The organism is Streptomyces sp. NPDC026659 (assembly GCF_040638245.1).
Classification (GTDB): domain Bacteria; phylum Actinomycetota; class Actinomycetes; order Streptomycetales; family Streptomycetaceae; genus Streptomyces.
In genome coordinates, this window is record NZ_JBEZXY010000001.1 from 1,020,415 (window position 1) to 1,063,025 (window position 42,611).

At 70.3% G+C, this 42,611-nt stretch carries 33 protein-coding genes (1 of these 33 running past the window's edge); 8 read left to right on the forward strand and 25 right to left on the reverse strand.

Features of this window, described 5'->3' with window-relative positions; translation table 11 throughout:
* Positions 1 to 479, reverse strand: the start of a protein-coding gene (locus tag AB0E91_RS04410) for a pitrilysin family protein (protein WP_361774953.1). Its footprint begins 910 nt before the window's first position; the window shows 479 of its 1,389 coding nt (coding positions 1-479); its start codon is at positions 477 to 479; its stop codon lies off the left edge, out of view.
* Positions 476 to 1,870, reverse strand: a complete 1,395-nt coding sequence (locus tag AB0E91_RS04415; RefSeq protein ID WP_361774956.1) for a pitrilysin family protein — start codon at positions 1,868 to 1,870, stop codon at positions 476 to 478. The genes AB0E91_RS04410 and AB0E91_RS04415 overlap by 4 nt, the downstream gene beginning before the upstream one ends.
* 321 nt (positions 1,871 to 2,191) lie before the next feature.
* Between AB0E91_RS04415 and AB0E91_RS04420 the strand changes: the two genes are divergently transcribed.
* Positions 2,192 to 4,645, forward strand: a complete 2,454-nt coding sequence (locus AB0E91_RS04420) for a DNA topoisomerase IV subunit A (protein WP_361774959.1) — start codon at positions 2,192 to 2,194, stop codon at positions 4,643 to 4,645.
* Positions 4,646 to 4,658: 13 nt separating this feature from the next.
* On the opposite strand, the gene AB0E91_RS04425 is transcribed toward AB0E91_RS04420, so the two are convergent.
* The gene (locus AB0E91_RS04425) at positions 4,659 to 5,687 is read right to left on the reverse strand and encodes a GTP-binding protein (protein ID WP_361775165.1); all 1,029 of its coding nucleotides are present in this window, start codon (positions 5,685 to 5,687) and stop codon (positions 4,659 to 4,661) included.
* A 323-nt stretch (positions 5,688 to 6,010) separates the two neighbouring features.
* On the opposite strand from AB0E91_RS04425, the gene AB0E91_RS04430 reads away from it, so the two are divergent.
* Positions 6,011 to 6,952: a sucrase ferredoxin gene (locus AB0E91_RS04430; RefSeq protein ID WP_361774962.1), complete on the forward strand. Its 942-nt coding sequence runs from the start codon at positions 6,011 to 6,013 to the stop codon at positions 6,950 to 6,952.
* Between the two features lie 61 nt (positions 6,953 to 7,013).
* Positions 7,014 to 8,687 (forward strand): sensor histidine kinase, encoded by a 1,674-nt coding sequence (locus AB0E91_RS04435; RefSeq protein ID WP_361774965.1) that lies wholly within the window; start codon positions 7,014 to 7,016, stop codon positions 8,685 to 8,687.
* A gap of 33 nt (positions 8,688 to 8,720) precedes the next feature.
* On the opposite strand, the gene AB0E91_RS04440 is transcribed toward AB0E91_RS04435, so the two are convergent.
* From AB0E91_RS04440 to AB0E91_RS04450, 3 genes are all read right to left on the reverse strand, one after another.
* Positions 8,721 to 9,788, reverse strand: a complete 1,068-nt coding sequence (locus tag AB0E91_RS04440) for an ABC transporter substrate-binding protein (protein ID WP_361774968.1) — start codon at positions 9,786 to 9,788, stop codon at positions 8,721 to 8,723.
* 139 nt (positions 9,789 to 9,927) lie between these two features.
* Positions 9,928 to 10,791, reverse strand: coding sequence for an ABC transporter permease (locus AB0E91_RS04445; protein WP_361774971.1), 864 nt, complete (start codon positions 10,789 to 10,791; stop codon positions 9,928 to 9,930).
* Positions 10,781 to 11,596 (reverse strand): ABC transporter ATP-binding protein, encoded by an 816-nt coding sequence (locus AB0E91_RS04450; protein WP_361774974.1) that lies wholly within the window; start codon positions 11,594 to 11,596, stop codon positions 10,781 to 10,783. The genes AB0E91_RS04445 and AB0E91_RS04450 overlap by 11 nt, the downstream gene beginning before the upstream one ends.
* 172 nt (positions 11,597 to 11,768) lie before the next feature.
* Between AB0E91_RS04450 and AB0E91_RS04455 the strand changes: the two genes are divergently transcribed.
* A complete protein-coding gene (locus tag AB0E91_RS04455) occupies positions 11,769 to 12,461 on the forward strand; it encodes a response regulator (protein ID WP_361774977.1) in 693 nt (230 codons plus the stop codon).
* 75 nt (positions 12,462 to 12,536) lie between these two features.
* On the opposite strand, the gene AB0E91_RS04460 is transcribed toward AB0E91_RS04455, so the two are convergent.
* The 6 genes from AB0E91_RS04460 to AB0E91_RS04485 form a co-directional block, all read right to left on the reverse strand.
* A complete protein-coding gene (locus AB0E91_RS04460) occupies positions 12,537 to 14,129 on the reverse strand; it encodes a cation acetate symporter (protein ID WP_361774980.1) in 1,593 nt (530 codons plus the stop codon).
* Positions 14,126 to 14,674 (reverse strand): DUF485 domain-containing protein, encoded by a 549-nt coding sequence (locus AB0E91_RS04465; protein ID WP_361774983.1) that lies wholly within the window; start codon positions 14,672 to 14,674, stop codon positions 14,126 to 14,128. The genes AB0E91_RS04460 and AB0E91_RS04465 overlap by 4 nt, the downstream gene beginning before the upstream one ends.
* 74 nt (positions 14,675 to 14,748) lie before the next feature.
* Entirely contained in the window at positions 14,749 to 15,447 is a 699-nt protein-coding gene (locus AB0E91_RS04470; protein WP_361774986.1) for a response regulator transcription factor, read from the reverse strand.
* Positions 15,444 to 16,595 (reverse strand): histidine kinase, encoded by a 1,152-nt coding sequence (locus AB0E91_RS04475; RefSeq protein WP_361774989.1) that lies wholly within the window; start codon positions 16,593 to 16,595, stop codon positions 15,444 to 15,446. Before AB0E91_RS04475 ends, AB0E91_RS04470 begins: the two co-directional genes overlap by 4 nt.
* Positions 16,592 to 17,176, reverse strand: a complete 585-nt coding sequence (locus AB0E91_RS04480) for a DUF1453 domain-containing protein (protein WP_361774992.1) — start codon at positions 17,174 to 17,176, stop codon at positions 16,592 to 16,594. Before AB0E91_RS04480 ends, AB0E91_RS04475 begins: the two co-directional genes overlap by 4 nt.
* 348 nt (positions 17,177 to 17,524) lie before the next feature.
* A complete protein-coding gene (locus AB0E91_RS04485) occupies positions 17,525 to 19,648 on the reverse strand; it encodes a DNA topoisomerase IV subunit B (RefSeq protein ID WP_361774995.1) in 2,124 nt (707 codons plus the stop codon).
* 439 nt (positions 19,649 to 20,087) lie between these two features.
* Between AB0E91_RS04485 and AB0E91_RS04490 the strand changes: the two genes are divergently transcribed.
* Positions 20,088 to 20,318: a hypothetical protein gene (locus AB0E91_RS04490; RefSeq protein WP_361774998.1), complete on the forward strand. Its 231-nt coding sequence runs from the start codon at positions 20,088 to 20,090 to the stop codon at positions 20,316 to 20,318.
* Positions 20,319 to 20,435: 117 nt separating this feature from the next.
* Here the strand turns inward: AB0E91_RS04490 and AB0E91_RS04495 are convergent, their stop codons facing one another.
* The 7 genes from AB0E91_RS04495 to AB0E91_RS04525 form a co-directional block, all read right to left on the reverse strand.
* Complete coding sequence (locus tag AB0E91_RS04495; RefSeq protein WP_361775001.1) at positions 20,436 to 21,305, reverse strand: serine protease; 870 nt, start codon at positions 21,303 to 21,305, stop codon at positions 20,436 to 20,438.
* A gap of 122 nt (positions 21,306 to 21,427) precedes the next feature.
* Positions 21,428 to 22,957 carry an RNA polymerase sigma factor gene (locus AB0E91_RS04500; protein ID WP_361775003.1) on the reverse strand — a complete coding sequence of 510 codons (1,530 nt, stop codon included), beginning with the start codon at positions 22,955 to 22,957 and terminating at the stop codon, positions 21,428 to 21,430.
* A 628-nt stretch (positions 22,958 to 23,585) separates the two neighbouring features.
* Positions 23,586 to 24,473 (reverse strand): FadR/GntR family transcriptional regulator, encoded by an 888-nt coding sequence (locus tag AB0E91_RS04505; protein WP_361775006.1) that lies wholly within the window; start codon positions 24,471 to 24,473, stop codon positions 23,586 to 23,588.
* Between the two features lie 161 nt (positions 24,474 to 24,634).
* A complete protein-coding gene (locus AB0E91_RS04510) occupies positions 24,635 to 26,470 on the reverse strand; it encodes an ABC transporter ATP-binding protein (RefSeq protein ID WP_361775009.1) in 1,836 nt (611 codons plus the stop codon).
* Between the two features lie 184 nt (positions 26,471 to 26,654).
* On the reverse strand, positions 26,655 to 27,413 hold the full coding sequence (locus AB0E91_RS04515) for an NUDIX hydrolase (protein ID WP_018547362.1): 759 nt from the start codon (positions 27,411 to 27,413) through the stop codon (positions 26,655 to 26,657).
* A 132-nt stretch (positions 27,414 to 27,545) separates the two neighbouring features.
* Entirely contained in the window at positions 27,546 to 29,093 is a 1,548-nt protein-coding gene (locus AB0E91_RS04520; RefSeq protein WP_361775012.1) for a DUF4192 domain-containing protein, read from the reverse strand.
* Positions 29,094 to 29,211: 118 nt separating this feature from the next.
* Complete coding sequence (locus tag AB0E91_RS04525; RefSeq protein WP_361775015.1) at positions 29,212 to 31,362, reverse strand: RecQ family ATP-dependent DNA helicase; 2,151 nt, start codon at positions 31,360 to 31,362, stop codon at positions 29,212 to 29,214.
* Between the two features lie 333 nt (positions 31,363 to 31,695).
* Between AB0E91_RS04525 and AB0E91_RS04530 the strand changes: the two genes are divergently transcribed.
* Positions 31,696 to 32,316 carry a hypothetical protein gene (locus AB0E91_RS04530; RefSeq protein WP_361775018.1) on the forward strand — a complete coding sequence of 207 codons (621 nt, stop codon included), beginning with the start codon at positions 31,696 to 31,698 and terminating at the stop codon, positions 32,314 to 32,316.
* Between the two features lie 223 nt (positions 32,317 to 32,539).
* Here the strand turns inward: AB0E91_RS04530 and AB0E91_RS04535 are convergent, their stop codons facing one another.
* The 5 genes from AB0E91_RS04535 to AB0E91_RS04555 all read right to left on the reverse strand — a co-directional run bounded on the left by AB0E91_RS04535 (position 32,540) and on the right by AB0E91_RS04555 (position 36,403).
* Positions 32,540 to 33,172 carry a hypothetical protein gene (locus AB0E91_RS04535; RefSeq protein WP_361775021.1) on the reverse strand — a complete coding sequence of 211 codons (633 nt, stop codon included), beginning with the start codon at positions 33,170 to 33,172 and terminating at the stop codon, positions 32,540 to 32,542.
* A 68-nt stretch (positions 33,173 to 33,240) separates the two neighbouring features.
* Positions 33,241 to 33,942: a ribonuclease HII gene (locus AB0E91_RS04540; protein ID WP_361775024.1), complete on the reverse strand. Its 702-nt coding sequence runs from the start codon at positions 33,940 to 33,942 to the stop codon at positions 33,241 to 33,243.
* Between the two features lie 117 nt (positions 33,943 to 34,059).
* On the reverse strand, positions 34,060 to 34,965 hold the full coding sequence (locus AB0E91_RS04545) for an ADP-ribosylglycohydrolase family protein (RefSeq protein WP_361775027.1): 906 nt from the start codon (positions 34,963 to 34,965) through the stop codon (positions 34,060 to 34,062).
* A gap of 92 nt (positions 34,966 to 35,057) precedes the next feature.
* Positions 35,058 to 35,717, reverse strand: coding sequence for a histidine phosphatase family protein (locus AB0E91_RS04550; RefSeq protein WP_361775030.1), 660 nt, complete (start codon positions 35,715 to 35,717; stop codon positions 35,058 to 35,060).
* 80 nt (positions 35,718 to 35,797) lie between these two features.
* Positions 35,798 to 36,403 (reverse strand): YdbC family protein, encoded by a 606-nt coding sequence (locus AB0E91_RS04555; RefSeq protein ID WP_361117428.1) that lies wholly within the window; start codon positions 36,401 to 36,403, stop codon positions 35,798 to 35,800.
* Positions 36,404 to 36,551: 148 nt separating this feature from the next.
* On the opposite strand from AB0E91_RS04555, the gene AB0E91_RS04560 reads away from it, so the two are divergent.
* Entirely contained in the window at positions 36,552 to 37,085 is a 534-nt protein-coding gene (locus AB0E91_RS04560) for a TerD family protein (RefSeq protein ID WP_361775033.1), read from the forward strand.
* Positions 37,086 to 37,151: 66 nt separating this feature from the next.
* Positions 37,152 to 37,808, forward strand: coding sequence for a hypothetical protein (locus AB0E91_RS04565; RefSeq protein WP_361775036.1), 657 nt, complete (start codon positions 37,152 to 37,154; stop codon positions 37,806 to 37,808).
* A 462-nt stretch (positions 37,809 to 38,270) separates the two neighbouring features.
* Here AB0E91_RS04565 and AB0E91_RS04570 read toward each other — a convergent pair whose 3' ends face one another.
* Entirely contained in the window at positions 38,271 to 40,298 is a 2,028-nt protein-coding gene (locus tag AB0E91_RS04570) for a pentapeptide repeat-containing protein (protein WP_361775039.1), read from the reverse strand.
* Between the last annotated feature and the right edge of the window lie 2,313 nt (positions 40,299 to 42,611).

Here is a 42,611-nt window from a genome sequence, read left to right on the forward strand (position 1 = left end):
CGGGCCGGGTTGGCCAGCTCGTGCGGGATCTCGTCCAGGCGGTTGCGGACCAGGCGCTCGACCTCGCTCTCCGCGAAGGCCGGGTCGCGCAGGGCGTCCGCGAGCAGGCCGAGGCCCTTGGGCAGCCGGGAGACCGGGACCTCCAGGCTGAGCCGGACGCCGGGGTGGTCGGCGTGCGCGTCGAGCGTGGCGCCCGCGCGCTCCAGCTCGGCGGCGAACTCCTCGGCACTCAGCTCACCGGTGCCCTCGGAGAAGGCGCGCGCCATGATCGTGGCGACACCGTCGAGACCGGCCGGTTCGGCGTCCAGGGGCGCGTCGAGCAGCACCTCGACGGCGACGACCTGCTGGCCGGGGCGGTGGCAGCGCAGCACGGTCAGGCCGTTGTCCAGCGTGGAGCGCTCGGGGGCGGGGAACGCCCACGGCTTGGCCTCGCCCGGCTGCGGCTGGGGGTGGAACTCCATGGTGGCGAGCTCGGTCACTTGGCCGTCTCCTCGTTGTCGTTGCCGGCCTCTACGGTGGCCTCGCGCTCCGGGTCGTCGGGCAGGTCGGCGTCCTCGACCGTCTCCGGGGACCTGGGCTCGTAGACGAGGACCGCGCGGTTGTCCGGGCGCAGCCGGGCCTTGGCGACCTCCTGGACCTCCTCGGGGGTCACCTCCAGGACGCGCTGGACGGCGCTCAGGGCGAGCTGCGGGTCGCCGAACAGGACGGCGAAGCGGCACAGTTCGTCGGCGCGGCCCGCGACCGTGCCGAGCCGGTCCAGCCACTCGCGCTCCAACTGGGCCTGGGCGCGCTCCATTTCCTCCGGAGTCGGGCCCTCCGCCGCGAAGCGGGCCAGCTCCTCGTCGATGGCGGCCTCGATGACCGGGACCTCGACGTCGCCGGAGGTCTTCACGTCGAGCCAGCCGAGCGAGGGGGCACCGGCCAGGCGCAGCAGGCCGAACCCGGCCGCGACGGCGGTACGGTCGCGGCGCACCAGGCGGTTGTACAGCCGGGAGGACTCGCCGCCGCCGAGGATGGTCAGCGCGAGGTCGGCCGCGTCACTCGCGCGCGTGCCGTCCTCCGGGAGCCGGTAGGCGGCCATCAGGGCGCGCGCCGGGACCTCCTCGACGACGACCTCGCGCAGCTCCTCGCCGATCACCTCGGGCAGTCCGCCGTCGCGCGGGGCGGGCTTGCCGTCGTGGCCTGCGATGGAGCCGAAGTACTTCTCGATCCAGGCGAGCGTCTGCTCGGGGTCGATGTCGCCGACCACGGAGAGCACCGCGTTGTTCGGCGCGTAGTAGGTGCGGAAGAACGCGCGCGCGTCCTCCAGCGTGGCCGCGTCCAGGTCGGCCATGGAGCCGATCGGCGTGTGGTGGTAGGGGTGGCCCTCGGGATAGGCCATGGAGGTCAGCTTCTCGAAGGCGGTGCCGTAGGGGACGTTGTCGTAGCGCTGGCGGCGCTCGTTCTTGACGACGTCGCGCTGGTTCTCCATGGACTCGTCGTCCAGGGCGGCCAGCAGGGAGCCCATGCGGTCGGCCTCCAGCCAGAGGGCGAGCTCCAGCTGGTGGGCGGGCATGGTCTCGAAGTAGTTGGTGCGCTCGAAGCTCGTCGTGCCGTTCAGCGAGCCGCCCGCGCCCTGGACCAGCTCGAAGTGGCCGTTGCCCTTGACCTGGCCGGAGCCCTGGAACATCAGGTGCTCGAAGAGGTGGGCAAGACCGGTGCGGCCCTTGACCTCGTGCCGGGAGCCGACGTCGTACCAGAGGCAGACCGCCGCCACCGGGGTCAGGTGGTCCTCGGAGAGCACCACGCGCAGACCGTTGGCCAGGCGGTGCTCGGTCGCTGTCAGGCCCCCGGAGCCTGCCTCGGCTGTGGTCGTGTGACCCATGGGCATGTACGTCCCTTCGCAAGCGGAGGCGGTCGAAAGAAACCGCTGTTTTCCTGCCGTTCCTGCCACTGTATGCAAAGCGTGCGAGGGCCCGGCGGAGTTCCCGCCGGACGTACGCCCTGAGCGGATCGCGTAGCCTGCGTCAGACGTGCTCGTGGCGGGCGCGGTACCGGACGGCGCCGGCTCGCGCGACGGCCGGACCGGGCGGACCGCCGGGCGTCGGGGCTTTCCCCCTCTCGGACCGGGGCGCGGCCCGCAGTGTCAGTGCCTCGGTCCACAATGGTCCGCGTCAGATCCGTCAACCGCCTCAGCAAGGAGCCGGCAGCGATGGCCCGCCGCAGTACGAAGACCCCGCCGCCCGACGACGCGTACGAGGAGAAGATCCTCGACATCGACGTCGTGGACGAGATGCGCGGCTCCTATCTGGAATACGCGTACTCGGTCATCTACTCCCGCGCCCTGCCGGACGCCCGCGACGGCCTGAAGCCGGTGCACCGGCGCATCGTCTACCAGATGAACGAGATGGGCCTGCGCCCCGAGCGCGCGTACGTCAAGTGCGCCCGCGTGGTCGGCGAGGTCATGGGCAAGCTGCACCCGCACGGCGACGCGTCGATCTACGACGCCCTCGTGCGCATGGCCCAGCCCTTCTCGATGCGCGTGCCGCTGGTCGACGGCCACGGCAACTTCGGCTCGCTGGGCAACGACGACCCGCCCGCCGCCATGCGGTACACCGAGTGCCGGATGGCCGAGGCGACGAGCCTCATGACCGAGTCCATTGACGAGGACACGGTCGACTTCGTGCCGAACTACGACGGCCAGGAGCAGGAGCCCGTCGCTCTCCCGGCCGCGTTCCCGAACCTGCTGGTCAACGGCGCCTCCGGCATCGCGGTCGGCATGGCGACCAACATGCCCCCGCACAACCTGCGCGAGGTCGTCGCGGCCGCCCGCCACCTCATCCGGCACCCGGGCGCGGACCTGGACGCCCTGATGCGGCACGTCCCGGGCCCCGACCTGCCCACCGGCGGCCGGGTCGTCGGCCTGGACGGCATCCGCGACGCGTACGCGACGGGCCGCGGCACCTTCAAGATCCGCGCCACGGTCGCCATCGAGACGGTCACCGCCCGCCGCAAGGGCCTGGTCGTCACCGAACTGCCCTTCACGGTCGGCCCCGAGAAGGTCATCGCGAAGATCAAGGACCTGGTCAACGCGAAGAAGATCCAGGGCATCGCGGACGTCAAGGACCTCACCGACCGCGAGCACGGCCTGCGTCTGGTCATCGAGATCAAGAACGGCTTCGTGCCGGAGGCCATCCTGGAGCAGCTGTACAAGCTGACGCCCATGGAGGAGTCCTTCGGCATCAACAACGTCGCCCTGGTCGACGGCCAGCCGCTCACCCTGGGCCTGAAGGAACTCCTTGAGGTCTACCTCGACCACCGCTTCGAGGTTGTGCGCCGCCGCAGCGAGTTCCGCCGCGGCAAGCGCCGCGACCGGCTCCACCTGGTCGAGGGCCTGCTCACCGCGCTGGCCGACATCGACGAGGTCATCCGCCTGATCCGCTCCAGCGAGAACTCCGCGCAGGCCAAGGAGCGCCTGATCGAGCGCTTCGGGCTGAGCGACATCCAGACGCAGTACATCCTGGACACCCCGCTGCGCCGCCTGACCAAGTTCGACCGGATCGAGCTGGAGGCCGAGCAGGACCGGCTCAACCAGGAGATCGAGGAGCTGACCCGCGTCCTGGAGTCGGACGCCGAGCTGCGCAAGATGGTCTCCAACGAACTGGCCGCCGTCTCCAAGAAGTTCGGCACCGACCGGCGCACGGTCCTGCTGGAGTCCACGGGCTCCCAGGTCGCCACGGTGCCGCTCCAGGTGGCCGACGACCCGTGCCGGGTGCTGCTGTCCTCGACCGGCCTGCTGGCCCGTACGTCGAACGCCGAGCCCGTTCCGCAGGACGGCGGCCGCACCAAGCACGACGTGATCGTCTCGGCCGTCGCCACGACCGCGCGCGGTGAGATCGGCGCGGTCACCTCGGCCGGCCGGCTGCTGCGGATCAACGTGGTCGACCTGCCCCAGCTGCCCGACACCGCGACCGCGCCGAACCTCTCCGGCGGCGCGCCGCTCGCGGAGTTCGTGTCCCTGGAAGACGACGAGACGGTGGTCTGTCTGACCACTCTTGACGAGTCGTCACCAGGTCTCGCGCTCGGCACCGAACAGGGCGTGGTCAAGCGCGTGGTGCCCGACTACCCGTCCAGCAAGGACGAGTTGGAGGTCATCACGCTCAAGGACGGTGACCGGATCGTCGGCGCGGTGGAGCTGCGCACCGGCGAGGAGGACCTGGTGTTCATCACCGACGACGCCCAACTCCTGCGCTATCAGGCGAACCAGGTGCGTCCACAGGGCCGTCCGGCGGGCGGTGTGGCGGGCATCAAGCTCGCCGAGGGCGCGAAGGTGATCTCGTTCACGGCGGTCGACCCGGCCGCCGACGCGGTGGTGTTCACGGTCGCGGGCTCCCGCGGCACGCTGGACGACTCGGTGCACACGACGGCCAAGCTGACCCCGTTCGACCAGTTCCCGCGCAAGGGACGGGCGACGGGCGGTGTCCGCTGCCAGCGGTTCCTGAAGGGCGAGGACTGTCTGTCGCTGGCCTGGGCGGGACCGGTCCCGGCGCGGGCCGCGCAGCGGAACGGTCTCCCGGCCGAACTGCCCGAGCCCGATCCGCGACGGGACGGTTCGGGTACGTCGCTGGCGCAGGCGGTGACCGTGGTCGCCGGACCGGTGCTCTGACCGACCCCGCCATTCATGTGCCGGGCTCGTCCTCGGAGCCCGGCACATAGCGCAGAACTCCCCACATGGCGGAGTCGTCGGGCGGAGCGGTGCCGTCGGCCCGGCAGGCGTCGAGTTCCTTGCGCAGGGCCTCGGTGTCGATGCCGGAGCCGATGAGGACGAGCTGGGTGAGACGGTCCCCGTCCTGCCGCGGCCAGGGCTCGGGGTGGAAACGCAGGAAACGGCCCACGGCGTGGACGGCGTACCGGTTGCCGGTGTCGCACGGCCCGAAGTCCACGTACCCCTTGATCCGGTACAGCCCGTCCGGCCTGCTGTCCAGGAACCGCATCAGCGCGCGGGGGTCCATGGGCGCGGCGGAAGTGAAGGACAGGCTGTCGTAGCCGGTGTGCAGGTGGCTGGCGTGCCCGTCCTCCCCTTCCTGGTGCAGGTCGTCGAAGGAGAGCTGGCCGATGCGCTCCTCGCCGGGCCTGCACTCGAAGAGGAACTCCGGGTCGATACGGCCGTAGGTGGCGGCGACGACCGGGGCGCCGTCGGTGAGCGCGCGGACTCCGGCCAGGACCTTGTCGGCGTCCTCGGCGCGGTCGAGCTTGTTGACCACCACGAGGTCGGCGAGCGCGAGATGCCGGTCGATCTCGGGGTGCCGGGCGCGGGTGTCGTCGAACTCGGCCGCGTCCACGACCTCGACGAGGCCGCCGTAGACGATCCCGGGCAACTCGCTGGCCAGCACCATCCGCACCAGCTCCTGCGGCTCCGCGAGCCCGCTGGCCTCGATGACGATCACGTCGATGCCGACGGCGGGCGCGGCGAGCCGCTCCAGGTAGGAGTCGAGTTCGCTCGCGTCGACGGCACAGCACAGACAGCCGTTGCCGAGCGAGACGGTGGAGTCGCCGAGCGCGCCCGCGACCGCCATGGCGTCGATCTCGACCGCCCCGAAGTCGTTGACGAGCGCCCCGATCCTGCTGCCCCCGCTGCGGTGCAGCAGATGGTTGAGGAGCGTGGTCTTCCCGGACCCGAGAAACCCGGCGAGCACGACTACGGGAATCTGCCGCGGGACGGGGTTCCGCTGCGGGACAGGGCTCTGCTGCGGGACGGGGTTCTGCTGCGGACTACGACTGCTCCCCACCGGGCGGCACCCTTCCTTCGGCTCTCACCGGGCACGGCGTCCCGGCGCGGGGCACGGCGCCCGGCGGACGGACTTGTCCGACCAGGATACGAGGGGCGCGGACGCGCGTCCGGGACTACGGGCGGGCCCGGGGAACCCCTCGCGGAGATCCACCCGTGAACCCCGAGCCCTACCCGCATCGGAAGCCGGACATACCTCTGCCGGGGAGCGACCCGGGTGGAAGTCAGGTTAGGCTCACCTCTGTGAGTAGGTGTGCGACCGTCTCCCGGAGCCTCGACGAGCCCGTTTCCGGTACGGCGGCCACGGCGACGACGTGGCTGCTGCTGGAACAGCCCGGGCCGTGGGGCGTCAAAGCGCTCACGTCGAGCCACCTCGACCCCGCGCTGGGCCGCGCCCTGGAGGCGGCCGCCCAGGGCACGGGGGTGCGCGTCGTGCTGATCCGGCGCCCGGGCCGCCACGCGGACCCCGGAACGCCCTCCGAGCGCCGGGTGTACGTGGCCCACACCGTCCCCGGGAACGTCTGGCTGTACGAGGCCACCACACGCGATCCGCACCAGCTGCTCGGCCTGGACTTCGCCGCGCTCGGCGCGGGCGACCCGCGCTCCCTCACCTCGGTGCTCGGCGCCCGGCCGCACACCGGCGACCCACTCGCCCTCGTGTGCACCAACGGCAAGCGCGACCGCTGCTGCGCCCTGCTCGGCCGCCCGCTGGCCGCCGAACTCGTCGCCTCCGGCGTTCCGGGCGTCTGGGAGGTCACCCATCTGGGTGGACACCGCTTCGCCCCGACGGTGCTCGTCCTGCCGTACGGCTACGCGTACGCCCGCGCCGAGGCGCACACCGTCAAGCAGGCCCTGCACAGCGCCGAGGAAGGGCGCGTGACGGTCGAGGACTGCCGGGGCTGCTCCGCCTGGGAACGCCCGGGCCAGGCAGCCGAGTTGGCCGTACGGTCGGCGGCGGGTGTGTGCGAGGCGGGCGTGCTCTCCGTCGTACGCACCGAGGGCGCGGCCCCGCGCTGGGAGGTCACCGTCACCCACACGGACGGCCGGGCCTGGCGCGTCGTCGTCGAGCAGACGGCGTCCCTGCCGCCGCGTCCGGAGAGCTGCGGCGCAACGGTGCTCGGGGCACCGGGCCGACTGGACACCGTGGCCGTCCACGAGCTGCGGACGGCGACGCTGGCGGGCTGAGCGGCTCACCTCTCGTGCGCGATCCCTGGGCCCGCGCGCGTCCGGCGCGTACGGTCCAGCCATGAGTGCCGCTTCCCTCGTCCGCCGTGTCCGTCTCGGCCTCCCCCGGCGGGTGTTCTCGCAGGTCCTGCTCATGCAGGTGACGACCGCCGCGGGCGTCGCGATCCTGGCGACCGGGCTGTTCCTCGCCCCGCTGAGCAGGCAGCTGGACCAGGAGGCGATGCGCCGCGCGCTGGTCATCGCGCAGACCACGGCGCAGGACCCGGCCATCGCCCGGGGCGTCCTGACCACACCGCCCACCCGGACCGGGCCTGTCCAGCGCGAGGCGGAGCGGATCAGGCTCGCGACCCACGCCGAGTACATCGTCGTCATGGACACCCGGGGCGTGCGCTGGTCCCACCCCACCCCCGGCGAGGTGGGCCGTCCCGTCTCCACCGACCCGAGGCGCGCCCTGGCCGGCACCCAGGTCATGGAGATCGACCGGGGCACGCTGGGCCGCTCGGCGCGCGGGAAAGTCCCGCTGTACGACGACGGTCACCGGATCGTCGGGGCGGTCTCGGTCGGCATCGCCTACGACAGCGTGCGCGCCCGGCTGGTGAGCGCGGTGCCGGGGCTCCTGGCGTACGCCGGGGGCGCGCTCGCGGTGGGCGCGCTCGCCGGGTGGCTGATCTCGCGCCGGGTGCAGCGGCAGACCCGTGACCTGGCCTTCTCCGACATCTCGGCGCTGCTCGCGGAGCGCGAGGCGATGCTGCACGGCATCCGCGAGGGCGTGGTCGCGCTCGACCGCGCGGGCCGGATACGGCTGCTCAACGACGAGGCGGCCCGGCTGCTCGATCTCGGCGACGAGGCGGTGGGGCGTTCTCCGGACGAGACGCTGGGCGAGGGCCGGGTGACGGACGTGCTGACGGGCCGGGTCACCGGCACCGATCTGCTCGCCGTGCGCGGGCCGCGCGTCCTGGTCGCCAACCGGATGCCCACCGGCGACGGGGGCGCCGTGGCCACCCTGCGCGACCGCACCGAACTGGAGCGGCTCGGCCGTGAACTCGACTCCACCCGGGGCCTGATCGACGCCCTGCGCGCCCAGGACCACGAGCACGCCAACCGGCTGCACACCCTGCTCGGCCTGCTGGAACTGGAGATGTACGACGACGCGGTGGAGTTCATCGGCGAGGTGGTCGGCGACCACCGGGCCACCGCCGAACAGGTCACCGAGAAGATCCACGACCCGCTGCTGGCCGCCCTGCTGGTGGGCAAGGCGACCGTCGCCGCCGAACGCGGAGTCGCCCTGCGGCTGTCCGAACGCACCTGGGTCCCGGACCGGTTGGTCGATCCCCGCGCGCTGGTCACCGTGGTCGGCAACCTCGTGGACAACGCCCTGGACGCGGTCGCGGGCACCCCGCACGCGCGCGTGGAGGCCGAGCTGTACGCCGACGGCCGTACGGTCGTCCTCCGCGTCCGGGACACCGGGCCGGGCGTGCCCGAGGGGCGGCGCGAGTCGGTGTTCACCGAGGGCTGGTCCACGAAGGAGCCGCCCGCGCACGGCAAGCGCGGCATCGGACTCGCGCTGGTACGACGGCTCGCCCAACGGCAGGGCGGGAGCGCGACGGTGGGGGCGGCGGAGGGCGGGGGCGCCGAGTTCACGGTCGTGCTGCCGGAGGCGCTGGCCGGAGACGAGTCGGCCGCGCCCCTGCCCGCCGGGTCCGGCGAGTGGGGCGCGGCCGCCGAGGCGCGCTGAGGGGGTCTCAGCGGGCCGGGGGGCGGCGGGCCGTCACTTGGCCGCCTTCTCGGCGAACTCGGTGGTGTAGGTCTTCTTCAGGTCGACGTCGGCGTTCTTGATGTTCGGGTTGAATGCCTTGAGGACCTTCTCGACGGTCTCGGGCCCGTTCTCGGGCATCACGCCGTCCTTGGTGAACATCGGCAGCGTGCTCTTGATCGCCTCGGCGTAGAGCTTCTTGTCGCCCTGGGAGTAGTCGGCGGGCATCTTCGCGGCGATCTCGTCGGCGCTGTGCGTGGACATCCAGCCCAGCGTGCGGACGAACGCGTCGGCGAGCTTCTGCACAGTCGGCTTGTGGCTGTTCACCCAGTCGGTGCGCATGTACAGGCTGGAGGAGGGGTACGGCCCGCCGAGCGCCTTCTCCGATCCCTCGGGCGTCCGCATGTCGACGAGGACGCTGCCCGCCTTCTTCTCCAGGATCGTGGCGACGGTCGGGTCGGTCGTCATGCCCGCGTCGATGGAGCCCTGCTGGAGCGCCGCGATGAACGTCGGCCCCGCGCCGACCGCGACCGGGCTGAACTCGTTGATCTTCACCCCGTGCTTCACCGCGAGGTACTTGGTGAGGAAGTCGGTGGACGACCCCAGCCCCGTGACCCCGAGCTTGCGGCCCTTGAAGTCACCGGGCGAGGTGATCTCGCCCTTCCGCTTGGCCGAGACGACCTCCACCTCGCCGGGGGCGTGCGAGAACTGCACCACGGACTCCACCGACTTGCCCTTCACCTGGAGGTCGAGGGTGTGGTCGTAGAAACCGACGCAGCCCTGGACCTGGCCGGAGACGAGCGCGGTCTCGGCCTGGACACCGGCGGGCTCGGTCAGCAGCTCCACGTCGAGCCCGGCGTCACGGAAGTAGCCGAGGCGCTGGGTGAGCATCGCGGGCAGGTAGATGACCTTGTCCAGGCCGCCGACCATGATCTTGACCTTCTCGCCGTTGCCGCCGCTGCCCGAAGAGGTCGTACCGGCCACCTCGTTGGCGCAGGCGGTGAGGGAGGAGACGGCGAGCAGACAGGCGGTGGCGAGGGCGGTGTGGCGGGCGCGGGATCGGGTGCGGGTGCGGGTGCGCATGGAGTCACGTCCTTGTGAGCGGGGGTGGCGCGAGGGTGTGTGCGGAGCGGGGTCGCTGCGGGGAATCGCCTGAGAGGGCTGTCACCGCGCGGAGTGGCTGAAAGCGGTGTTCACAGCGCTGAGTCGCTGAAGGCGGGCTTCACTGCTCGGAGTTCGACGGCTTCCAGCGGAAGATGCGGCGCTCGGCGAAGGTCAGCAGTCCCTCCGCGAGCAGGGCCACGACCGCGAGGATGACCATCGCGGCGTACACACCGGCGGAGTTGAGGGTGCCCTGCGACTGGGCGACGAGCAGGCCGATGCCCCGGGTCGCGCCGATGTACTCGCCCACGATGGCGCCGATCAGCGCGAAGCCGAAGCTGACGTGCAGGCTGGTGAAGATCCACGAGGTGGCCGAGGGGATGACCACCTGGAGCGTCACCTGCCGGTCGCTCGCGCCGAGCATCCGCGCGTTGGAGACGAGGTTGCGGTCCACCTCGCGGGCGCCCTGGAAGGCATTGAAGAACACCGGGAAGAAGACCAGCACCACGGCGGAGGCGACCTTGGAGGCCGGGCCGAGCCCGAACCAGATCAGGAAGACCGGCGCCAGGACGATCCTGGGAATCGAGTTGAGCACCTTGATGTACGGCCCGAGCAGGTCGGCGAGGAAGGCGACCCGGCCCAGCGCGATACCGAGGACGACACCGCCCGCGACCCCGATGAACCAGCCGAGCAGCGCCTCGTACAGCGTGTACCAGATCTGCTCGCCCAGCGAACCGAGCGCCGTCCCGTGCAGTGTCCAGGACTGGATCTGGTCCCAGATGGCCGACGGCATCGAGAAGTTGAACGGGTCGATGACCTTCGCGCGGGACAGCCCCTCCCACAGGCCGAGCACGGCCACCAGGAGCAGTATCCGGGCGGCCACGACGACCGCCTTGCGCCTGCGGGCGGCCCGGGCCCGCGACTGCGCGCGGTCGGGGGTCCTGGCGGTGGTGACCAGGGGCGTGGACAGGGTCTCAGGCGACATTCGCGGCACCTCGCTCACGGGTGATGCGGACCTCTTCGCCGAGGGAGGCCCAGATCTCGCGGTAGATCTCGATGAACCGCGGCTCCAGGCGCACCGACTCGACCTTGCGCGGCCGGGGCAGGTCGATGTCGAAGACCTGCTTCACGGTCGCGGGCCCTGCGGTCATCACCACGACCTTGTCGGCCAGGGCGATGGACTCCTCCAGGTCGTGGGTGACGAACACGACGGAGGCCCCGGTGCCCTCCCACAGTTCCAGCAGCTCGTCGGACATCAGCGCCCGGGTCTGCACGTCGAGCGCGGAGAACGGCTCGTCCATGAGCAGGATCTCCGGGTCGTTGACGAAGGTCGCGGCAAGGGCGACGCGCTTGCGCTGGCCGCCGGAGAGCTGGTGCGGATAGCGATCCTCGAACGCGGCGAGTCCGACCCGGGCCAGCCACTCGCGGGCCTTCTCCCTGGCCTCCGCCTTGGGCACGCCCCGGAAACGGGGGCCCGCCATCACATTGGCCAGCACGGTCCGCCAGGGGAAGGTGGCGTCCTGCTGGAAGACGAACCCGACCTTGCCGCTCACGCCGTCGACCGGCTTCCCGGCCACCAGCACCTCGCCCTCGCTGGGCTCCTCGAGGCCACTGACGAGGGTGAGCGTGGTGGACTTGCCGCACCCGGTCGGGCCCACGACGGCGACGAACTCGCCGCGCCCCACGGTCAGGTCCAACTCCCGGACAGCCGTGTGCAGTTCGCCTGACGGCGTCCTGAAGTTCTTGGTCGCGCCCCTCAACTCGATGGCGGGGCTGGTGTCTGCGCTCATACCGGGGGACGGTAGGTGTGGCCCCCGCCACAGCAGCAGTCTTGTGAGCGCAACCCGTTCTTTTGCTCGCAAGAGGCTGTTGTGCTCGTTTTGCTCACGCTAGAACTGCGGAGCCGAAACACGGGCTTAACGCGCGGGCCCCTTGCACGCCGGCCTGGGAAGGGTGGGCCTCATGATTGACGTCCTGGTGGTGGACGACGACTACCGCGTTGCCGAGATCAACGCCAAGTACGTGGGAAAGGTTCCCGGTTTCCGGGTCACCGCCCGCGCGCACAACGCCGCCCAGGCCCTGGCCGCCGTCGAGCGCGGCAGCGTCGACCTGGTACTGCTCGACCACTATCTGCCGGACGGCACCGGCCTCGAACTCGTCCACCGGATGCGGCAGCACGGCCACGGCGCCGACGTCATCATGATCACGGCGGCGGGCGACGTGGCGACCGTCCAGCAGGCCATGCGCCTCGGCGCCCTGCACTACCTGGTCAAACCCTTCACCTTCGCCGCCCTGCGCGGCCGGCTGGACTCCTACGCCGCCCTGCGCCGCACCATGGAACGCGTCGGCGGCCGCCAGGTGACCGGACAGGAACAGGTCGACCGCATCTTCGGCGCCCTGCGCACCGCCCCGGCCCCCTCCGCGCCGGGCCTGCCCAGCGGCCACTCGGAACCCACCAACGAACTCATCTGCGAGGTCCTGCACCACGCCGAACACCCGCTGTCCGCCCACGAGGTGGCGGCCCGGACCGGCCTGAGCCGGTCCACCGCCCAGCGCTACCTCCGCCGTCTGGAACAGTCCGGCCGCCTGCGCCTCTCCCTCAAGTACGGCGACACCGGCCGCCCCGAGCACCGCTACGCCTGGGTGTCACCCTGACCGTCCGGGGCGCGGGGTGGCTGGTGCTGTGAACCGCCGGTGTTGTAAATCGCCGGTGCTGTGAGCCGCCGGTGCTCACACAGCCCCGGCGCCCGTCAGCGAACGCACCTCGGTCTCCGCGAACTTGGACTCGTCCGCCACCTCGTCCGAGGTGACCGTGCCCAGCCAGCCCGCCAGGAAGCCGAGCGGGATCGAGACGATCCCCGGGTTCTGCAACGGGAAGTACTGGAAGTCCACACCCGGGAACAGCGAACCGGGACTCCCCGACACCACCGGCGACAGCACCACCAGGATCAGCGCCGGAATCAGCCCGCCGTACACGGACCACACCGCGCCCCGTGTGGTGAACCCGCGCCAGAACAGTGAGTACAGCAGCGCCGGGAGGTTCGCCGACGCGGCCACCGCGAAGGCGAGACCGACCAGGAAGGCGACGTTCAGATCGCGGGCCAGCAGCCCCAGCGCGATGGCCACGACCCCGATGAAGGCCGCCGCGACCCGCGCCACGTTCACCTCACTGCGCGGCTTGGCCGTCGGCCGCCGCAGCGACGCGTACAGATCGTGCGCCACCGACGCCGACGAGGACAGGGTGATCCCGGCGACCACCGCGAGGATCGTCGCGAAGGCCACGGCCGCCACCACCGCGAACAGGACCGGGCCGCCGGTCGACTCGGCACCGCCGCCCAGGTCGAACGCGAGCAGCGGAATCGCCGTGTTCCCGGCCGCGTTGGAGGCGCGCAGCGTGTCCGCGCCGACGACCGCCGTCGCCGCGAACCCGAGGACGATCGCCATCAGGTAGAAGCCGCCGATCAGCCCGATCGACCACACCGTGGACCGCCGGGCGGCCCGCGCGGTCGGTACCGTGTAGAACCGGGACAGGATGTGCGGCAGCCCCGCCGTGCCGAACACCAGCGCGAGCCCCAGGCTGATGAAGTCCAGCCGCGCCGTCCAGCCCCCGCCGTACCTCAGCCCCGGCGCCAGGTACCGCATCCCGTGCCCGCTGCGCTCCGCCGCCGTCACCAGCAACTGGTTGACGTCGCCGTGGAACCGCACCAGCACCATCACGGTCAGCGCGATCGTCCCGACGAGCATCAGGACCGCCTTCACGATCTGGATCCAGGTGGTCGCCCGCATCCCGCCCAGGGACACGTAGATCACCATCAGCGCCCCGACCCCGATGACCGTCCACGCCTGCGCGGCCCCGCTGGTACGCCCGAGCAGCAGCGCCACCAGACTGCCCGCGCCGACCATCTGCGCCACGAGGTAGAGCACCGACACCGTGACCGAGGACGTCCCGGTCGCGATCCGCACCGGCCGCTCGCTCATCCGTGCGGCCACCACGTCGGCGAGGGTGAACCGACCGCAGTTGCGCACCAGTTCCGCCGCGAGGAACAGCACGAGCAGCCATGCCACGAGGAAGCCGACCGCGTACAGCAGCCCGTCGTAGCCGTACAGCGCGATCAGTCCCGCCACACCCAGGAAGGAGGCGGCCGACAGATAGTCCCCCGAGATCGCGAACCCGTTCTCCAGGGGGGTGAAGAGGCGTCCGCCCGCGTAGAACTCCTCCGCCGAACCGTGCCGCCGACGGCTCACCCAGGTCGTGATGCCCAGCGTCACGGCCACGAAGACGCTGAACAGCACCAGCGTCAGCGTCTGGTGGTGACTCGTCACAGGACACCTCCCCGGGCGCCCCGGGTCAGCTCCTGGGTGTCCCAGCGCAGTTCCAGCGCGGCACGGTCCCGACGCAGCCGTGCGTGCCGGGCGTACGCCCAGGTGAGCAGGAAGGTGCTGACGAACTGCCCCAGCCCCGCGAGCATTCCCACGTTCAACGCCCCCGCCACGGGCCTGGCCATGAAGCCCGGCGCGGCGGTCGCGGTGACCACGTACCCCACGTACCAGAGGAAGAAGGCCGCGACCGCCGGGACCACGAACCGCCGGTACCGGCTGCGCACTTCCTGGAACGCCTCGCTTCGCTGCACCTCGAGGTACACATCCCGGGCCCGGACGGTCACCGCCTCGGCCTCACCGCGCGCGGCCGGCACGGTCGTCGCGGGTCGGCCCGCTCCGTCCAGGTCGGCTCGGCCGGTGGTCTGCGTGTCGCGCCAAGGGTCCTCGTGCCGGACATCGGGGGAAGTCACGCCCTGCTCTTCCTGGTTGTCGGCCGCACCGCGGGGGCTCTCCTCGGCCCCGTGGGTCCGGCCGTTGCTCGACTGCATACCCAAGGATGGACAGATCGGGAAGATCCCCGACAGCTCCTGCCGTATCACTTCACCCCATCAGGTGAGGCAAGTCACTCCGCTCTCGGCCGCACCAGTCGCTTCGCGTACGCGTAACGCACCGCCTGCGCACGGTCCTTGAGCCCCGTCTTCGCGAACAGGTTGTTGATGTGCGTCTTCACCGTCGCCGTGGAGACGTGCAACTCGCGCGCGATCTCCTGGTTGGTGAGCCCCTCCGCGATCAGCACCAGCACCTCGATCTCCCGCCCGGTGAGCCCGTCGGGCGCCTCGGGAGGCTCGGGAGGCTCGGGCGCGGCGACGTCCCCGGTCTCCGACAGCCGTTCCAGCAAACGGCGTTGGACACTCGGTGCGAGTCCCGCGTCTCCCGACAGGACGCTCTCCACCGCCCGCACGATCTCGTCCCCGCCCGCGTCCTTGGTGAGATAGCCCCGCGCTCCCGCGCGCAGCGCCGCGAACAGCGAGTCGTCGTCCGCGAAGGTGGTCAGCACCACGACCTGCGTTCTCGGATACCGGCCACGGATGAGCCGGGTGGCTTCCACCCCGTCGCAGCGGGGCATCCTGAGGTCCATCAGCACCACGTCCGGGTCGAGTTCACCGACGAGCCGCACCGCGTCCTCGCCGTCCCGCGCCGAGCCGACGACCTCCAGGCCGGGCAGCAGCCCGAGCAGCATCACGATCCCCTCCCGCACCACGGTCTGGTCGTCGGCGACCACCACGCGCGCCGCCTTCCGCCCTCCGTCCGCCCCTGTCATACGGGCACCTTCAATGTCACCGCGAACCCCTTCTCGTCCGGCCCCGCGTCCAGCGAACCGCCCAGCAGTTCGGCGCGCTCCCGCATACCGAGCAGACCGTATCCGCCGCCGGACCCCGCGAGTTCTCCTGGACGGCCCCCGGCGTCGCGGACGTCCAGCGTCACCTCGCGCTCGCCGTAGTCCAGCCGGACCCGCACCGTGGCGCCCCTGGCGTGCTTGCGGACGTTCGTCATCGCCTCCTGCGCCACCCGGCGCACGGCCTGGGAGCATTCGGCCGTCAGCGGTCTGCGCTCACCCGTGACGGTGACCTCGGCGCCGTCGGTCCCGCCGACGAGACCGGTCAGGAACTCCTCCAGCGGGCTCAGTTCACCGCGCAGCGCCGACAGCGCCTGCCGGGTCTCCTCAAGCCCGTCCCTGGCCATCCCCCGCGCCGCCACCACCCGCTCCAGGATCTGTTCCCGGTCGGCGCCGCGTTCGATGAGCAGCCGGGCCGCCTCCAGGTGGACCAGCTGGGCGGAGAGGCTGTGGGCCAGCACGTCGTGGATCTCCCGGGCGATCCTGGCCCGCTCGCCCAGCGCCGCCGACTCCGCCTCGGCCTCCCGGGCGGCCCGCTCCTGGGCGAGCAGCCGCTGCGCGTTGCCCCGGGACTCCGCGTCCAGCCGCAGGACGTACCCGGCGAGGGCCATCCCCACCACCGTGGCGGCGGTGGTCATCCACACGTCGTTGTTGACCGCGGAGTACGAGGCGAGGGCGACCGCCGCCACCGGCATGGCGGCCCCGAGCGGCAGCCGCTGGAGCGCGGTGATCCCGCAGCCGCACCAGATCACCAGGGCGGGTCCGCCGAATCCGGTGGCCTGCGCGAGGACCGCGATGCCCAGCAGCGCCGACATGAGCGCCAGCGAGGGCAGGAGCCGGTGTGCGTAGGTGGTCCGGAAGAAGCCCCACGCCGCGACGCCCGTGAGCAGGACCACGGCGACGGCGACGGCCGCGCCCCCGACGCTCAGCTCTCTCCGGCTGAAGGCTCCCCACAGCAGCAGGCCGAGCAACAGCACCCTGACGCCTCGGGAGTACAGCCGCCGGGCCTGGGAGGTGCCGCTGCGGCCCAGTGCCTCGCGGGACGGCCAGCGGGTCCACCTGTTCTCTTTCACACGCGCTCCTTCCGGGCCGGCCGCGCGCCGTCACCGTACGCCGGGGAGGGGCCGGTGGTGGCGCCCAGGCTGTCGGTGGCGGAGCCCGGCGAGCTGGTCATGGCGCCCGGCGAGACGGTCGCGGAACCCAGCGACCGGGCCCGCCAGGTCAGGACCCCGGTGCGGACCAGCAGAGTCGCGGCGAGACCGAGCATCAGCGCGGAACTGTCCTGGTGGATCCCGAAGCCGCGGCCGAGCGCGAAGAGACCGACGCGGAGGGCTATGCCCACGATCCACACCATCCCGCTCGCCCTGGTGCTCCTGGTCCAGACGACGCCGTCCTCCGCGGTCCACAGCCGGGAGGTCCACCCCCAGCCGGCCCCGATGCCCAGGCCGACGAGGATCTCGGTGGCCAGCAGGGCGGCCGAGCCCACGTGGTGGTGGTCGTCGAGTATGCCCGGGTCGCGCAGCGCCATGAAGGCGAGGACGGCGGGCAGCAGCCACCAGCGCCGGTCGGTGTCGACCGCGCGAGCCCGGAACTGCCGCGCGATCACAAGGGCGGCGATGACCACGATCACCAACGCGTTGACCAGCCCGGACATGACTGCCTCCGTGAGCGAGAGGGGGATTCGGCGGCGACCGCTGCCGATGCCTTCGAAGGTACGGAAATCCGGGAGCCGGGAGATCGGAGCGGGGGTGGATCACGGGTGGAAACCCGAGCGGGCCTGTCCTCCACCCACGGGTGGAGACGCCCTGGGGAAAACCCCGGGGAGAACCCCTGGAAGTCATACGGACACACGAAGGGGCGGGGAGGGCCTGCCAAGGCCCTCCCCGCCCCTTCCAAGCTCTGCCACGGCCGCCCGGCGCCCCTTCGGGCACCCAGTACCTCGGGGCCGCCCGGCACCTTCACCGAGACCGACCGAAGCCCCTGCCGAAGCCGAGCGCAGCGCCTACGCGTCGATGCGCGACCGGTCCAGCGTCGCCGCCGAGCTGGAGATGAACTCCTTGCGCGGGGCCACGTCGTTGCCCATCAGCAGGTCGAAGACCTCCTCGGCGGCATCGAGGTCGGCGAGGTTGATGCGGCGCAGGGTGCGGTGGCGCGGGTCCATCGTGGTCTCGGCCAGCTGGTCGGCGTCCATCTCGCCCAGACCCTTGTAGCGCTGGATGGAGTCCTTGTACCGGATGCCCTTGCGCTGGAACTCCATGAGCTTGTCGCGCAGCTCACGGTCCGAGTACGTGTAGACGTACTTGTCCTGCCCCTTCTTCGGCTGGATCAGCTCGATGCGGTGCAGCGGGGGCACGGCGGCGAAGACGCGGCCCGCCTCGACCATCGGGCGCATGTAGCGCTGGAACAGCGTCAGCAGCAGACAGCGGATGTGGGAGCCGTCCACATCGGCGTCGGTCATCATGATGATCTTGCCGTAGCGGGCCGCGTCGATGTCGAACGTCCGGCCCGAGCCTGCCCCTATGACCTGGATGATCGCGCCGCACTCGGCGTTCTTGAGCATGTCGGTCACGGACGAGCGCTGCACGTTCAGGATCTTGCCCCGGATGGGCAGCAGGGCCTGGAACTCGGAGTTCCGCGCGAGCTTGGCGGTGCCGAGCGCGGAGTCTCCCTCGACGATGAACAGCTCACTGCGGTCCACGTCGTCACTGCGGCAGTCGGCCAGCTTCGCGGGCAGGGACGAGGACTCCAGGGCGGTCTTCCGCCGCTGGGCGTCCTTGTGCTGGCGGGCGGCGACCCGGGTACGGGCGGCGGCGACCACCTTCTCCATGACCACGCGGGCCTGGGCGGCGGCGTCGCGCTTGCTGGAGGTCAGGAACGCCTTGAGTTCCTTGGAGACCACGTTGTGCACGATGCGGCGGGCGGCCGAGGTGCCGAGGACCTCCTTGGTCTGGCCCTCGAACTGCGGCTCGGCCAGGCGCACGGTGACGACCGCCGTCAGGCCCTCCAGGGCGTCGTCCTTGACGACGTCGTCCTCGGCCACGCGCAGCATCTTCTTGGCGCGCAGCATCTCGTTCATCGTCTTGGTGATCGCCTGCTCGAAGCCGGCGACGTGGGTGCCGCCCTTGGGGGTGGCGATGATGTTGACGAACGACTTCAGGGTCGTGTCGTACCCCGTACCCCAGCGCAGGGCGACGTCGACGCCCAGCTCGCGGGTGACCTCGGTGGGGGTCATCTGGCCGTGCTCGTCCAGGACCGGGACGGTCTCCTTGAACGTGCCCTGGCCCGAGAAGCGGAGCACGTCGCACACCGGCTTGTCGGTGGCCAGGTACTCGCAGAACTCGCTGATGCCGCCGTCGAAGCGGAAGGATTCCTCGCCCTTGCTGCCGCCGTCGCCGAGGCCCATCTCGTCGCGCACGACGATGGTCAGGCCGGGCACCAGGAACGCGGTCTGGCGGGCCCGCTGGTGCAGGTTCTCCAGGGAGAGCTTGGCGTCCTTGAGGAAGATCTGCCGGTCCGCCCAGTACCGCACACGCGTGCCGGTCCGGGCCTTGGCGATCTTCTTGGTCTTGACGAGGCCGCTCTTGGCCTCGAACTTGGCGTCGGCACCCTCGCCGGTGAAGGCGCCGGGCACGCCGCGCCGGAAGCCGATGGCGTGGGTGTGGCCGCCGCGGTCGACCTCGACGTCGAGGCGCGCGGAGAGCGCGTTCACCACGGAGGCGCCCACGCCGTGCAGGCCGCCGGAGGCCGCGTAGGAGCCGCCGCCGAACTTGCCGCCGGCGTGCAGCTTGGTCATGACGACCTCGACGCCGGACAGACCGGTCTTCGGCTCCACGTCCACGGGGATGCCGCGGCCGTTGTCCCGCACCTCGACGGAGCCGTCGTCGTGGAGGATCACCTCGATGTGGTCGCAGTAGCCGCCGAGGGCCTCGTCCACGGAGTTGTCGATGATCTCCCAGAGGCAGTGCATCAGACCGCGGCTGTCGGTCGAGCCGATGTACATGCCCGGGCGCTTGCGCACGGCCTCGAGACCCTCGAGGACGAGCAGGTGCCGCGCGGTGTAGTTGGAACCGTCGCGGTCTGCTCCTGCCAGCAGCGCTGTGGACGGCACGGACGTATCGGCGGTCACGCGGTTCGCTCCTCGCTGAATTTCAGATGAGCCCCTCATGGGTAAGGGGTCGGCTTCGGTCGCCGCTCAGAGGGTACCGATGCCTGGTAGAGCCGGTGTAACGCCACCCTCGTCGGGGAACTCACCCTAGTCCACACTCGTACGAGCGTTCGATCCCTCGATGGAGTGAAGTCCACATCACGTTCCCTTCGAGGCATGAACCATTTAGGCTCCGGGCACGTCCTCATGAACAACCGGCAACCCAGCCGGGAGGACCGAGACCCAATGAGCGCGAACCCGTAAGCACACAAGAAACGCACTACGGCACATTCGCCGCCAACCGGCAGCAGACAGCCACCCGGAAAGATTTTTCCGACGGAAACCCCCGAGCGGGAACGATTTCGGCCTGGTTGGATGTTGACCCTGGTACGACAGCTCGTCGAGCTAGAGAAGAGGCGACGTGACTACTGTTCTGACCCCCGCGAGCCCCCTGACGGCCGCCGATCGCTGCGACCGCTGCGGCGCCCAGGCATACCTGCGCGTCGTCCTGCTCAGCGGCGGCGAACTGCTCTTCTGCGCCCACCACGGTCGCAAGTTCGAGCCGGAACTCAAGAAGATCGCCGCTGAGATACAGGACGAGACGGAGCGGCTGACGTCCCTTCCGGGCACCGCCTCCGACGAAGAGCGCTGAACCTCGCACCCACCCGACGAGCCAGCCCCGGCACCAGGCCGGTGAACGGGCGGCCGCTCCCCTCGCGGGAGCGGCCGCCCGTCGCTCGTGGTCGGACGAGACTCTCAGCGGACCCCCTCAGCTGCCGCCGAAGGCGCCTGTACGGCGACTGACGGCGCCCTGAGCCGTTCCCAGCACCTTCGCGACCTCGGACACCCGGGTATAGACGCCAGGGCTTCCGGGGCGCCCGCAGCCGTTCCCGAAGGACACCAGACCGATCAGTCGTCCGTCGGCGACCAGCGGCCCGCCGCTGTCCCCCTGGCAGGCGTCGGGACCACCGGCGCTCTCCCCCGCGCACAGCATGGTGTCGGCGCGATAGGCACCCGCCGCGCCGCTCGGGTAGGCGCGGGCGCAGACGTCGTCCGCGAGGACGTGCAGCCGCGCCGCGTACAGATGCTTCGCATAAGCGCCCTGCCCGCTGGTGTCGCCCCACCCCGACACCAGCGCCTCCGTACCGGCCGCGTAGGCCGGGTCACCCGCCTCCGCCATGCGCACGACGACGCGCTCCGGCAGCGGCCGGGCGAGCGTGAGGACGGCGAAGTCGCCGGAATTGGCCGCGGCGTCGTAGTCCGGGTTGACCTCGGCCTTGCTCACGGCGATCTCCTCCCCGTCCTCCGACAGCAGGTCGGTGCGGTTCGCGATGACCTCGAGGTCGCGGACGCTCTCGGGCGGTCCGCCCAGGGCGGCCTCGGACAGACAGTGCGCCGCGGTGAGCACCGTGGTCGGCGCGACGGCGACCCCGCCGCAGAACTGGCCCGCCCGCGTACCCCCGAACCGGTCACGACTGGACAGCGCCACCGTCCACGGCGCCGTCGAGACATCGATCGGGAAGCCGCCGACCACCACCCCGCCGGCGGCCGAGGAAGCCGCGCCGGCCGGGGATATCGCGGTCAGGACGCCCGCCAGGACCAGCGGCGGGATCAGCGTGCGGGCAACGGTACGACGCATCGAGGCACTCCTCACTCAGGGTGGCATCGGGAGACCCAGAGTGATCCACTCCGTGCCCGCCCGCAGCACGAAGGCCCGGCTCCCTCAGGGGGAACCGGGCCTTCGCCGTCGTACGACCGGGACTAGTCCAGGTAGTCGCGCAGGACCTGGGAACGCGACGGGTGGCGCAGCTTCGACATGGTCTTCGACTCGATCTGACGGATGCGCTCGCGCGTCACGCCGTAGACCTTGCCGATCTCGTCGAGGGTCTTCGGCTGACCGTCGGTGAGACCGAAGCGCATCGAGACGACGCCGGCCTCGCGCTCGGAGAGGGTGTCGAGCACCGAGTGCAGCTGCTCCTGGAGGAGCGTGAAGCTGACGGCGTCGGCGGGAACGACGGCCTCGGAGTCCTCGATGAGGTCACCGAACTCGCTGTCGCCGTCCTCGCCCAGCGGGGTGTGCAGGGAGATGGGCTCGCGGCCGTACTTCTGGACCTCGATGACCTTCTCGGGGGTCATGTCGAGTTCCTTGGCCAGCTCCTCCGGGGTGGGCTCGCGGCCCAGGTCCTGGAGCATCTGGCGCTGCACACGGGCGAGCTTGTTGATGACCTCGACCATGTGCACCGGGATACGGATGGTGCGGGCCTGGTCGGCCATCGCGCGGGTGATCGCCTGACGGATCCACCAGGTGGCGTACGTGGAGAACTTGTAGCCCTTGGTGTAGTCGAACTTCTCGACCGCGCGGATCAGACCGAGGTTGCCCTCCTGGATGAGGTCCAGGAAGAGCATGCCGCGGCCGGTGTAGCGCTTGGCCAGGGAGACCACCAGACGGAGGTTGGCCTCCAGGAGGTGGTTCTTGGCGCGGCGGCCGTCCTCGGCGATGATCTCCAGCTCGCGCTTGAGCTTCGGGGCGAGCTTGTCGGAGTTCGCCAGCTTGTCCTCGGCGAACAGACCCGCCTCGATGCGCTTGGCGAGCTCGACCTCCTGCTCGGCGTTGAGCAGGGGGACCTTGCCGATCTGCTTCAGGTAGTCCTTGACCGGGTCGGCGGTGGCGCCGGCCGCGGCGACCTGCTGCGCGGGCGCGTCGTCCTCGTCCTCGTCCGACAGCACGAAGCCTGCGGCCTCGGTGCCCTCGGGCTCGTCGCCGGACTTGGTCTCCTCGATGACCTCGTCCTCGAGAAGCTCGGCGTCGTCCTTCTTGGCCGCCGTCTTCTTCGCCGCGGTCTTCTTGGCGGTGGTCTTCTTCGCGGCCGTCTTCTTGGCGGTGGTCTTCTTGGCCGCGGCCTTCTTGGCGGGAGTGGCGTCCTCGTCGTCATCCGCCACGGAGGCGCCCGGGGCGGTCGTGGAAGCCGTGGCCTTGCGGGTGGTCACCGTCTTCGCCGCGACCGTCTTGGTAGTGGTGCGCTTGGCGGGGCTCTTCGCTGCGACGCTCTTGCGGGTGCGCTTGGGCTCTGCGGCACTGACCATCAGCGTCACACCCTCTTCCTCAAGGATCTGATTGAGGCTGCGCAGAACGTTCTTCCACTGAGTGGCCGGAATCTGGTCGGCTTCGAAGGCCCGACGCACATCGTCGCCGGCAATCTGCCCCTCAGCCTTTCCCCGCTCGATGAGCGCCATGACAGAGACGGACTCGGCGATCTCCGGCGGGAGCGTACGGGATGTGCTGGCCGACACGAACAACCTCTCGGAACGTTGGAAAGCGGCTTCCGGCTCACCGTCCGACACGGACAGGAGCCGACCACCGGCCTGGGGATGGGCCGACGGCGCGGGCGGGGCCGGGAAGATTCACAGCGCCTGGTACGGCGTCCGTATTCCCTCCGCGGCTTTACCTCTTAGGTCATCGCACTGTTTCCACGAGCGTTACGCCCAATCTGCGTGGCCCGAGTCACACCCCGTAAGCGGTCAAAAGTTGTCGGACACGAGCAGAACGGGTTCTTTTCATCCTAACGAGATGAGCCCGCTTTCCGTCGAGACCGAAGCCGCCGTCCTCGGCGGTCCGCCGCGCGATGCCATGGAGTCCGGTCCCGGCGCCACGGGAACCCGCGCCCTGAGCGTCACGGCAACCGGCGCCATGGACCGCCACGGCGGCCGACCCGACGTCATGCGCACCGGTCGGGCCGCGACGGCGGGGCCCCGAGCCCGGCACCGCCATCACCACCTCCGGCAGGACCACCCTGATCCGTGGCGCACCGGCCGCATCCGTGGCGCACCCGCCACATCCGTGGTGCACCGGCCCGGCGCGGGGCACCACGCGCCGACGACCGCTTCGCTCGCCGCCGCCCGCGTTCGTTCGTCGTGCGGGTCAGTGCTCGCGCGGCGCCGGGACCACGCGCTCCACCTCGGGGTGGACGGTGAGCAGCTGGCGCATGGCCGCCTCGGCCGCTCCGCCGTCGCCCGTGCCGAGCGCGTCCACGATCCGGCCGTGCTGGGAGAGCGACGCCTCGGAGGGCCGGTCGCAGCCGGTGACGGGGCCGCCGGAGACGTGGAGCGCGGAGGAGACGATCCCGGAAAGGTGCTCCAGCATCCGGTTGCCCGCGACCTGGATGAGCAGGGCGTGGAACTCGGTGTCGGCCCGGGAGAAGGTCAGCGCGTCCCCGCCGGAGAGGGCGTGGCTCATGATCTCGACCAGGTCGGAGAGGCGCTGCTGCACCTCCTCGCGGCCGTGCCCGGCGGCGAGGCGGGCGGCGAGCGGCTCGATCGTCCAGCGCAGCTCGTTCAGCTCGCGGCGCTGGTCGTCGCGCTGTGGACCGAAGGCCCGCCATTCGATGATGTCGGGATCGAGGAGGTTCCAGTCGCTCACGGGGCGCACCCGCGTGCCGACGTTCGGCCGGGCGCTGACGAGGCCCTTGGCCTCCAGGACCCGGAGGGATTCGCGGACGACGGTGCGGGAGACCTCGAAACGCTGGCCGATCTCCTCGGGCACCAGCGGGCGGTCCGCCCCGAGGTCGCCCGAGACGATCATCTGACCCAGCTGCTGGACGAGCTGGCCGTGCAATCCGCGCCCGCGGCTGCCCGCGGCACGCCGGCCGACACGGCCCAGCTCGGAATCTGCCCCTTCCCAGGCGGGCACGGTGGGGCGATCGGCCACCGGAGCCTCGGCGTAGGGGTAACGGTCGAGTTCGCCCGGGCCGGCCAGACCGGAGTCGGTGGAGCGGGCGGCGGTCATCATGGTGTGCGCAAGGGTACTCACGCATCCTTTGTCGGCGCTGCCTCCAACTGCCTTGAGGGCTTTGGTGAAAAGCACACGAAAGGGTGATCGCTCACCCCGTCGCAATTGACGCCTTATCGTAAAGAAACGGGCTTTCTGCGGGGAGTTGTGCGCACAGTGGAGCGGGAACCATACGACGGGCCTCACCTGACCCTGATGCGCGGCACCGCGAACAGATACGCGCACAGCAGCGCGCCGAGCGACAACACCATGGCGCCACCCACGGGTTGGCCGACGATCCGGATCACCGCAAGCACATAGCGCTCGCCGCCGAAGGGCCACTGGAGCAGCAGGACGTCGTGCATCCGGACCGTGATTCCGGCGGCGGTTCGCACGGACGACCCCTCGAACACCTGGCGCACCAGCGGTACGACGGCCACCGGCACCGCGAGCACGGCCGCGAGCCCCGCCGTGGTCGAGCGGAAGACACCGGCCGCCAGTACCCCGGCCCACGCACACCCGATCACGAGGGCGAACCAACTCACACCCATCGACAACCAGTCCTCCGGGACCTGGGTCAATTCCCGGCCGTAGAGCAGATAGAGGGCTTCGGCGTCGCAGCCGAGCGTGAGGAGGGCGAGGATCGCGGCGGTGCCCCCGGAGACGAAGAGTTTCGCGGCGAGCAGCCCCAGCCGGCGGGGCACGGTGACACGGTCCACCGCCAGCGCGGGGTAGCGGAACTCGTCCCCGAAGGACAGCGCGCCGAGCAGCCCGGCCGCCAGCGCCACGGGCGGCAACGGGAACTCCCTCGGCCAGGCGGCGAACAGCCGCTCCTGCGGAGTGTGTCCGATCCGGGCCAGCAGTACGGCGATGAGCGCGGACACCAGCAGCACGATCCCGCTGGTGAGAAACCCGGTCCGGATCCCGGCGGCACGCCGCAGTTCGTATCGCAGGGGGCGGAGCGGACTGGGGGTGGAGCGGACGGCGATGGGAGGTGGAAGCGGGGACGAAGCGCTGCCGTCCAGGGCGATTTCGGCCGCCGGGGATGTGTCGACAGAAGCGGCGCTCTCGGCCTCCAGAGTCTGGATGGCCGGAGTCTCACCCCCCGGAATCTCGGCGTCCGGTCGCTCCTCGGCCCCAGCGGTGTCCGCGAGTTCGCCACCCGGGCCCATGTCGCCGATCTCGTCCGCGAGTTGATGGACCATGATGCCGTTCCGGTAGGCGGTCTCACCGATGTCGGCGGTCGTACTGCCGTACACGGAGATGCGGTTGCCGCCCTCCGGCACCACCTCGACGGAACGGCGCTCGACACGCGCCTCCTTGACGAGCAGGGTCGCGAGGCGCGCTGCCTGCGGGCTGCGCACGGCGACCCGGGGGCGGAGTCTGGTGCGGGCGAACTCCCTTCCCTCCTGGTCCGCGACGACTCTGCCGCCGTCCAGGGTGACGACGTGATCGGCCGTCCGTGCGGCCTCCTTGGGGTCGGCGGTGGTGAGGAGCACCGTGCCACCCTGGTCGGCATAGGTGCGCAACATGGTGTGCGTCCAGCGGGCCTCGGCGGGCGCGAGGTCGGCGGTGGGCTCGTCCAGGACGAGTGTGTGCGGGTCGGGCAGCAGGGCACAGGCGAGGCCCAGTCGGCGATCCATGCCGCGCGACAGGGTGCCGAGCCGTTCCTCGCGCAGACTGACGAGCCCGACCGCTTCGAGGACTTCATCGGCACGCCGGGCGGGAACTCCGGTCGCCGCGCAGAGCATCCGCAGGTGACCGCGGACCGTGCGGGCGGGGTGTCCGGGCACGTCGCCGAGTACGACGCCCACTTCGCGCGAGGGGTGGGCGATCCGGTGCAGGGGTCGCCCCCTGAAGTAGGTGATGCCACGCCCTTGCTGGAGTTCGAGCATCAACCCGAGCGTGGTCGTCTTGCCCGCCCCCGCCGCTCCGAGCAGGACCGTGAGGTGCCCGGCACGCGCCTCGAAGGAGACGTCGTCCACGGCGGGCGCTTGCGCTTTTCGGGGATTGCTGGTCAGTCCGACGGCCTGGATCACCCGAAGCAAGATAGCGCGCGGAGTCCGTTTTTTCGGCTATTACCCGATTCGACCTACTGTGACGTGCGGGGTCGCGCAACTCGTGTGCGCCGTTCGGGGGCCGCCCCTTGGGCACACGGCTCCACAGGCTTCCGCGTGGTCCCGCATGGATGGCCGCGATCCGGGCACCCCCGAGGCACTCGACTCAGACCTCGGGGCGGAGCATCGGCGGGTTGAGCAGGGTCGCGCCACCGGCTCGGAAGAGCTGGGCCGGCCTGCCACCCTGGCGGGTCGTCGTCCCTCCGGTCGGGACGAGGAAGCCCGGCGTGCCGGTGACCTTGCGATGGAAGTTGCGCGGATCGAGAGCCACACCCCAGACCGCCTCGTAGACGCGGCGCAGCTCTCCGACCGTGAACTCGGGCGGGCAGAACGCCGTCGCCAGCGACGAGTACTCGATCTTCGAGCGGGCCCGCTCCACCCCGTCGGCGAGGATCTGGCCGTGGTCGAAGGCGAGCGGTGCGACGGGCTCGCCGTCCCGGCCGTACCCGCCCTGCTGGAGCAGCTCCTCGACCGGCGCCCAGCGGGCGTTGCTCGCGTCACCGCCCGCGCGGGGCGCGGGAAGGTCCGGAGCGAGAGCGAGGTGTGCCACGCTGACCACTCGCATACGCGGGTCGCGCTTCGGGTCGCCGTAGGTGGCGAGCTGTTCCAGATGCGCGCCGTTGTCCTGGGCCGGGACGGCGGGGTCGTGGGCCCTGAGTCCGGTCTCCTCGGCCAGTTCCCGCGCCGCCGCCTGGGACAGGTCCTCGTCGGCCCGCACGAATCCACCGGGCAGCGCCCAACGCCCCTGGAAGGGCTGCTCGCCTCTCCGTACCGCCAGCGCGCACAGGGCATGACGGCGAACGGTCAGCACGACCAGGTCCACGGTGACGGCGAATGGCGGAAACGCTGACGGGTCGTAGGGCATAAGGCGATCATAGTCGTCTCCTTGACGATAAACACTCCCTTCTCCGGTCGTCGTCGCGGACGCGGGCGGCTGTCGTCGCGAGGACGGTGGCGAAGGTCCCCGTCGGCTCAGGGGCTGCTCCGTGTCCCGCGCTCACTTGTCCTCCCTGTCGGTCGCGCACGTCCGGGTGGCGTCCCGACGCTGGTGCGGGGGTCGTCGACGGCCGGTGTCCGCACGGGTGGGACCGGTGCTGCCGGGGCCGGTGTGCCCGGAGGGTCGACCTCGGCGTCGGCGGCGTGAGTTGGGAGCCGTGGGCGGCGCGGCGGCAGCACCCTCGGCCGGGTCGTCACCGTGGGCCTGATCGGCCGGCCTGGAAGAGGAAGCGGACGCGGGGTCAGCCGGCGCAGGTGGTGCAGCCGCGCCCGGCTCCGTGTCGGCGGTTCCCTGCGGAACCGTCCCCCGCAGCCGGTTCGCCCGTTCCACGCGGAGACAGCGCCGGACCGCTTCCGGGTCGATCCCTTCGTTGCAGGCCTGGTGCAGCAGGCGGGCGAAGAGGTAGTCGGGGTCCGCGCCGAGGGCCATCGCCAGGGCCTCCCGCGCCTCCAGTTCGTCGCCGGTGGACCAGGCGACCCAGCCGACCAGCGTCAGCGGGGCTGCGGCATGCTCGCGGTAGGGGCCGACACAGCGCCGGGCCACGGCACGCCACAGGCGCAGGGCGGGGCCCGCTTCGTCGCCCTCCATCCAGGCGGCGGCTCGGTCGCGGGTCGTGCGGTCCTGGAGGCCGAGGATCAGCGCGGCCGCCTCGTCGTGCGCGAGCAGCGTGTCGTCGCGCAGGTCCGCCGGGTGCGTTCCGGACACCGGGGGCGCTTCCGCGAAGCGGCGAATGATCCGTTCCGCGAGGTCCAGGGTCTCCTCCGCCACCTCCTCACGGCTCGCCTCCTCCAGAATGCGGGGCACCAGGGACAAGCCCGCCGCGTCCAGGGCGATCTCCTGTTCCAGGGCCGCGGAGGTCTCCCAGGGGAGCATCCTGGCGCGGAGTTCCCGCAGCGTGCCGCGCACCTGGAACCCTGCGTAGGTGGCCGCCGCCGCCAGCACCGACGTCCCGGGCAGGCCCATCACGGTGCCCTCGGCCGGGCAACAGGCGTCGACGGGGCAGACGTAGGACCAGAAGCGCCCGTCCGAGACGCACAGCGCCTCGACGACCGGGACGTCCAGGCTGCCGCACTCGGTGCGCAGCAGCTGGGCCAGGGGACCGAGCCGCCGCATGACGTCCTGCCCGGACTCACCGGCCCGTGGCTCCTGACAGACGTACGCGACCATCCGCTCCGCACGTGCCCCGCGCCGCTCGCTGCCCAGCACCAGCCCCCTGGCCAGTTGCCGAGCCGCCGCACCCCAGTCGTCCTCGCTCGCGGGAATCCCCAGCCGGGCCCGGCCGCCGAACCTGCCCGGCCCGCCGGTGTCGTGCAGCGCGACCAGGACCATGCTGTCCTCGGGCCGGTACCCGAGCAGATAGGGCAGCGCGTCGGCCAGCTCGGCCGGGGTACGCAACGTCACCTGAGCGTCATGCACGTCCCTCCCGCCGAAGGCCGCCTCCGCCGAACCAGCACTTCCTGCCCCTCCCCCCGCCCCCGATCCAACTCCCGAAAAGTCCCTGTTCTCGCCGCTCTCGAACGGTCCAGCCGTTTCGCTGTGATTCGTCATGCGCTGACGATCTCGCAGTTCGCGAAATCCCGCTGGACCCTGTGGATAAGTCGGATCAGGGACATGCCAAGACATCGCCCGACAGGCGGCTCCAGCCGTACCCGGGCGCCGTCCCGCGCTACCCGCCAACCCCCAGCACCAACGGCAGGACCCCCTCCGCCCCCGCCTGCCGCAGCAGCCGCGCCGCCACCGCCAAGGTCCAGCCCGAGTCCGTGTAGTCGTCCACGAGGAGGACCGGGCCCGGGGTGGCCGCCAGGGCGGAGGCGAGCTCGGGCGGGACGGTCAGGGATGTGGCCAGGGTGCGCAGGCGCTGGGCGGAGTTACTGCGGGGGGTGGGGTGGTCGTCGGTGAGGGTGAGGGTGCCGAGGAGGGGGAGCCTGCCGATGCGGGCGACGCCTTCGGCGAGGGAGGTGACCAGGTGGGGGTGAGTACGGGAGGGCATCGCGACCACGCCGACCGGGCGCGGCGTCGCGTCCGCCGTACCGCTCGCCCAGCCGGAGGGTGAGCGGGCCCAGTCGGCGAGCACCGTCACGACGGCGGAGAGCACGTCGTCCGGGACCGGGCCGTCGGGTGACTGGGGCGACAGCAGGGGGCGCAGTCGGTTGCCCCAGCCGATGTCCGAGAGTCTGCCGAGCGCGCGGCCGGTGGCCGCTTGTTGGCCTGCGGGGATGCGGCCCTTGAGGTCGACGCCGATCGCGGCCATACCGGTGGGCCACATGCGGCGCGGCTCGACCTCCACACCGGGGCGCTCCAGTTCGCCCCGCGCCGCGGCCAGGGCGTCGGGTACGACGGCGGGGTCGAGCCAGGGTCCGGCGCAGGTGTCGCAGCGGCCGCAGGGGGTGGCCTTCTCGTCGTCGAGCTGGCGTTGCAGGAACTCCATCCGGCAGTCGGTGGTCGCCACGTAGTCCCGCATGGCCTGCTGTTCGGCCTCGCGCTGGTGGGCCACACGCGCGTACCGCTCGGCGTCGTAGACCCACGGCTGGCCGGTGGCGATCCAGCCGCCCTTCACGCGCTTGACCGCCCCGTCCACGTCCAGGACCTTCAGCATGGTCTCCAGCCGGGAGCGCCGTAGCTCCACCAGCGGCTCCAGCGCGGGCAGGGACAAGGGGCGTCCCGCCTGCTCCAGCACCGACAGGGTGCGCCGTACCTGTTCCTCGGGAGGGAAGCCCACCGAGGCGAAGTAGGCCCAGATCGCCTCGTCCTCGCGGCCGGGCAGGAGCAGCACGTCCGCGTGCTCCACGCCTCGGCCCGCGCGGCCCACCTGCTGGTAGTAGGAGATCGGGGACGAGGGCGAGCCCAGGTGCACCACGAAGCCCAGGTCGGGTTTGTCGAAGCCCATGCCGAGGGCCGAGGTCGCCACCAGGGCCTTCACCCGGTTCGCCAGCAGGTCCTCCTCGGCCTGCAGGCGGTCCGCGTTCTCGGTCTTGCCCGTGTAGGAGGCCACCGGGTAGCCGCGCCGGCGCAGGTAGGCCGCGACCTCCTCGGCCGCCGCCACCGTCAGTGTGTAGATGATCCCGGAGCCCGGCAGATCGCCCAGCCGCTCCCCCAGCCAGGCCAGCCGGTGCGCCGCGTCCGGCAGCTTCAGGACGCCGAGCCGCAGGCTCTCCCGGTCCAGCGGTCCCCGCAGCACCAGGGCGTCCGCGCCACCGGTGCCCAGTTGCTCGGCCACGTCGGCCGTCACGCGCGCGTTGGCGGTCGCCGTCGTGGCGAGGACGGGCACGTCCGCCGGCAGCTCGGCCAGCATGGTGCGCAACCGTCGGTAGTCGGGCCGGAAGTCGTGCCCCCAGTCGGAGATGCAGTGCGCCTCGTCCACGACCAGCAGACCGGCCGTGGCGGCGAGCTTGGGCAGCATGTTCTCGCGGAAGTCCACGGAATTGAGGCGCTCGGGGCTCACCAGGAGGACGTCGGTCTCGCCGCGTTCGACCTCCTCATGGATGGTGTCCCACTCCTCGGGGTTGGCCGAGTTGATGGTGCGGGCGCGGATACCGGCCCGCTCCGCCGCCTCGACCTGGTTGCGCATGAGTGCCAGCAGTGGCGAGACGATCACGGTGGGACCGGCGCCGCGGCGGCGCAGAAGGGCGGTGGCCACGAAGTACACCGCCGACTTGCCCCATCCGGTGCGCTGCACGACCAGTGCCCGCCGGTGCTCCTCCACCAGTGCGGCCACGGCCTGCCACTGGTCCTCCCGCAGCCGGGCCGCGCCCTCCCGGGCGCCGACCAGCTCGGCGAGGACCGCATCGGCTTCGGCGCGGAGCGTGAGATCGTCCATGCCTCCATGCAACCCGATGGCACTGACATTCGGCGAATCCGGACGGCGTGACACACCCCCTCGCACGCGGGCGTCGGCGCCGGGGCGCGGAAAGGGCGCGAAACGGTCGCCCGAGGCGTCGCCGGTGGTCGCCGGGGGTAGGGATATAAGTAACGCACCACCAGATAACCGTCGGCGGCCCCAATTGCTCGTTGCCGCATCCAAGTTCGACAGGAAGAATTGAAGTCCGCTCCCCGCACGGCTCGCCCGTGTTCCGGCTGGGCTTTACTGCGGTGCGCGCTCCCCCGAATCCGACCTCGCCCGCAGTGTGGGCGCGTAGCCGAAGGGAGGAACGTGACCTTCGGATTCGCCTCGTCCTCGGCGGCCTCGTTGTCGACGTCCGTGACCGCCGCTTCCGCCAGCCGTCTGCTCGAACCCGCCGAGTGGGCAGCCGCCAGAATCCCGCTGCTGCGCAACCCGCGCGAGGTCGTGGGCGGGCTGCACGTCCGCCATCGCCCCAGACCGTCCACGGCCGTCGTGGCCGTGCTCGATGCCGACGAACGGCTGTGTGCCAGCGCCTCGTTCACCAGGCGCTCCGCCCCGGCCGACGGCTGGATGTTCCGCAACGCGCTGCTCGACCAGTTGCGCCGGATCATCCCGCACGACCTGCGCCGCCGCACTCCGGTGCGCACCGCCGTGCTGCTCTACTGCCGCGAGGGCGAAGCGCGTTGGACGGAGGAGGACGGCGCCTGGATGTGGGGGCTGCGCGACGCGTGCACGCTGCACGGGTTGCGCTGTGGCGCCTACATCACGCTCACCCAGGAGGGCTGGCAGGTGCTCGGAGAGGGACGCGGGGGCCGTAGTCCCCATGCCCATTCGGCGCCGGAGTCGTTCGCCCTGTCGGAGGTCCCGCCCCTGGCACCGCGCACCGGTGGCCCGGTCTCCGAGGTGCTGCGCCGGGCGGCGGCCCGCTGATCCGGGGTTCACGGCACGTACGCCCGCGCAACGGCGGCGGCACAGCGCCGCCGCCGGAACGACTTCACGCACCATGAACGCTCACGCACCATGAACGGCGAATCGCCGTCCGGTGGCCGGCCCCTGTGACGGGGACGGCCACCGGACGGCGCTCCGGGCACGGCAGAGACCGTACGGCGGCGCGGACATCACCGGAGCGACCGGTGACCCGTTCCGCTCGGGGTCAGACCCCGGCGCCCAGGACCGAGTTGATCTGCTGCGGGTCGCCGCAGACGATCAGCAGGGCTCCGGCCCGGGAGTGGGCCGCGGAGAGGGCGGTGGTGGCGGTTTCGGTGCTGCCCCCGTTGACGGCCACGACGACCACGGGACGGGAGGCGGCGCGGGCGGCGAAGGTCGCGTCCGTGTAGAACACGTCGTCGCCCGCGTCGTGCTGCGCCCAGTAGGACGCCTCACCGAAGGACAGTTCGTGCTCGGTCCACGGGTGCTGGGCGCCGGTGGTGATCACCAGCACCTCACCCGGGGAACGGCCCGAGTCGAGCAGCAGGTCCAGCGCCTCCTCGGCGGCGTCGAGCGCACCCTCGGCCGAGGCCGGGAGCAACTGGATCTGCGGGGTCGCCGCGGGGGCGGCGGAAGCGGCCGGGCCCGACGGGCTCGGCTTGGCCGGAGCCACGTCACGCGGCGTGCGCTGCACCGGCGGTGCCGGCCGCGGGGGGCCGGGACGACCGGGGCGGGCCGAAGCCGCTGGGCGGGGGCCGGGTACGGGGCGAGGGGTCGGCGCGAGGTGGCTGCTGGCCGCCGTGGCGCTGGAACCCTGGGCACTCTCGTGAATCTGAGGCTCCTCGGGAATGAGAGGCATGAGCTGATTTTTATCAAACGTTGAAACAACACCGACGTCCGGGTGGCACATCAGTGCGAGCGGAACCGTCAGAAGTCGAAGCCGAGCTGGCCTTCGATCTCCGGAGCGCCTCCGCCGGCCCAGGCGCGGGCCTTCTTGAGGTGCCGCCACTGGGGCAGCGCATCAAGATACGCCCACGACAGGCGGTGGTACGGAGTGGGTCCCCGCTCCTCCAGTGCGGCCTTGTGCACGGGTGAGGGATACCCGGCGTTGTCCGCGAATCCGAAGTCTGCATGGCCGACGCCGAGTTCGGCCATCATTTTGTCGCGCCGCACCTTGGCGATCACCGAGGCCGCCGCGACGGCGACGCACGACCGGTCACCCTTGATCACTGTGCGCACCTGCCAGGGAGCGCCGAGATAGTCGTGCTTGCCGTCGAGGATCACGGCGTCGGGACGCACCGGGAGCGACTCCAGGGCCCGTACGGCGGCCAGGCGCAGCGCGGCGGTCATGCCCAGGTCGTCGATCTCCTCGGGGGAGGCGTCTCCCAGGGCATAGGCCGTCACCCAGGTCTGGAGTATCCCGGCCAGTTCCGTACGCCGCTTGACCGTGAGCAGCTTGGAGTCGGTGAGCCCCTCGGGCGGACGCCGGAGTCCGGTGACCGCCGCGCAGACCGTGACGGGCCCGGCCCAGGCGCCGCGTCCCACCTCGTCGACGCCGGCGATGACCTTCGCTCCGGTCGTGGCGCGCAGGGAGCGCTCGACGGTATGAGTGGGTGGTTCGTACGGCATGGCGCCCTTAGCGTACGCCGCCCGGAGCGGGGCGCGACACCCCGCCCCTCCCCCACGCGGTCCTGGACGGCCGGAGCCGGGTCGTACCGCCTCCGGAGCAGCCGTCGTCCGTTGCCGTCAGCGGCCGTCGGGCACCCACGCGGGCAGCCCCTCGGTCCGCTCCGACCACGTCTCGGGTGGGGCGCCCGCCGGGCCCGCGGCCAGGACGCCGCCCACGATCGCGCAGGTCGTGTCCACGTCGCCGCCGACCTGGGCCGTCGTCCAGAAGGCCTGCTCGAAGTCGGTGAGGGCGCGGGCGGCGGACCAGAGCGCGAACGGGACGGTGTCGTGCGCGCTGGTGCGGCGGCCGCAGCCGAGGACGGCGGCGACGGTGGCCGCGTCCTCGTAGTCGAGCATGCCCCTGGCGCGCCTGAGGCCCGCCTCCACGGCGCTTCTCGGCACCAGGGCGATGACGCCGTCCAGGAGCGCTTCCGGGGCCGGCGGACCGTCCGGGGAGGCGGCCAGCGCGGCAGCGGCGGCCACCGCCATGGCGCCCGCCACGGCCTCCCGGTGCTGGTGGGTGGGGTAGGCGGAGATCTCCGCCTGGTGGGTGGCCTGCTCGGGGTCGTCGGCGTACCAAGCGCCGAGCGGGGCGATCCGCATCGCGGCGCCATTGCCCCAGGAGCCCTGGCCCTGGAAGAGGCGGGCGGCCAGTTCGCGCCAGTCGGCGCCCTCGCGGACGAGGCGCAGCAGTCGGTTCACGGCGGGGCCGTAGCCGCGGTCGAAGTCGTGGTGGTGGGCGAAGGAGTGGGCCAGGGCGTCCTGGTGGACGCGGTCGTGGGCGGCGAGGACGGACACGACCGAGCAGGCCATCTCCGTGTCGTCGGTCCACTGCCAGAGTCCGTCGGGCAGCTCGCGCCGCTTGAGCAGGGGGTGGTTCACCGGGACGAAGAACTGCGAGCCGAGCGCGTCGCCCACCGCAAGTCCGCGCAGGCTGGCCAGGGCGCGGTCGAGGCGCCCGGAAGAGAAGGAGTCGGAGGTCATCTTCGGGCAGCCTATGCGCGGTCCTGGTGTTCGATCATCCGGTTTTCAGTGCCCCGGGTTCGGCGATCCGGCCTGGGAAGGCGCGCCCGCTCTCAACCGCCCATCCAGTACGGCACCGGTTCGCGCCAGCGCTCGAAGGGGCGGTCGAGGGCGTACTTGCCGTTCTCCCCGAGAACGAGCATGCGCATCTCGGCGTTCCCGGGATTCGAGAGCGACTCGAATTCGGACACGGTCCAGTGGAACCAGCGCATGCAGAACAGCCGCATGGCCAGGCCGTGGGTCACCAGGAGGACGTTCGGCGGGTGGTCGGGCTCCTCGAAGCTGCGGAACAGGCTCTCCAGGAAGCCCCCGACCCGGTCGTACACGTCGGCGCCGGACTCTCCCTGCGGGAAGCGGAAGAAGAAGTGGCCGTACGCGTCGCGGTACGCCTTCTGGAGGCGTACGTCGTCGCGCTCCTGCCAGTTGCCCCAGTCCTGCTCGCGCAGGCGGGGCTCCTCGCGCACGCGTATGCGCGCGGGATCGAGGTGGAAGGAGTCCAGGGTCTCGTGGGTGCGGCGGTACGGGGAGACGTACACGCTCACGGGTTCGTCGCCGACGATCTCGCGGAGCCGCTCGCCGGTGTGCTCGGCCTGGCGTCGGCCGCGCCCGGTCAGGGCGAGGGCGTGGTCGGGCTCGCGCTCGTACACGGAGTCATCGACGTTGCCCGTTGACTCGCCGTGCCGGACAAGGATGATGCGCCGTGGTCGTGCCATGCCAGCACCCTAGATCGCCCCGGCGACGGTCGCGCACGCGTACCGGCTTCATACGGCGTAGGTCACACGATCCGGGCGTCTCAGACCGTCCAGGACGGCTCCAGTTCCACGATGTCGCCGGAGAGGGCGGCGATGTCCGCCTCGGTCTGGGCGCGCAGGGCGAGGCGCTCCACGCGCTCGGTGCGGTACTTGCCGTGCTCGGCGGCCGAGCGCCACATGGACAGCACCAGGAACTCGTGCGCGGGTGCCTCGGCGAACATGCCCCTGATCATGCCGGGCGAGCCCGCCATGGCGGGGTTCCAGACCTTCTCCTGCATGAGGGTGAAGTGTTCGACGCGCTCCTCGTGCGCGCGGCACAGGGCGACCCGGATCAGATCCGCGTCGGTGAACCGGGGTTCGAAGCCGGTCTTCACGTCGAAGCGGTACTCGAACAGCTTGACCTGGCTGTCCTTGAACGTGCCGGACTGCGACGCGGCGAGGCGGTCGTGCGAGCGCGCCATGAAGGAGTCGTAGAAGGCGCGGCTCTCCCAGAAGGCGAAGATGTGCGCGACGCCCGGCCGCTGCCGGCTCCAGCCTCCGCCCTGTCCCCGAAATCCCGGCTCCCCCAGAAGCCCCGCCCATTTCCGCTGTCCCCGTTCGAACCCCCGGCGGTCCACGACGGTGCAGCGAATCCACTTGACCAGCACTGCGCCATCGTAAGGCCACGGGACGTGGCGTCGGTCACGCTCCGGCTCATATCCCCCGCGCGGGCGCCCTGTTCGCGTGGCACGATGAACAACGAGGCTTTATGCAGCGGAAGTTGAGAAATCGGACCTTCGGGAGAGGGGAAACCTGGTGACCGGATTCGGCAAGGGAATCCGCAGGGTCGAGGTGGCACTGAAGTGGGACCCCGGTCCGGCGGGACAGCCACCCTCCGACCTGGACCTCGTGGCCGCGACGTTCACGGCGGACGACGCGTACGGGGCACCCGCCTATCTGGTGTACTTCGACAGCCGTTCCCCGGACGGCACGATCTCCCTCAACCGGGACAGCCCGGACGGCAAGGGCTTCGGCTGGGACGAGGTCATGAACCTCCAACTCGACCGTCTGGACGGCCGCTACGCGCGCGTGGTGGTCGGTGTCGTCATCCAGCAGGGCCAGGGGCGCACCACGTTCGCCTCGGTCCTGAACCCGGCGGTCCGCGTCAGCGAGGGCTACACGGCGCTCTCCGAGACCGGCTTCGCCTCCACACCGGATGCCATGGCGGCGACGGTCGCCGAGTTCGTGCGGGAAGGCTCCGGCGAATGGACCTTCCACGCGGGCGTCCATGGCTTCAACGAAGACCCGGCGACCTTTACCCGCGTCCTGGGAACCAAACGTCGCGGCTGAGGACCGCAATGCCCCGGCCTGTGAGCGGCCGGGGCATTGTCAGTGGTGCGCTGTTGAATGGCCGTCATGAACGTGCACGACCTGTTGCCCCTGCTGCCCGACCCCGACGCGCTCGCGGCCCGCTGCCGCGCCTTCGCGGTGCTGGACACCGTGCTCGACCCGACGGCGCCCATGCACACGTACCAGCCGAACTGGCGCGAGGGGGTCGACCTGGCCCGGATGGAGAACGGCTCCGGGGACCAGTGGGGCATCGTGTTCGCCCCGGCCGGGGTCTTCCTCCACGGCTTCGACCACGAATGCGACGCCACGCCCTGGCGGGAGGATCCGCGGGCACACTGGCCGGGCCTGCTCGACGGCCTGCCCGCCTCCCTGGCGCACTACGCGACGGCACCGGAGCTCCAGTTCGAGGGCTTCCTCGACGCCACGGTCTGCGCCTGGCGCGAGACGGGCGCAGCCGCCTGGCACTGCGGTCCGGTGACATTCGCCGCCGACGAATCGGACGGCACCGAATGGCTCTTCGGCCTCCTCGCCGACGGCAGCGCGGAGGCGTACGCGAATTTCGCCGAGGAGAACTGGGACCGGCCGATCGACCTCGACGCGGTCCGCGCCATCCTGACCGGCGCCCCCCTGACCCGCCACATGGTCGCGGCCCTCTCCCCCACCGCGGACTTCGAGACGAAAGCCGAGCGGGTCCATGCCCTCGGCCACCCCGTAAGCCCCTGAGTCGCCCCAGCGGAAGGGGCGCCGGCCTGTTCGGCCGACGCCCCTTCATCGAGCCCGTGTCACGGGCTCAGCCGCTGATACTGGCGGAGAGCACTTATTCCTGCTGTGCGCTATTCGCCAGATCCCTGCTCTTGGTGTGGAAGGGGCCTCAGCTTGAAGGCCGACGCCACAGACTCGACCAACCATGCAAGCCGACCGTCCCGGGCAGCGAGTCCTTCACACACTGCGTCACACCAGCTCCTCCATGTCTGTCCACTACACGGGGTACACAGTTCGGTGCGTCATAGCACGCCCTCAGACCAGGATCGTCGGGACCCACCGATGCTCATGGATCAGATACCGCAAGATTGGTGTCAGTAGATGTGGCTGCGGCCCTGAGATCCACAGCCACTGGGAGCTGAACTGACCTGTGTGCTCGCTTCATCCCGAGCCGCCGCACTGGTCCTTGCGCGGTCCGGGACGTCAGCGTTTGACGCGGCTACGGACTGCCAGAACCGCGAGGCCGAGGAGAACGGGTTCGGTGAGGCGGGAGAGCATTTCGGTGTAGGTGCCGAAGGTGGTCAAGTCTTGGCCAGAAGAACGGAAGACCACCGAGTTGATCACCACCCGTACCGCCTTATCGAACCGTTCGGTGGTGACCCGTTCACTCAACGGGCCGGTGGGGTTGCGCGGGTCGGGTGTATCGGTGGTGAGTTTTAGGTTCTGACCGGCACTCACCTGCTGACCGGTGGTCTGCGGTTTCGGGTCGTCGACGGGCAGACCCCACAGCACCATCGCCATGATCGTGGCGGCCATGGCCGTCACCAGCCACGTCAGGGCGCGCGTAGCGCGCAGTCCGTAGCCCGACAGGGCCCAGTAGGAGGTTAGGAGTACCCGCTCACCGAAGGGGCGGGTAGTGTCATGGCGACGCATCTCGCATTCGCCATAGTAGAAGTCGGCAGCGTCCGGTTCGTTCTTACCGTCCTCGATGGACTTGCGCAGTTGCCGGTACAAGGCGGCCACCGCCGCTGGCTTCAGCTCGGGGGCGTCCTGTGGCGGGAACATCCAGCCAGGGGCGATGGCCGAGCTGGAGTGGCGGGCGGTGCGCACCCGCCAGTAATGCTCTTCGGTAAGCGTGTTGCGTCGACTCCACCGCCAGGGGAAGCGCCGGTTCCAGCCGGTGGGAGTGGTAGCGAAGGTGCACCAGCCGTCCACCCTCATCTGGTCCAGATGCACAGCGCCCGCCAGGCGGCACCGCTTTAGGTCGATGTCGTGCAGCGCCAGGTAGGCGGCATCCACCCCGCCCACCGATGCCAGGCGCACACCGGGCTTCTCTCCAGACAGCTGCGCCTCCGATAGCGGGGCACCCGATGCAGGGCGAACAAAAGGGTCGGGGCGAGCAGCGACCAGCATCGGATATTCGAAGACCGCATCCCTCAGGTCCAGTTCGGCGTAGCGCAGGTGCAGAGTGGCGGTTGACACCCACCGTGTGCGCGCACAACTAACATGACGGGCACCGATCTCCACCGTCACCGGCCGCTGGAACACCGCACCGTCCAACGCCACCCGCTTTCCGCACATCAGCGGCCCCAAGTGTGGCGCCACTTCAAACCGTGCCCCGCTGAAGTTGAGGTCACCGGAGAACGTGGCCTCGGCGAACCCCGCCATACCTTCGAAGGCCGCCACCTTGAACTCGGCGCCACCTTCAAACCTCGCCCCGCCAAAGTCGGCCTCACTGCAGAAGGTCACCTCGTTGAACCCAACGCCGGCTTCAAAGGTTGCCCCGCCAAAGTCGGCGTCACGGATGAAGGTGGCCGTGCCGAACTGGGCGGGCCCAGAGAACGTCGAACGGTCGAACTCAGCGGTCCCAGAGAACGTCGCCGAACGGAAACGGGCAGTCCCAGAGAACGTGGCCGAACTGAACCTTGCTGGCCCAGAGAACGTTGCCCCGCCGAACAGCGCAGCTCCTGAGAACGTCGCCCCCTTGAATTGGGCGGTCCCTGAGAACGCCGTCAGACTGAAGCGGGCCTCGCTGGAGAAGACCGCATCACGGAATCCAGCACCGCTGGAGAACGTCGCCTGGTTGAACCGAGTCTCGCCGGAGAACGTCGCCTGGCCGAAGCGGGCAGGCCCGGAGAACGTCGCCCCTTCGAAGCGAGCGGACCCCGAGAACGTCGCCTCACCAAACCGGGCAACACCAGCGAACGTCGCCCCCTCGAAGCGAGCGGACCCCGAGAACGTCGCCTCACCAAACCGGGCAACACCAGCGAACGTCGCCCCCTCGAACCGGGCCTCACCGGAGAAAAATGCCCTGTAGAACCGTGCGTCGCCCGAAAAGGTCGCCTGCTCGAACCGGGCGTCGCCTACGTGAGGGCTGTTGGTGGTGGGGTCGGCTGCCAGTGCGTCAAGTAGCCGGCTCAGCAGTTCAGGGGTGAAGGAGGTACCGCGGTGGTCTACGTCGGCTCCAGGCGACAGAGCCGCGAAGTAGGCAATGCGATCAGTCTCGGACAAATGGGCCAAGCACGCGGGAAATCCACTGACCTGGATGCCTCGGCAGCCGACCGGGTCGGTGCCGTGGCCGCAGTGCCGCCAGTGCTGCGGAGGTGAGGGCCGGGCAGGGCTTGCTGACGTCATGCATTAAGGACGATCTGCATGCCCAAGCGGTTGCCCAGCCTCCCGTTCGAAGGTGCCGTTCCTCACCGGGATAGAGCTCACCGTCACACGGCAGGGGGCTCGTTCGGCGACAGTCGATGGGTTTGGAGCGCGTGGTCAAAGCCGTCTGACCTCCGCGCAGTCGAACCCAGGTGTCTCGCTCACACGCGAACAGGGGACGCGAAACGCAGTCTCGCATCAGACCCAACTACAAGCCATCAAGAAGCCTGTGAGCAGAAGTGCCGAAATCCCAGATCACCACCCTTGACCAGCATTTTCACAATCTTGACGGCGACCGGACGCTAATGCAGAGTACCTACTGCTGACGCTTCGTTGTCTTCTCCAGATCCTCTGCACGAGCCGCCAGGTACCCGGCCCAGTCACGCTTAGCGAAGCGAACCCACCGAACAGCCGTGTTGATATGCATGCCGAAGAGCCCTGCAATCACGGGTGCCGGCAGGTCAGCCGCAAGGGACATTCGAGCAGCGTTGCGAGCACCCGGAGGTGTGATTCCAAATTTCTTCAACCTCCGAGCCAGGGTTCCAGCGGCAAGGTGCATGCCAGCCCGCCTTCCCGGGAACAACCAACGCGACGACCCTACGGTCGCTCCAATCACCGACAAATTCCGTGGAGAGTCAGCGAGTTCCATCACTAGACATGCGAGCTGCGGAGGTAAAAGCAATGGCTTCTTACCGAGAGAAACGTAAGTCTCCCCATCCGCCCGAATTAGATCGTCGAAAGTCAAGCAAACAATCCGAGCGAGAGTGGCCCCGAAGGCAAGAACCAGTGCTCCGGCCACACGAACGTCCAATGGAATTCCACTGTCAATTACGCATCGGCGAATCTGCTGGATGTGATCGTACTCATCAAGGACGACTTCAGGATTCCCCTGCGGGCGACATGGCACGAATACCGGGTCGATCAAATGCCGACTCACAGCCCAACCAATAAAATATCGAACCTGATATCGCATAGTCGAACCTTCTGCGAGCCAGCGGTCGACGTCTCCCTGAGTGATCTCCTCAAAGAGACTACCTCGCCGATCCAGCCAATCCAAAACTGAAAGGCAATGCTAATCCGTCGCCGAGTCGATTGAGCCGCACCATAACTGAGTTGGTGACGCTGAACCTTACGTCGAGCTCGGAGGATGATGTGCCATTGGATGAACGGGCGTAACAAGCGCACGTGATGAGCAGGCTTGCCCACTAGCAGGTTCTTTGACCAAGCCTCAAGGCGTCCGAAGTGTTCCACCCGCTCAGGCAGTACGTGAGAATGGACTAGTGCACTTCGAGCATAATCCGCGGCAGGCCCCAGCGGCATCTCATCCAAGAGTTCATGGCTTACTTTCCTATCCTCTCGGGCGACTTGGACTAGTAACTGCGCAGCACGCCCCTTGGCTAGCCATTGAAGTCTGCGGTATGGACGCGGAACGCTTCCTAGCACCTCGATCAGCGGCTGAATTTCCGGCTTGATTAAGCCGTCTTGATCGGAGAATAGGTCACGCAACCTCACTTTAAGGACGCAACGATCACAATTCCCGTCCTCATACAGGAATCCCGCTTCTCCGCAGGTGCGGCAAAGGTAGTCTAGCCAACTGCCGCCACAGGGGCCGCACACACGCCTTCCAAATGAATTAGTGGAAATTAGTGCTCGCCGCTTGCCGCATCCCTCGCAATCCCCTGGTTCAGACAGAGTTCGGTTATAGCAAGTATCACAGACTGGTCCGCCAGGCCATCTCGCGTGGATCTGACGGTCTCGACCGCACCACGAGCAGATTCGAGTGGGTCGCCTATAGCACCGCTCACAGGCGTATTCGCCTGTGATACGACTGCGCCGGCACTGCCGAAGCAGTCCACAGGTAGCGCAAGTATTTTCCGGTCCGTAATAGCAATGGGCGCATAGATCAACCCTGCCCGAAGATCCTTTGATTTTCGTAGGGCGATTCTTGCCACACTGACCACACGCTCTTTGCGGGGCCCGGTAACAACGCTTGCATACTGCCTGCCCCTCAACACGTGAGTGAGCTGGCGCTCGGTCACCGCATACGCTGCACAAGTGGACCGGCTTGGGAGCGCAGTTACAGCGGCTAACAGAATGAGCCGGGCTGATCTACAGAGATCCCGGCTCGCCGTCAGCGACGAACCGCTTCAGGGATCGCTCCAGCAGTTCCAG

Bases quoted from the DNA above. Each gene is read 5' to 3' on its own strand.
- AB0E91_RS04455 (WP_361774977.1), top strand. From the start codon at position 11,769: ATGATTGACGTCCTGGTGGTGGACGACGACTACCGCGTTGCCGAGATC.
- AB0E91_RS04545 (WP_361775027.1), bottom strand. From the start codon at position 34,965: ATGACCTCCGACTCCTTCTCTTCCGGGCGCCTCGACCGCGCCCTGGCC.
- AB0E91_RS04435 (WP_361774965.1), top strand. From the start codon at position 7,014: ATGAGTGCCGCTTCCCTCGTCCGCCGTGTCCGTCTCGGCCTCCCCCGG.
- AB0E91_RS04440 (WP_361774968.1), bottom strand. From the start codon at position 9,788: ATGCGCACCCGCACCCGCACCCGATCCCGCGCCCGCCACACCGCCCTC.
- AB0E91_RS04525 (WP_361775015.1), bottom strand. From the start codon at position 31,362: ATGGACGATCTCACGCTCCGCGCCGAAGCCGATGCGGTCCTCGCCGAG.
- AB0E91_RS04470 (WP_361774986.1), bottom strand. From the start codon at position 15,447: ATGACAGGGGCGGACGGAGGGCGGAAGGCGGCGCGCGTGGTGGTCGCC.
- AB0E91_RS04540 (WP_361775024.1), bottom strand. From the start codon at position 33,942: ATGCCGTACGAACCACCCACTCATACCGTCGAGCGCTCCCTGCGCGCC.
- AB0E91_RS04415 (WP_361774956.1), bottom strand. From the start codon at position 1,870: ATGCCCATGGGTCACACGACCACAGCCGAGGCAGGCTCCGGGGGCCTG.
- AB0E91_RS04480 (WP_361774992.1), bottom strand. From the start codon at position 17,176: ATGTCCGGGCTGGTCAACGCGTTGGTGATCGTGGTCATCGCCGCCCTT.
- AB0E91_RS04535 (WP_361775021.1), bottom strand. From the start codon at position 33,172: ATGCCTCTCATTCCCGAGGAGCCTCAGATTCACGAGAGTGCCCAGGGT.
- AB0E91_RS04515 (WP_018547362.1), bottom strand. From the start codon at position 27,413: ATGCCCTACGACCCGTCAGCGTTTCCGCCATTCGCCGTCACCGTGGAC.
- AB0E91_RS04520 (WP_361775012.1), bottom strand. From the start codon at position 29,093: ATGACGAATCACAGCGAAACGGCTGGACCGTTCGAGAGCGGCGAGAAC.
- AB0E91_RS04565 (WP_361775036.1), top strand. From the start codon at position 37,152: ATGAACGTGCACGACCTGTTGCCCCTGCTGCCCGACCCCGACGCGCTC.
- AB0E91_RS04465 (WP_361774983.1), bottom strand. From the start codon at position 14,674: ATGCAGTCGAGCAACGGCCGGACCCACGGGGCCGAGGAGAGCCCCCGC.
- AB0E91_RS04550 (WP_361775030.1), bottom strand. From the start codon at position 35,717: ATGGCACGACCACGGCGCATCATCCTTGTCCGGCACGGCGAGTCAACG.
- AB0E91_RS04445 (WP_361774971.1), bottom strand. From the start codon at position 10,791: ATGTCGCCTGAGACCCTGTCCACGCCCCTGGTCACCACCGCCAGGACC.
- AB0E91_RS04495 (WP_361775001.1), bottom strand. From the start codon at position 21,305: ATGCGTCGTACCGTTGCCCGCACGCTGATCCCGCCGCTGGTCCTGGCG.
- AB0E91_RS04420 (WP_361774959.1), top strand. From the start codon at position 2,192: ATGGCCCGCCGCAGTACGAAGACCCCGCCGCCCGACGACGCGTACGAG.
- AB0E91_RS04450 (WP_361774974.1), bottom strand. From the start codon at position 11,596: ATGAGCGCAGACACCAGCCCCGCCATCGAGTTGAGGGGCGCGACCAAG.